This window comes from Pseudomonas sp. GD04015, from assembly GCF_029837675.1.
GTDB classification, from domain to species: Bacteria; Pseudomonadota; Gammaproteobacteria; order Pseudomonadales; family Pseudomonadaceae; genus Aquipseudomonas; species Aquipseudomonas paralcaligenes.
The window spans coordinates 1-56,232 of the sequence record NZ_JAOEEE010000027.1 but is presented as its reverse complement, the minus strand read 5'-3'; the positions used below and the strand labels follow the sequence as shown (position 1 = coordinate 56,232).

General features: G+C 67.7%; 52 protein-coding genes and 3 tRNA genes (1 of these 55 only partly in view). 36 read left to right on the top strand and 19 right to left on the bottom strand.

The features are described from left to right. The 6 genes from N7640_RS19305 to N7640_RS19280 form a co-directional block, all read left to right on the top strand. Positions 1–1,747, top strand: partial view of a carbamoyltransferase gene (locus N7640_RS19305; RefSeq protein WP_279904199.1) — the 3' portion only. Its footprint begins 8 nt before the window's first position; 1,747 of the gene's 1,755 nt are visible here — the last part of the coding sequence; its start codon lies off the left edge, out of view; its stop codon occupies positions 1,745–1,747. Positions 1,748–1,860: 113 nt separating this feature from the next. Further along, on the top strand, positions 1,861–2,982 hold the full coding sequence (locus N7640_RS19300; protein WP_279904270.1) for a glycosyltransferase: 1,122 nt from the start codon (positions 1,861–1,863) through the stop codon (positions 2,980–2,982). Between the two features lie 7 nt (positions 2,983–2,989). Then, positions 2,990–4,264 carry a capsule biosynthesis protein gene (locus N7640_RS19295; RefSeq protein ID WP_279904198.1) on the top strand — a complete coding sequence of 425 codons (1,275 nt, stop codon included), beginning with the start codon at positions 2,990–2,992 and terminating at the stop codon, positions 4,262–4,264. A gap of 54 nt (positions 4,265–4,318) precedes the next feature. Continuing rightward, positions 4,319–5,023, top strand: a complete 705-nt coding sequence (locus N7640_RS19290) for a glycosyltransferase family 25 protein (protein WP_262880184.1) — start codon at positions 4,319–4,321, stop codon at positions 5,021–5,023. A gap of 12 nt (positions 5,024–5,035) precedes the next feature. Further along, a complete protein-coding gene (locus N7640_RS19285) occupies positions 5,036–6,217 on the top strand; it encodes an O-antigen ligase family protein (RefSeq protein WP_279904197.1) in 1,182 nt (393 codons plus the stop codon). A 2-nt stretch (positions 6,218–6,219) separates the two neighbouring features. Further along, positions 6,220–7,059 (top strand): lipopolysaccharide core biosynthesis protein, encoded by an 840-nt coding sequence (locus N7640_RS19280; RefSeq protein ID WP_279904196.1) that lies wholly within the window; start codon positions 6,220–6,222, stop codon positions 7,057–7,059. Here the strand turns inward: N7640_RS19280 and N7640_RS19275 are convergent. Next, positions 7,029–7,619, bottom strand: coding sequence for a lipopolysaccharide kinase InaA family protein (locus N7640_RS19275; RefSeq protein WP_308446194.1), 591 nt, complete (start codon positions 7,617–7,619; stop codon positions 7,029–7,031). The two genes, N7640_RS19280 and N7640_RS19275, sit on opposite strands and share 31 nt — an antisense overlap. A gap of 60 nt (positions 7,620–7,679) precedes the next feature. On the opposite strand from N7640_RS19275, the gene msbA reads away from it, so the two are divergent. The 5 genes from msbA to N7640_RS19250 all read left to right on the top strand — a co-directional run bounded on the left by msbA (position 7,680) and on the right by N7640_RS19250 (position 14,300). After that, positions 7,680–9,506 (top strand): lipid A export permease/ATP-binding protein MsbA, encoded by a 1,827-nt coding sequence (gene msbA / locus N7640_RS19270; RefSeq protein ID WP_279904195.1) that lies wholly within the window; start codon positions 7,680–7,682, stop codon positions 9,504–9,506. Continuing rightward, the gene (locus N7640_RS19265; RefSeq protein WP_279904194.1) at positions 9,506–10,402 is read left to right on the top strand and encodes a GNAT family N-acetyltransferase; all 897 of its coding nucleotides are present in this window, start codon (positions 9,506–9,508) and stop codon (positions 10,400–10,402) included. The genes msbA and N7640_RS19265 overlap by 1 nt, the downstream gene beginning before the upstream one ends. Before the next feature lie 40 nt (positions 10,403–10,442). After that, positions 10,443–11,837: a PIG-L family deacetylase gene (locus N7640_RS19260; protein WP_279904193.1), complete on the top strand. Its 1,395-nt coding sequence runs from the start codon at positions 10,443–10,445 to the stop codon at positions 11,835–11,837. A gap of 245 nt (positions 11,838–12,082) precedes the next feature. Continuing rightward, positions 12,083–13,504, top strand: a complete 1,422-nt coding sequence (gene hldE / locus N7640_RS19255; protein ID WP_279904192.1) for a bifunctional D-glycero-beta-D-manno-heptose-7-phosphate kinase/D-glycero-beta-D-manno-heptose 1-phosphate adenylyltransferase HldE — start codon at positions 12,083–12,085, stop codon at positions 13,502–13,504. Between the two features lie 40 nt (positions 13,505–13,544). Further along, positions 13,545–14,300: a hypothetical protein gene (locus N7640_RS19250; protein ID WP_279904191.1), complete on the top strand. Its 756-nt coding sequence runs from the start codon at positions 13,545–13,547 to the stop codon at positions 14,298–14,300. Between the two features lie 4 nt (positions 14,301–14,304). Here N7640_RS19250 and N7640_RS19245 read toward each other — a convergent pair whose 3' ends face one another. The 4 genes from N7640_RS19245 to N7640_RS19230 all read right to left on the bottom strand — a co-directional run bounded on the left by N7640_RS19245 (position 14,305) and on the right by N7640_RS19230 (position 17,642). Then, the gene (locus tag N7640_RS19245) at positions 14,305–15,210 is read right to left on the bottom strand and encodes a metal ABC transporter ATPase (RefSeq protein WP_279904190.1); all 906 of its coding nucleotides are present in this window, start codon (positions 15,208–15,210) and stop codon (positions 14,305–14,307) included. Positions 15,211–15,294: 84 nt separating this feature from the next. Continuing rightward, a complete protein-coding gene (locus N7640_RS19240) occupies positions 15,295–16,092 on the bottom strand; it encodes an aldo/keto reductase (protein WP_279904189.1) in 798 nt (265 codons plus the stop codon). Beyond that, entirely contained in the window at positions 16,089–17,264 is a 1,176-nt protein-coding gene (locus tag N7640_RS19235) for an FAD-dependent oxidoreductase (RefSeq protein ID WP_279904188.1), read from the bottom strand. The genes N7640_RS19240 and N7640_RS19235 overlap by 4 nt, the downstream gene beginning before the upstream one ends. 45 nt (positions 17,265–17,309) lie before the next feature. Then, positions 17,310–17,642, bottom strand: a complete 333-nt coding sequence (locus N7640_RS19230) for an SMR family transporter (RefSeq protein ID WP_279904187.1) — start codon at positions 17,640–17,642, stop codon at positions 17,310–17,312. A 59-nt stretch (positions 17,643–17,701) separates the two neighbouring features. Here N7640_RS19230 and waaA point away from each other — a divergent pair, with 59 nt between their 5' ends. Continuing rightward, positions 17,702–18,976, top strand: coding sequence for a lipid IV(A) 3-deoxy-D-manno-octulosonic acid transferase (gene waaA, locus N7640_RS19225; protein ID WP_279904186.1), 1,275 nt, complete (start codon positions 17,702–17,704; stop codon positions 18,974–18,976). Here waaA and N7640_RS19220 read toward each other — a convergent pair. Together N7640_RS19220 and N7640_RS19215 are read right to left on the bottom strand one after the other, a co-directional pair. Beyond that, complete coding sequence (locus tag N7640_RS19220) at positions 18,950–19,492, bottom strand: metal-dependent hydrolase (protein WP_279904185.1); 543 nt, start codon at positions 19,490–19,492, stop codon at positions 18,950–18,952. The two genes, waaA and N7640_RS19220, sit on opposite strands and share 27 nt — an antisense overlap. After that, entirely contained in the window at positions 19,489–21,033 is a 1,545-nt protein-coding gene (locus N7640_RS19215) for a histidine kinase (protein ID WP_279904184.1), read from the bottom strand. Before N7640_RS19215 ends, N7640_RS19220 begins: the two co-directional genes overlap by 4 nt. 149 nt (positions 21,034–21,182) lie before the next feature. On the opposite strand from N7640_RS19215, the gene serB reads away from it, so the two are divergent. Beyond that, a complete protein-coding gene (gene serB, locus N7640_RS19210; RefSeq protein WP_220811525.1) occupies positions 21,183–22,397 on the top strand; it encodes a phosphoserine phosphatase SerB in 1,215 nt (404 codons plus the stop codon). A gap of 146 nt (positions 22,398–22,543) precedes the next feature. Here serB and N7640_RS19205 read toward each other — a convergent pair whose 3' ends face one another. The 5 genes from N7640_RS19205 to N7640_RS19185 form a co-directional block, all read right to left on the bottom strand. Further along, complete coding sequence (locus N7640_RS19205; RefSeq protein WP_279904183.1) at positions 22,544–24,610, bottom strand: EAL domain-containing protein; 2,067 nt, start codon at positions 24,608–24,610, stop codon at positions 22,544–22,546. A gap of 66 nt (positions 24,611–24,676) precedes the next feature. After that, positions 24,677–26,491, bottom strand: a complete 1,815-nt coding sequence (locus tag N7640_RS19200; RefSeq protein ID WP_279904182.1) for a molecular chaperone — start codon at positions 26,489–26,491, stop codon at positions 24,677–24,679. A 197-nt stretch (positions 26,492–26,688) separates the two neighbouring features. Next, positions 26,689–27,549 carry an archaetidylserine decarboxylase gene (gene asd, locus N7640_RS19195; RefSeq protein ID WP_279904181.1) on the bottom strand — a complete coding sequence of 287 codons (861 nt, stop codon included), beginning with the start codon at positions 27,547–27,549 and terminating at the stop codon, positions 26,689–26,691. Next, positions 27,549–28,382 carry a rhodanese-like domain-containing protein gene (locus tag N7640_RS19190; protein WP_279904180.1) on the bottom strand — a complete coding sequence of 278 codons (834 nt, stop codon included), beginning with the start codon at positions 28,380–28,382 and terminating at the stop codon, positions 27,549–27,551. The genes asd and N7640_RS19190 overlap by 1 nt, the downstream gene beginning before the upstream one ends. A 45-nt stretch (positions 28,383–28,427) precedes the next feature. Next, positions 28,428–29,951, bottom strand: coding sequence for an HDOD domain-containing protein (locus tag N7640_RS19185; RefSeq protein ID WP_279904179.1), 1,524 nt, complete (start codon positions 29,949–29,951; stop codon positions 28,428–28,430). 119 nt (positions 29,952–30,070) lie between these two features. Here N7640_RS19185 and motA point away from each other — a divergent pair, with 119 nt between their 5' ends. Both motA and motB read left to right on the top strand, forming a co-directional pair. Then, positions 30,071–30,922 (top strand): flagellar motor stator protein MotA, encoded by an 852-nt coding sequence (gene motA / locus N7640_RS19180; protein ID WP_220811534.1) that lies wholly within the window; start codon positions 30,071–30,073, stop codon positions 30,920–30,922. 16 nt (positions 30,923–30,938) lie between these two features. Next, positions 30,939–31,955 (top strand): flagellar motor protein MotB, encoded by a 1,017-nt coding sequence (gene motB, locus N7640_RS19175; protein ID WP_279904178.1) that lies wholly within the window; start codon positions 30,939–30,941, stop codon positions 31,953–31,955. A 45-nt stretch (positions 31,956–32,000) separates the two neighbouring features. Here the strand turns inward: motB and rsgA are convergent, their stop codons facing one another. Beyond that, entirely contained in the window at positions 32,001–33,032 is a 1,032-nt protein-coding gene (rsgA, locus tag N7640_RS19170; RefSeq protein WP_220811538.1) for a small ribosomal subunit biogenesis GTPase RsgA, read from the bottom strand. An 87-nt stretch (positions 33,033–33,119) separates the two neighbouring features. Here rsgA and N7640_RS19165 point away from each other — a divergent pair, with 87 nt between their 5' ends. Together N7640_RS19165 and orn are read left to right on the top strand one after the other, a co-directional pair. Further along, on the top strand, positions 33,120–33,890 hold the full coding sequence (locus N7640_RS19165; RefSeq protein ID WP_279904177.1) for a class I SAM-dependent methyltransferase: 771 nt from the start codon (positions 33,120–33,122) through the stop codon (positions 33,888–33,890). Positions 33,891–33,927: 37 nt separating this feature from the next. Next, positions 33,928–34,473 (top strand): oligoribonuclease, encoded by a 546-nt coding sequence (orn, locus tag N7640_RS19160; protein ID WP_279904176.1) that lies wholly within the window; start codon positions 33,928–33,930, stop codon positions 34,471–34,473. Between the two features lie 114 nt (positions 34,474–34,587). Here the strand turns inward: orn and queG are convergent, their stop codons facing one another. After that, positions 34,588–35,661, bottom strand: a complete 1,074-nt coding sequence (gene queG, locus N7640_RS19155; RefSeq protein WP_279904175.1) for a tRNA epoxyqueuosine(34) reductase QueG — start codon at positions 35,659–35,661, stop codon at positions 34,588–34,590. 64 nt (positions 35,662–35,725) lie between these two features. Between queG and N7640_RS19150 the strand changes: the two genes are divergently transcribed. The 12 genes from N7640_RS19150 to N7640_RS19095 all read left to right on the top strand — a co-directional run bounded on the left by N7640_RS19150 (position 35,726) and on the right by N7640_RS19095 (position 48,812). Further along, positions 35,726–37,219, top strand: a complete 1,494-nt coding sequence (locus tag N7640_RS19150) for an NAD(P)H-hydrate dehydratase (RefSeq protein WP_279904174.1) — start codon at positions 35,726–35,728, stop codon at positions 37,217–37,219. Between the two features lie 41 nt (positions 37,220–37,260). Next, positions 37,261–37,677 carry a tRNA (adenosine(37)-N6)-threonylcarbamoyltransferase complex ATPase subunit type 1 TsaE gene (tsaE, locus tag N7640_RS19145; RefSeq protein ID WP_279904269.1) on the top strand — a complete coding sequence of 139 codons (417 nt, stop codon included), beginning with the start codon at positions 37,261–37,263 and terminating at the stop codon, positions 37,675–37,677. A gap of 16 nt (positions 37,678–37,693) precedes the next feature. Continuing rightward, complete coding sequence (locus N7640_RS19140) at positions 37,694–39,139, top strand: N-acetylmuramoyl-L-alanine amidase (RefSeq protein WP_279904173.1); 1,446 nt, start codon at positions 37,694–37,696, stop codon at positions 39,137–39,139. Then, positions 39,136–41,013, top strand: a complete 1,878-nt coding sequence (gene mutL / locus N7640_RS19135; protein WP_279904172.1) for a DNA mismatch repair endonuclease MutL — start codon at positions 39,136–39,138, stop codon at positions 41,011–41,013. Before N7640_RS19140 ends, mutL begins: the two co-directional genes overlap by 4 nt. Before the next feature lie 174 nt (positions 41,014–41,187). Continuing rightward, positions 41,188–42,159 (top strand): tRNA (adenosine(37)-N6)-dimethylallyltransferase MiaA, encoded by a 972-nt coding sequence (miaA, locus tag N7640_RS19130; protein WP_279904171.1) that lies wholly within the window; start codon positions 41,188–41,190, stop codon positions 42,157–42,159. A 104-nt stretch (positions 42,160–42,263) separates the two neighbouring features. After that, positions 42,264–42,518 carry an RNA chaperone Hfq gene (gene hfq, locus N7640_RS19125; RefSeq protein ID WP_220811553.1) on the top strand — a complete coding sequence of 85 codons (255 nt, stop codon included), beginning with the start codon at positions 42,264–42,266 and terminating at the stop codon, positions 42,516–42,518. Between the two features lie 12 nt (positions 42,519–42,530). Next, positions 42,531–43,832 carry a ribosome rescue GTPase HflX gene (gene hflX, locus N7640_RS19120; RefSeq protein ID WP_220811555.1) on the top strand — a complete coding sequence of 434 codons (1,302 nt, stop codon included), beginning with the start codon at positions 42,531–42,533 and terminating at the stop codon, positions 43,830–43,832. Positions 43,833–43,928: 96 nt separating this feature from the next. Continuing rightward, the gene (gene hflK / locus N7640_RS19115; RefSeq protein ID WP_279904170.1) at positions 43,929–45,077 is read left to right on the top strand and encodes an FtsH protease activity modulator HflK; all 1,149 of its coding nucleotides are present in this window, start codon (positions 43,929–43,931) and stop codon (positions 45,075–45,077) included. Further along, positions 45,077–45,946, top strand: a complete 870-nt coding sequence (hflC, locus tag N7640_RS19110; protein WP_220811559.1) for a protease modulator HflC — start codon at positions 45,077–45,079, stop codon at positions 45,944–45,946. The genes hflK and hflC overlap by 1 nt, the downstream gene beginning before the upstream one ends. A gap of 110 nt (positions 45,947–46,056) precedes the next feature. Beyond that, positions 46,057–46,242 (top strand): DUF2065 domain-containing protein, encoded by a 186-nt coding sequence (locus N7640_RS19105; protein ID WP_279904169.1) that lies wholly within the window; start codon positions 46,057–46,059, stop codon positions 46,240–46,242. A gap of 34 nt (positions 46,243–46,276) precedes the next feature. Continuing rightward, on the top strand, positions 46,277–47,464 hold the full coding sequence (locus N7640_RS19100) for an ATP phosphoribosyltransferase regulatory subunit (RefSeq protein WP_279904168.1): 1,188 nt from the start codon (positions 46,277–46,279) through the stop codon (positions 47,462–47,464). A 52-nt stretch (positions 47,465–47,516) separates the two neighbouring features. Continuing rightward, entirely contained in the window at positions 47,517–48,812 is a 1,296-nt protein-coding gene (locus N7640_RS19095) for an adenylosuccinate synthase (protein WP_279904167.1), read from the top strand. A gap of 61 nt (positions 48,813–48,873) precedes the next feature. Here the strand turns inward: N7640_RS19095 and N7640_RS19090 are convergent, their stop codons facing one another. Continuing rightward, complete coding sequence (locus N7640_RS19090; RefSeq protein ID WP_279904166.1) at positions 48,874–49,212, bottom strand: PilZ domain-containing protein; 339 nt, start codon at positions 49,210–49,212, stop codon at positions 48,874–48,876. Beyond that, the gene (locus tag N7640_RS19085) at positions 49,213–51,510 is read right to left on the bottom strand and encodes a DUF1631 domain-containing protein (RefSeq protein WP_279904165.1); all 2,298 of its coding nucleotides are present in this window, start codon (positions 51,508–51,510) and stop codon (positions 49,213–49,215) included. A gap of 202 nt (positions 51,511–51,712) precedes the next feature. Between N7640_RS19085 and N7640_RS19080 the strand changes: the two genes are divergently transcribed. The 3 genes from N7640_RS19080 (at position 51,713) to N7640_RS19070 (ending at position 51,955) form a co-directional block, all read left to right on the top strand. After that, positions 51,713–51,788, top strand: a tRNA-Asn gene (locus N7640_RS19080). A gap of 9 nt (positions 51,789–51,797) precedes the next feature. Next, a tRNA-Pro gene (locus N7640_RS19075) sits at positions 51,798–51,874 on the top strand. Between the two features lie 5 nt (positions 51,875–51,879). After that, positions 51,880–51,955 (top strand) — tRNA-Lys (locus N7640_RS19070). Between the two features lie 79 nt (positions 51,956–52,034). On the opposite strand, the gene N7640_RS19065 is transcribed toward N7640_RS19070, so the two are convergent. The 3 genes from N7640_RS19065 to N7640_RS19055 all read right to left on the bottom strand — a co-directional run bounded on the left by N7640_RS19065 (position 52,035) and on the right by N7640_RS19055 (position 54,269). After that, the gene (locus tag N7640_RS19065) at positions 52,035–53,333 is read right to left on the bottom strand and encodes an NAD(P)/FAD-dependent oxidoreductase (protein WP_279904164.1); all 1,299 of its coding nucleotides are present in this window, start codon (positions 53,331–53,333) and stop codon (positions 52,035–52,037) included. 60 nt (positions 53,334–53,393) lie between these two features. Then, complete coding sequence (locus tag N7640_RS19060; RefSeq protein WP_220811573.1) at positions 53,394–53,567, bottom strand: DUF3094 domain-containing protein; 174 nt, start codon at positions 53,565–53,567, stop codon at positions 53,394–53,396. A 75-nt stretch (positions 53,568–53,642) separates the two neighbouring features. Continuing rightward, positions 53,643–54,269: a DUF1780 domain-containing protein gene (locus N7640_RS19055; protein ID WP_279904163.1), complete on the bottom strand. Its 627-nt coding sequence runs from the start codon at positions 54,267–54,269 to the stop codon at positions 53,643–53,645. A 71-nt stretch (positions 54,270–54,340) separates the two neighbouring features. Between N7640_RS19055 and N7640_RS19050 the strand changes: the two genes are divergently transcribed. The 4 genes from N7640_RS19050 to N7640_RS19035 all read left to right on the top strand — a co-directional run. Further along, the gene (locus N7640_RS19050; protein ID WP_279904162.1) at positions 54,341–54,757 is read left to right on the top strand and encodes a GNAT family N-acetyltransferase; all 417 of its coding nucleotides are present in this window, start codon (positions 54,341–54,343) and stop codon (positions 54,755–54,757) included. 5 nt (positions 54,758–54,762) lie between these two features. Then, positions 54,763–55,239, top strand: a complete 477-nt coding sequence (locus N7640_RS19045; RefSeq protein WP_279904161.1) for an FAD/FMN-containing dehydrogenase — start codon at positions 54,763–54,765, stop codon at positions 55,237–55,239. Further along, entirely contained in the window at positions 55,236–55,931 is a 696-nt protein-coding gene (locus tag N7640_RS19040; protein WP_279904160.1) for an energy-coupling factor ABC transporter permease, read from the top strand. The genes N7640_RS19045 and N7640_RS19040 overlap by 4 nt, the downstream gene beginning before the upstream one ends. Before the next feature lie 90 nt (positions 55,932–56,021). Continuing rightward, positions 56,022–56,232: hypothetical protein (locus N7640_RS19035; protein ID WP_279906221.1), on the top strand; the 211-nt coding region annotated here is incomplete at its 3' end.

Genomic DNA, 56,232 nt, shown 5'->3' with positions numbered 1-56,232 from the left:
GACCATTCTCGGCCTGTCCGGCGCGCTCAGCCATGACCCGTCCGCCGCCCTGTACATCGACGGCAAGTTGATCGCGGCGGTCGAGGAAGAGCGCTTCGTGCGCGACAAGCATGCGAAGAACCGCATGCCCTACGAGTCCGCCAAGTTCTGCCTGGAACAGGCCGGGATCAAGCCGTCCGACGTCGACGTGGTGGCGATTCCCTTCGCCCCCATCAGCCTGTTCGGCAAGGCCCGCTGGCACTACGCCAAGCGCTACTGGTACGCCCCGGACCGCTCGCTCGACGCGATCCTGATGGGCAACCGCCGCTACAAGCGCTACCACAAGAAGATCCAGTGGTGCCTGGAGCAGCTGGGCTTCGACCTGAAGAAGGTCAGGATCGAACCGGTCGAGCACCACCTGGCCCACGCCTCCAGCGCCTACCACTGCTCGGGCTTCAAGGAGAAGACCGCGATCCTCGGCATCGACGGCAAGGGCGAGTACGCCACCACCTTCTTCGGCTGGGGCGAGAACGGCAGGATCCACAAGATCAAGGAGTTCTACGATCCGGACTCCCTCGGCGGCCTGTACGGTGCGATCACCGAATTCCTCGGCTTCGAGATGCTCGACGGCGAGTTCAAGGTCATGGGCATGGCGCCCTACGGCGACGCGGCCAAGTACGATTTCTCGCGCCTGGCCAAGTTCGAGAACGGCGAGCTGATCATCAACACCGACTACGCCAACGTCATCGGCTTCCGTCGCTACAAGGAAAACGGTAAGGGCTACTACTTCTCGCCCAAGCTGATCGAGTGGCTGGGGCCGAAGCGCCAGGGCGACATCGCCGACGACCCGTACATCCACTACGCCGCCAGCATGCAGGCGCTGTTCGAGAAGCTGGCGCTGGAGATGATGGAGTACTACCTCGGCGACATCCTCAAGGAAACCGGCAAGATCGCCTTCGCCGGCGGCTGTGCGCTGAACGTCAAGCTGAACCAGAAGATCATCGCCCGCGACGACGTGAAGGAGCTGTTCGTGCAGCCGGCTTCCGGTGACGCCGGCACCTCGGTCGGCGCCGCCGCCTACGTCTCGCACCAGCGCGGCGTGCCGGTGGAGAAGATGGAGCACGTCTACCTCGGCCCGTCCTACTCCAACGAGGACGTGATCGCCGCCTGCGCCCGCCACCCGAGCAAGCCGGTGTTCAAGCGCATCGAGAACACTCCACAGCGCATCGCCAGGATCATGGTCGACGCGAATCCCGTGGCCTGGTTCCAGGGCCGCATGGAGTTCGGCCCGCGCGCCCTTGGCGGTCGTTCGATCATCGGTTGCCCGAGCGTGCCGGGCGTGGCCGACCGCATCAACGAGCAGATCAAGTTCCGCGAGCGCTGGCGGCCCTTCTGCCCGTCGATGCTCGACACCGTGGCGCCGCAGATGCTCAAGGTCGACCATCCGAGCCCGTTCATGACCTTCACCTTCGAGGTCAACGACGAGTGGAAGAACCGCGTCGGCGAAGTGGTGCACGAGGACGGCACCTCGCGCGCCCAGGTGCTGGAGCGCCGCTTCAACCCGCGCTGGTACGACCTGATGGTCGAGCTGGAGAAGCTGACCGGCAACGGCGTGTCGCTGAACACCTCGCTCAACCGCCGCGGCGAGCCGATGATCTGCTCGCCGACCGATGCGCTGAACATGTTCTATGGCTCGGACCTGCAGTACCTGATCATGGAAGACATCCTCGTGGTCAAGGACGGCAAGGACTGGTATGACAACATCTGAGGCGCCTGGCCGTCACCTGGCTGAGCGAGCTAGCGCAGGGCTAGGCGAGGGCCGCCGAGGAAGCGGAGTTTGCTGTGGTAAATGAGCATTCCGAGGCGGCACTCAACGACGCCCTGCCGACGCGCAGCCAGCCAGAGCAGTGGATACTGCAGTTCTGCCACGGTTACGACGGCCCCTTCCTCGACTGCGCGCGGCAGTACGCCGCGCTGTTCGCCGGTACGTCCTACAAGGTCTGCACCGTCTACCTGACCGGCGCGCCGAGCGTCGAGGTCGAGCAGGGCTCGGCCTCCGACGAGGTGATCTTCCTCGACTACTCCAGCCGCCAGGTGCGCGGCCTGAAGCTGGCTGCCATTCGTGACTTCCGGCATATCGCCGCGTCGCGCGACTTCGCTCTGTGCATCGCCCACCGCTTCAAGCCGATCTACATCGCCCTGCTCGGCAGCGACCTGCCGGTGATCGGCGTGCACCATGCCTTCGGCGACTACCAGCGGCGCTCGCGACGACTGTTCGCCAACTTCTTCAATACGCGCCTGGCGCTGCTCGGCGTCTCCGACGCGGTGCGCGATGACATGCGCGCCTGCCTGCCGGGCTGGCCCGCCGAGCGCATCGAGACCCTGTACAACCGCATCGACGTGGCTGCGCTGAGGGCCGAGCAGGTCTCCCGCGAGGCCGCCCGCGAGCATCTCGGCCTGCCGCAGGACGCCTGGGTGGTCGGCAACGTCGGTCGCCTGCACCCGGACAAGGACCAGGCCACCCTGATCCGCGGCTTCGCCCAGGCACTGCCGCAACTGCCGGCCGGCAGCCTGCTGGCGATCATGGGCAGTGGCCGGCTGGAGGGCTCGCTGAAGGCGCTGGCCGTCGAGCTCGGGGTGAGCGAGTCGGTGCGTTTCCTCGGCCAGGTGCCCCAGGGGCGCCGCTACTTCCGGGCCTTCGATGTCTTCGCCCTCAGCTCCGACCACGAGCCCTTCGGCATGGTGCTGCTGGAGGCGATGGCGGCCGATGTGCCGGTGATCGGCACCGACTGCGGCGGCGGGCGCGAGGTCGTGCAGGGCGTCGGCGAACTGTTCCCGCTCGGGGCGGCGGACGAGCTGGCGGCGGCGCTGCTGCGCCAGGCGCAGGGCGGCGACCCGCAGTCGCTGCACCAGCGCATACAGGAGCGCCTTGAGCAGCGCTTCTCCGACCAGGCGGTGCGCCACCGCTTCTGGTCCCTCCCCATGTGCGCCGCGCTGCGCTGAGGCCGACATGATGCCGGAATCCGCCAGCAACCCCTGGGCCGCCAAGGCCCGCGCCCTGGACCGCTATCGCTGGCTGCTGCTGCGCGAGCGCCACGGCCTGGTCGGCAGCGCCCTGCGCTTCGCCCGCGAGGCGATTGGCGACTGGTGGTTCGGCGTGCGTGCTCGGCGGCGCCTGGCCGCGACCATCGCGGCCGAACCCTGCGACTTCCTGTTGCTGCAGTCGGCGCCCAAGGTGATCAAGTTCCAGCGCAAGAAGCTGCTGATGGAAGGCCTGCGCGATCGCGGCCACAGGCTGGTGGAAACTGCGCTGCAGGCGCCGAAGACGATCCTGCGCCAGCGCCTGCTCGCCTGCCCGCCGCATCCGGTGCCGACCCGCTACTTCGGCCTGGCCGCCCACGCCGAATGGCTGGCGGCGCACCACCAGCCGCGCATCCTGCTCAACGACCGCAACGGCAGCCTGTACGCCCCCTTCCTGCGCATGGCGCTGAACGCGCGCGGCGCCCTGCTGGTACACCTGGCCCACGCCACCACGGTGGAGGGCTCGCGCCGGCTGGGCATGAACGACTACGACTACTACTTCCTGTTCGGTCAGAGTTCTCTGGAGGCGCTGCAGGCGCGCGAGCTGCGCTTCGGCGAGTCGACGGCGGCGCTGGTCGGCTCGCACATGATCGACTCCAGCTACGACATGCCGCCGCCGGCGCCGGAGGCCCGCACCCTGCTGATCCTCGGCGTCGGGCCGGACAAGGAGAAGGAACGCGAATACCAACAGACCTATGCTCTGCTGGCGGCCTGGGCGAGGCGCCATCCCGAGCACCGGGTGCTGGTCAAGCGCCATCCGCGCAGCCAGGTGCCGTTCTGGCGGGATGCCGCGGGCGGCAGTGCCAATATCGAGGTGCTGCCGGCCGACTGCACGCTGGCGAGCGCCCTGGCTCGGGCTTCGGTGGTGGTGAACATTCTCTCGAATGCGGTGATCGAGGCGGCCCTGGCGGCGCGCCCGGTGCTGTGCGTGGATATCGGAGGTCAGGAGGACATTTTCCAGCAACGACGCTTCTACGGCGCGACGATCACGACGGAGGCCGAATTCGAGCAGCGCCTGCTCGACATCGAGGCGGACTTCGCTCAGGCTCTGACCCGTTCGCATGCCTTTGCCGAGTTCCATCTGGCATGGGGGGTGGGCGGTCTGCAGAACACCCTGGCATCCTTGGAGTCTTTGCTTGCGCACGCCAGGCTTCCGGACGGCGTCCAGTGTTCTACCCTGACCGCCACTTCACAGACATTCTAGGAGCGGACCTTGGCTCGACCGTCAGCGACATGGCCCTTTTTCGACCATGTCTGCGTGATCAATCTGGATTCGCGACCCGATCGCTGGGTCGCCATGCAGGCGCAGTTCGAGCGTTTGGGTGTGGTCGGGGATATCCACCGCTTCGCCGCCGTCCGTCCTCCGGCGGACATCGTCGAAGAACCATGTCTGGCGCCGCTGCGCCGCTTTCTGCTGGCCGTCGACGGCGACAGCGAACATCTTCCCGCCAAGCTGCGCTCGACCTGGGGCTGTGCGCAGAGCCATCTGGCGGTGATCCGTCTGGCCCAGTCCTCCGGCTGGCCGCATGTCCTGGTGCTCGAGGACGACTGCGAACTGGAGCCTTACAGCCTGTCGGTGCTTCAGCGCGCGTCAAGCCAGTTGCAGGGGCAGCAGTGGGGCATGATCTACCTGGGCGGCACCTACAAGAAGGGCGGGCGTCTGCGGCGCTTTTCGGCGAATCTGGACGATGCCGAGCGCATCCGTCTGGCCCATGCCTACGTGGTGCACGAGAGTCTGTATGGCCGCATCCTGGCCGAGGCGGAAGGCTCCGGCCTGCCCATCGACTGGTACTACTCGGAAAGGCTGCAGCCCCACGCCAGGAGTTTTCTCGTGCGCCCCATGGTCGCCTATCAGCGACTGCTGGACATGAGCGATATCGAGGCGGTGGTGCGCAAGTCCGAACTCAAGACCCGGAAGGCCCTGCGGCGCCTCTGGAGCCGTATTCGCTATTCGGTGCTCTGAAGGGGGCTGCTGTTGTCGTTCGCGTCTAACTGGAACACCTTACTCCCGCGCTGGCTGGCTTTTGGCCTGGCCTGGTGGCTCGCCGGCATGCTGGTGCTGCCGACCAGCAAGCTCTACCAGCAGGGCCTGATCCTGCTGTTCTGGCTGCCGGGGTTGCTGGCCTTGCTGACCAGCGCCCAGGTCCGTCGCGGCTGGTGGCAGCCGGCGAGCCTGTTGCTGGGGCTCTTCGCCCTGTGGTCGGCGGCCTCCCTGCTGTGGAGCGAGACGCCGGCGGACCCGGGGGAACTGAAGATATTCCTGTACGTGGCGCTCGCCACCAACGCGGTGCTGGCGCTGGCCTGCCTGGACCCCGAGCGGTTGTGGCGCAGCCTGGCGATGCTGGGCCTGCTGGTCGGGCTGCTGGCCTGGCTCAGCCTGCAGAATCTCTACGGGCTGGAGCTGCAGCCGTGGACGGCGCGCGCGGTCGGGACGGGGCTGGTCAACCATCCCATCCTGGCCGGACAGCTGTTCGGCATCATGGGCATTCTGCTGCTGTGTCTGCGCCAGTATCTGCCGTCCTGGCTGAAGGGCGTTCCCTGGTACGTCAGCCTGGCGGGATACCTGGCCTTCCTGCTGATGACCCAGTCCAGGGGACCCTGGATCGCGGTCTGCGCGACGATCCTGCTGGCGCCCTTCTGGGAGCGTGGCTTCCGGCCGCTGGCGCTGGCCGGCGCCACCTGCCTGACGCTGCTGGTGGTGGCCTGGTTCTGGCCGGACCTGTTGCTGCAACGCGGCTTTTCCTACCGGCCGGACCTGATCGAGCAGGCGCTGCTGAAGATCCAGGAGCACCCGTGGCTCGGCATAGGCTTCGCCTCGCCCTACCTGCTGCCGGTCCCAGCCCAGGGCGTCTCCTACGAGCACGCCCACAACCTCTATCTGCACATCGCGGTGCTGCTCGGCATGGTCGGGTTGGCCGGCTGGCTCCTGCTGTACGGCTGGGCGGCGCTGTGGGCCTGGCGGCTGCGCGACTCCGTGCAGGGACGCCTGTGCCTATCATTGCTGTGCTTCGCCGGGATCGCCCTGTTCACGGACGGTGTCGGACCCTGGGTGAAGCCGCGCGAGGAGTGGTTCTGCCTCTGGTTGCCGCTGTTCCTGTGCATGGCCGGGGCGGCCCTGCGGAACAGGGCCTGTATTCGAGAACGTGAGATTGCGTAGACATGGACGACAACAAGGCGATTGCCGAGCGCCTGCGCGCCTGCTGGGATGACGGCAGACCCTTCGAGGCTTGCCGCGGCGCCTATTCCGGAACCCTGATCGCCGTGGCCTCCGGGCCCTCGGCCGCGGATTTCCCCCTGGAGCGCTATCGGCACGTGCCAATGATCGCCATGAACGGCTCGATCGTGCGTTTCGCGGAAACCGGCGTCAGCCCGCTGTTCTACCTCTGCGACGACCGCGGCTTCGTCCGCGATCGCCTGCCGCTGGTGCGTCAGGGCATCGCGCTGGCGCGCCACTCGGCGCTGGGCGTCGGGGCGCTGGAGGCCCTGCTGGAGCGGGTTCCCGATGCCATCGACGGTCGCTCGATCTACCTGATGCTGCGCAGCAATCGGCCGCTGGATGGCGAGGAGCTGTCGGATCGCCGCTACGCCTGGCGCGTACGCAACTGCCCGGACACGGAATGCCGTTTCTCCCTCTGGCGGCAGAAGCCCAACCGCATCGGCTTCAGCCGGAACATGGTCAAGGGCTACTTTGGCGGGCGCACCATTCCCTACGCGGCCATGCAGCTGGCCTATCACCTGGGCTTTCGCAACGTGGTGCTGGTCGGCGCGGACATGGGCGCCCAGCCGGGACGTTTCTACGAGCAGGGGGAGGCGGCGTTGCCGAGCCGCCTCGACGAGGACTACGACGATTACATCCTGCCGAGCTTCGAACTGGTGGCGGAGCGCGTCGTCGGGCCGCATTTCCGCGTGTTCGGCCTGTCCCAGGCCAGCCGCCTGCCGGAGCGCCTGGTCCCACGCCTGACGCTCGATCAGCTGGACGCGCTTCTGGCCACTTCGTAGTGCTGCATCAGCTCTTCCCAGGGGAAGGCCTGCACCTGGCGGCGCTCCAGGTAGCGCTGCAGGTGGCGGAAGTTGCGACGGACCAGTAGACGCCCCAGCGGGCGATTCTTGAAGCGCAGGTCGAGGAAGTCGATCAGGCCGAAGTCGCCGTCGGGCGTCAGCAGGATGTTGCCGAGGTGCAGCGAGCGGAAGTAGATGCCCAGGCGATGCAGCTTGAGGATGTAGGCCGCCAGTTGCGGGAGCAGGCCGTCGAACTCCTTCCGCGAATTGTGAAACAGGCTGTCCAGCGATTGCCCAGCCAGTGGCTGATACAGGCAGGCGCTGACCGCCTTGTCGCGCTCCAGCCAGCAGCATTCGCGGATCGCGGGGGTGCGGATGCCGTGGGCCTGCAGGCGCGATGCGCGCTCGGCGAAGCGCCTGGCATCGGGACGGATGCGGGCCAGCAGCGGATTGCGGCGGCTGCGGAAGATCTTCAGCAGCGTGCCGCTGGGCAGACGGACCACCTTGGGGCCGTGGCTGTCTTTTTCCAGCAGTTCGCCCTGGCTCAGCCAATCTTGCAATTCGTTCGCTGTTACAATCCGCATCTTGTCTCTCTAAGCCAGTCGCACGAGGCGCGCCGAATGGCCAATTCTAACCAGCAATCCAGCCTTAGGGTTTATCTGCGATTGCTGAAATACGTGGTGCCCTACTGGGGGCTGTTCGTCATCAGCATCCTGGGCTTTCTGATCTTCGCCTCGACCCAGCCGATGCTGGGCTACATGCTCAAATTCTTCGTTGACGGACTCAGCAATCCTGACGCCGGCTTCTTCTCCGAGGTCCCCTATCTGCAGGACTACCACTGGCTGTCGGACCTCAAGCTGCTGCAGGCCGTGCCGCTGATGATCGTGCTCATCGCCCTGTGGCAGGGCATCGGCTCCTATCTGGGCAACTACTTCCTGGCCAAGGTCTCCATGGGGCTGGTGCAGGACCTGCGTGTCGCCCTGTTCAACAACCTGCTGACCCTGCCCAACCGCTACTTCGACAACCACAATTCCGGGCACTTGATCTCGCGCATCACCTACAACGTGACCATGGTCACCGGCGCCGCCACCGACGCCATCAAGGTAGTGGTGCGCGAAGGCATGACCGTGCTGTTCCTGTTCGCCAGCCTGCTGGTGATGAACTGGAAGCTGACCCTGGTCATGGTCGCCATCCTGCCGATCATCGGTGTGATGGTCGGCAGCGCCAGCCGCAAGTTCCGCAAGCAGAGCAAGAAGATCCAGGTAGCCATGGGCGACGTGACCCACGTGGCCTCCGAGACCATCCAGGGCTACCGGGTGGTGCGCAGCTTCGGCGGCGAGAGCTACGAGCAGACGCGCTTCCAGCTCGCCAGCGAGGCGAACAAGGAAAAGCAGCTGCGCATGGTCAAGACCAACGCCATCTACACCCCCAGCCTGCAGCTGGTGATCTACAGCGCCATGGCGTTGCTGATGTTCTTGGTGCTGCTGCTGCGTGGCGATGCCACGACCGGCGACCTGGTGGCCTACATCACCCTGGCCGGCCTGCTGCCCAAGCCGATCCGCCAGTTGTCCGAGGTCAGCTCGACCATCCAGAAGGGCGTCGCCGGCGCCGAGAGCATCTTCGAGCAGCTGGACGAGCAGCCCGAGGTGGACAGCGGCCTGCGCGAACGCGAACGCATCAGCGGCCAGCTCGAAGTGCGCAACCTGACCTTCCAGTACCCGGGCGCGGAAAAGCCGGTGCTGCGCGACATCTCCTTCGTCGCCGAGCCGGGGCAGATGATCGCCCTGGTGGGCCGCTCCGGCAGCGGCAAGTCGACCCTGGCCAGCCTGATCCCGCGTTTCTACCAGCACGAGCAGGGCCGCATCCTGCTCGACGGGCTGGACATCGAGGAATACACCCTGCGCAACCTGCGCAAGCACATCGCCCTGGTGACCCAGCACGTCACCCTGTTCAACGACAGCGTGACCAGCAACATCGCCTATGGCGACCTGGCCGGCGCGCCCATGGAGCAGGTGCGCCAGGCGGCCGAGGCGGCCTATGCCGCCGAGTTCATCGACAAGCTGCCGCAGGGCTTCGACACCCTGGTCGGCGAGAACGGCGTGCTGCTCTCCGGCGGCCAGCGCCAGCGCCTGGCCATCGCCCGGGCACTGCTGAAGAACGCGCCGCTGCTGATTCTCGACGAGGCCACCTCGGCCCTGGATACCGAATCCGAGCGCCACATCCAGGCGGCCCTGGACGAGGTGATGAAGGGCCGCACCACCCTGGTGATCGCCCACCGCCTGACCACCATCGAGAAGGCGGACCTGATCCTGGTGATGGACCAGGGCGAGATCGTCGAGCGCGGCAGCCATGCCGAGCTGCTGGCGCAGAACGGCTACTACGCCCGCCTGCACGCCAAGCAGTTCGAGGAGGGCGGCAACGAGCAGCCGCTGGAGCTGGACGCCTGATGCTGGAGTTTCTGCGCGGTTATCGCGAGCGTGGCTGGAAGCAGATCGACGCCGCCACCTATGCCTCAACCTGGCAGCGCTTCGGTGGCAGCGTCGCGACCCATCCCCAGGTGGTCGAGCGCCTCGCCGGCCTGGCCGGAATCCCGGTGCGCTACCTCGGCTGGGAGCGCGGCGGCGAGCTGCAGGCGGCCGTACCCACCTGGGGCCGCCACCTGGCGCTGTCCAAGGATGTGCTGAAGAAGCACGGCAAGCGCGGCCTGTTCGACCTGGGCAACGCGGAGATCATTCTGCCCGCCGCAGACGGCGCCGGCGCTGTGCTGCGCCACCGCGTGCGCTACGTCTCCCAGCTCAACGCCGGGGCCGTGCTCGGCCTGCGCGAGCAGCCGGAGGGCCTGGCCATGGCCCGCGAGCCGGAGGAGTACGGCAAGAAGTTCCGCTACAACCAGCGTCGCGAGCAGCGCCTGCTGGAGGAGTCGGGCGGCGTCATCAGACCGATGCTGGAGCTTTCCGCCGAGGAGCAGGCGCGCATCTACGCGGACCTGTTCCTGCGTCGCTGGGGCTTCGAGGCCACCGGCAAGGACCGCCTGGTCGAGGTGTTCACTCTGCTGCGTGAATTCATGACGGGCTCGCTGGTCTACCTCAACGATGCGCCGGTGGCGATTCAGGTGCTATACCGGGTCGAGGCGCCGCGCTGGGTCAGCCTGGAATACATCAACGGCGGCGTCGACCCGCAGCAGCGCGAGTTCAGCCCCGGCAGCGTGCTCAGCTACGTCAACACGCAGAACGCCTGGGCCGAGGCGCGGGCCGTCGGCAAGCCGCTGCGCTACTCCTTCGGCCGCGCCGACCGCGAGTACAAGGACCGCTGGTGCCACCGGGTACCGGCCTATCAGGTGTAGCGGCCCGCCGCGCACGGGGATAGCAACGGGTGACGAGATCATGACCGGTCGCAAGCAGCAACTGCTCAAACGCCATCGCCGCAACAAGCGCATCGCCATGCTGGTGGCGCTGCTAGTGATGGTGGCGCTCGGCGTGTTCGTCGCCTGGTGGTGGGTGCCGCTGCTGCTGGTGGCGGCCTGGATCGCCCACGAGGCCTGGTTCGCCGACCACCTGTTCTACTCGCCGGAAGACGACTACCACTACGACTTCCCGGCCGGCACGCCCTGCCTGCTGGCCCGGGTCGCGGACGGCCAACTGCGGGTCGACGGCGACCTGGGCGATGCCGAGACCCTGGTGCTGGAGCTGGAAGTAACCGCCACCTGGCTGGGCCGCTTCCTCGACCCCCGCGTGCTGCTGGGCGACGACCGCCAGGACCTGGAGCGGCGGGTCGACGGCCTGCGCTACTTCAACCTGTCCGGCCAGGGCGACGCGCTGCGCGCCGGCACCCTGCGCCTGCGCGGGCGCTGCTGCCGGCTGGGCCGGGAAGGGCGCCTGTTCGCCATGAGCAACCCGGACTACGCCGAGCGCCGGGTGATGGTCATCGCCCCCCACGCCGACGACGCCGAGCTGGCGGCATTCGGCCTGTACAGCCGCTGCGCCCAGGCCAGCATCGTTACCCTGACCCAAGGCGAGGTCGAGGCCGAGCGTTATCGTCGCCTCGGCCTGTCGGCGCAGAGCGCCGCCGTGCTCAAGGGCCGGCTGCGCGCCTGGGACAGCCTGGCCGTGCCGCTCTGGGGCGGCGTCCCGCAGAGCCGCTGCGTGCAGCTCGGCTACTACTGCCTGCAGCTGCCGACCATGGCCGAGCAGCCGGAGCTGCCCGTGCCGTCCCGCGAGTCGGGGGAGGCGGACATCCGCAGCGTGCGCCGGCACAACCCGCTGCAGCTGCCGGGCGATGCCGACGGCGCGCCGACCTGGAACAACCTGGTCGCCGACCTGGCCGCGCTGCTCGAACGCTTCCGCCCGGAGGTGGTGGTCACCCCGCACCCGGAGCTGGACCCGCACAGCGACCACGTCGCGTCGACCCGCGCCGTGCTGGAGGCGGTCCAGGCCAGCGCCTGGCAGCCGCAGACCCTGCTGCTCTACGCCAACCACCTGCACGACAACGACCGCTGGCCGATGGGGCCGGCGAACCACGGTATCGCCCTGCCACCGGCGATCGTGGCGCTGCCGGCCGATGCTCTGTGGAGTCCGACCCTGTCCGCCGGGACCCAGCTCGACAAGGCCATGGCCCTGGCCATGCAGCACGACCTGCAGGCGCCCCCGCCGCCGAAGAAGCGCCTGCGGAGGCTGATCCAGCGCGTGCTCGCCGGGCGCCGCTGGCCGGTCACCGGCGAGGACGAGTTCTTCCGCAAGGCGGTGCGCCGCCACGAGCTGTTCTGGGTGCGCCACCTGTAGCCGCACGGTAGGCGGCTCAGGCCCGCCCCATGTGGGAGCGGCCTTGGCCGCGATCTTTCGGCCGTATGCACCGGTGTAGCCCAACATTCGCGGCCAAGGCCGCTCCCACAGGCGCCGGAGGCCGCGCTGCCTGTCCGGCTTTCGGCCTTCCGCGCTCGTGTCGGTTCTCGGGCGCATGTCGCGACGGCTACGGCCGGGGAGGGCCATGTTATGATCCGCGGCGATTTTGCCGCTCCGGAGTGTCCATGAAGCTGTCCATGCCCCGTTACGACCAGGCCGCCGTTCTCGTGGTGGGCGACGTCATGCTCGACCGGTACTGGCATGGCGGCACCTCGCGCATCTCCCCCGAGGCACCGGTGCCGGTGGTCAAGGTCGAGCAGATCGAGGACCGTCCGGGCGGCGCCGCCAACGTCGCGCTGAACATCGCCGCCCTGGGCGCGCAGGCCCAGCTGGTCGGCGTCAGCGGCGAGGACGAGGCGGCCGACAGCCTTACCGCCAGCCTGGACGCCGCCGGCGTGCGCGCCCACTTCCAGCGCATCGACGACCAGCCGACCATCGTCAAGCTGCGGGTCATGAGCCGCCACCAGCAGCTGCTGCGCATGGACTTCGAGGAGCCCTTCAGGACCGATGCCGAGGCGCTGGCCCGCGAGGTCGACGGCCTGCTCGCCGGGGTCAGGGTGCTGGTGCTGTCCGACTACGGCAAGGGCGCGCTGCGCAACCACCAGGCGCTGATCCAGCTGGCCCGGGCGAAGGGCATCCCGGTGCTGGCCGACCCCAAGGGCAAGGACTTCTCCATCTACCGCGGCGCCAGCCTGATCACCCCCAACCTCAACGAATTCGAGACCATCGTCGGCCATTGCGCCGACGAGGCCGAGCTGGTCGCCAAGGGCGCCCGGCTGATGCGCGAGCTGGACCTGGGCGCGCTGCTGGTGACCCGCGGCGAGCACGGCATGACCCTGCTGCGCCCGGACCACGCGCCGCTGCACCTGCCGGCCCGTGCCCGCGAGGTATTCGACGTGACCGGTGCCGGCGACACCGTGATTTCCACCCTGGCTGCCTCCATCGCCGCCGGTGAGGAGTTGCCGCAGGCCGTGGCCCTGGCCAACCTGGCCGCCGGCATCGTGGTCGGCAAGCTCGGCACCGCGGCGATCAGCGCGCCCGAGCTGCGTCGCGCGGTGCAGCGCGAGCAGGGCTCGGAGCGCGGCGTGCTGAGCCTGGAACAGCTGCTGGTGGCTGTCGAGGACGCCCGCGCCCATGGCGAGAAGATCGTCTTCACCAACGGCTGCTTCGACATCCTCCACGCCGGCCACGTGACCTACCTGGAGCAGGCCCGCGCCCAGGGCGACCGGCTGGTGCTGGCGGTCAACGACGACGCCTCGGTCTCGCGCCTCAAGGGCCCGGGCCGGCCGATCAACTCGGTGGACCGGCGCATGGCCGTGCTCGCCGGCCTCGGCGCGGTGGACTGGGTGGTGAGCTTCGCCGAGGACACGCCGGAGAGCCTGTTGCGCGCGGTCCGCCCCGACGTGCTGGTCAAGGGCGGCGACTACGGCATCGACCAGGTGGTGGGCGCCGACATCGTCCGCGCCTACGGCGGCGAGGTGCGGGTGCTCGGCCTGGTGGAAAACAGCTCGACCACCGCGATCGTCGAGAAAATCCGCAGCAAGTGATGCCGGCGGCCCGCCGGCGCCCGGAGCAGGAGTGAATCTCATGGAGCGAGAAGCCTTTCACCACGATGACAGCGTTCGCAGGCTGCACGCACTGGCCGCGGACGATGCCTTGGGCGAGCGGGTCACCGAGCTGTTCATCGCCAGCCTGGCGACCGGCGCACGTCGCGCCATGACCCCGCTCATGGCCTACCACTCCGCCCGCAACCTGCCGGCGCATACGTGGGAACCGTTCGACTTCGCCGCCCACAACCGCCTGTACCGCGAGGAGTCCGAGGTTCCCTGCACCATCTGCGGCATTGCGCGCAGCGAACTGCGCAGCCGGGAAGGACAGCTCTGGGACTTCGCCTTCGCCGGGCGCTGCTCGACGGTGCCCTGCTACAGCCACCTGATCGATCTGGAGGACGTGCCGAATATCGCGCTGGAGTACCGGCCGGAGCAGGTCGAGGTGCTGAGGGCGCTGCTCGAACTCATCGACTCGGTGCCGGCGGACGTCTCGACGACGGACCTGCTGAAGCAGGTGTCCTCGGCCAAGCTGCTGCCGAAGAGCAATCACGCGGCCCGGCTCTGGTGCCTGCGGATCCTGGCGGAGCTGGGGGTGATCAGCAACGCCGCTATCCCCGGCTACTCGGGCGCCCTGCAGTTCCATGGCTTCCTGCAGCGCATCGAGATGGAGAAGGCGGCGTTCGCCTACCTGTCCCATCGCGCGGACCCGGTGTGGCCGCTGTCCGCGGGCCGGGGCACGCCGGCCGTGGACTGGTCGCTGGCCCGGCGCCTGTTCCCGCAGCTGGGCGCGTGATTCGCTAGCCCGCCAGCCGCCCCGGCGGGTTCTCCTCGCGCTGCAGGCGTGCCTGCCAGTCCTTCCAGCGGATGCGCTCGTCGCGCACCAGCCAGCCGTCCTGCGCGGCGAAGCTCTCCGACAACCACAGGCCGCGGGTGCTGGCGGGCACCAGTTCGCCGCGGCGCAGGGTGAACAGCTCGCCGGCGGGCCTGCCCTGGTGCAGCGGCAGCAGGTAGAGGTCCGGGCGCCGCCGCTCCAGGCAGGCCACCAGCTGGTCACCTTCCAGGCGCTCGTCGACGTGGAACAGGCTGGGCTGACGGCAATCCCGGGGCAGCTCAAGGCGCAGGTCGTAGACCAGCTGGAGCGAGGCGGTGGGCAGGTGCACGTAGGCGCGCGGGCGCTCCATCAGCATCAGGTTGCCGCACTGCACCGGCCGCGCCGCGCCGGACAGGGGCGCGAGGCGGAAGTGGTCGCTCTCGCGGTAGCGCAGCGCGCCCTGGTAGGGCGTCGGCAGCCAGGTGTCGGCGTAGCGGCCGCTCAGCCAGCCGCTCTCGCTCTCGATCAGACATTCCTCGGCCACTTCCTGGATGGCGGTGAGCAGCGGCAGGTTCAGCTCGTGGGCCGGCACGTAGCCGGAGATCAGCTTGAGCACCACGTCGCCCCGGTCGGGGCGCTGCTGGCGCACCAGCAGCCAGTATTCGCGGCCCTGCCAGGCCAGGGTCAGGCGCACCGAGACGCCGAGGTTGGCCAGCTCCAGGGCGAAGTGTTGGTTGTCCGCCGCCATTACCGGGCGACGCCGCTCCAGCATCTGGGCGAAGTTCAGGGGCAGGCCGAGGCTGCGGTAGTTCAGCCCGTCCGCCGTGGCCTCGACGTACAGCGGCAGGGTCTTGAAGTTGCCCGGGGCCTTGCGGGCCAGCAGTCGCGACATATCGGCTCCTCGGTCGGCAGCGGGGGAGCTGCGGCGGTATGGATGGGCGTGGTGAGGTTCAGACCGCGCCAGGAGCCTTGCAGTTTAGCCGCGGATCACCGCGGCGGCGGTCGCCGCGTTTGCCGCCAGATGTTGCGGGTTGATGGTGCCGACGATGGCGGCGGTGACCCCGGGGTGGCCGAACACCAGTTCGAAGCTGGCGCGCACCGGGTCTGCGCCGGCCAGCACTGCGTGGCCGCTGGCCAGGGCCTTCTTGATCAGGATGCCCTTGCCGTGCGTCGCCGCATGGTCGAGCACCGGCCGCTCGGCCTGTTCGGCCAGGTTGTAGGTGACCATGGCGCAGTCGCCGTACTCGAGGGCCAGCAGGCCGCCTTCCACCGTCTTGCCGGACAGGCCGAAGGCACGGATCTTGCCCTCGCGCCTGAGTTCGGCGAGGGTCTCGTACACCCCGCTGTCGCGCAGGATGGCCACGTCGTTGCCGTCCGAATGGACCAGCACCAGGTCGATGCGGTCGGTCTCCAGGCGCCGGAGGCTGCGCTCCACGGAGAAGCGGGTGTGCTGCGGCGAGAAGTCGAATCGCGACTGGCCGTCGTCGAACTCCTCGCCGACCTTGCTGACGATCACCCAGTCCTCGCGCTGGCCGCGCAGCAGCGGGCCGAGGCGCTGTTCGCTGACGCCGTAGGCCGGCGCCGTGTCGATCAGGTTGATACCCAGCGCGCGGGCCTGGTCGAGCAGGGTGCGGGCGGCGGCGTCGTCGGGGATGGTGAAGCCGTTGGGATACTTCACACCCTGGTCGCGGCCCAGCTTGACGGTGCCCAGGCCGAGCGGCGAGACGATTAGGCCGGTGTCGCCCAGGGGGCGGTGCAGGTCGTGCAAGGTCACGGCAGCAGCTCCTCCCACACGGGCTCGGCCTGGGGCGGGCGCGGCAGCTCCGGCAGCGGCGCGTGGGCGCCGGGGCGGATGGCGTCGCGCTGCAGCGCGGCGATGACCCGGTCGGCGAAGTCCGGCGACAGTGCCAGCTTGGTCGGCCAGCCCACCAGCAGGCGGCCCTGGTCGGCGAGGAAGGCGTTGTCCGGGCGCACCAGGCCGCTCTGGGCCGGCTCGGCGCGGTCGACCCGCAGGGTAGCCCAGCGCGCGTCGGAGAGGTCGATCCAGGGCAGCAGCTGCTGCACCTCCTTCTGCGCCGCGGCGATCTGCGCCGCCTCGCTGCGCGCCACCCCGTCGGCCTCGGCGATGTCGCCGCCCAGGTACCAGACCCACTGGCCGTCGGCGGCCGGGTGGCTGGTCACGGTGATGCGCGGCTTGGGTCCGCCGCCCAGGCAGTGGGCATACAGCGGCTTCAGGCCCTTGCCCTTGACCAGCACCATGTGCAGTGGGCGCAGTTGCTGGCGCGGCTGCTCCAGGCCGAGGGCGGCGAGCAGCGCGGCGTTGCCCTGGCCGGCGCTGAGCACGATGCGCTGGGCGCGGACCTCGCGGCCGTCGACGCGCAGGCCGACCAGTTCGCCGTCCTCGCGCAGCGGGGCGATCTCGCGCCCGGCCAGCAGGCTGTCGCCGGCCAGCTCGGCGAGGCGGGTGATCAGGCTGGGCACGTCGAGCACCAGCTCGGCCAGGCGGTAGACCTTGCCCTTGAACTTCGGGTGCTGCAGGGCGGCGGGTAGCCGTTCGCCCTTGACCTGGTCGACCCGCCCGCGCACCGCCTTGCTGGCGAAGAAGCTGGTCAGGTTGCCGGCCAGGCCGCCTGGCGACCAGAGATAGTGGGCGTCGGACAGCAGGCGCACGCCGGCCAGGTCCAGCTCACCGCCGCCGTTCAGCGCGTCCAGCCAGCGCCGCGGCATGTCGGCGATGGCCTCGGAGGCGCCGGTCAGCGCGCCGTGCAGGGCGTACTTGGCGCCGCCGTGGATGATGCCCTGGGACTTCAGGCTCTGCCCGCCGCCGAGGCTGGTGCTTTCCACCAGCAGGGTGGCGTAGCCGAGCCCGCGCAGGCGGGCGTTCAGCCAGAGGCCGGCGACACCGCCGCCGACGATCAGGATATCGGTGCTGAGGGACTGGGACATGCCGTGGCTCGCTGCAGATCAGGCGCGCAGTATAACCGCCCGCGATCAGTGGCCGCTGCTGCCGGAGAACAGCTGGATCACCAGCACCCCGGCGACGATCAGGCCGATGCCCAGCAGGGCCGCCAGGTCCAGCTTCTGGCCGTAGATCACCAGGCTGGCGATGCTGATCAGGACGATGCCGAGGCCCGACCAGATGGCGTAGGTGACGCCCACCGGGATGCTCTTCATCACCAGGCTGAGCATCCAGAAGGCGATGCCGTAGCCGACCACCACCAGGAACAGCGGCAACGGCTTGCTGAAGCCCGCCACGGCCTTGAGGGCGGTGGTGCCGATGACTTCGGCGACGATGGCGATGGCCAGGTACAGGTAGGCGTTCATGGGGCTCTCCTCGGTTGCGCCGCGCATTGTGGCATGCCCCTTTGCTAAGCTGCGCGCCCATGAACAGAACCCTCTACAGCCTGATCCTGCACCTGGCCCTGCCATTCATCTTCCTGCGCCTGCTGTGGCGCGCCTGGCGCGCACCGGCCTATGGCCGGCGCATCGGCGAGCGCTTCAGCCTCGGCCTGCCGGCCTTCCGCCCCGGGGGCATCTGGATACACGCGGTATCCCTGGGCGAGAGCATCGCCGCCGCGCCGCTGGTGCGCGAGCTGCTGGAACGCCACCCGGAGCTGCCGGTCACCGTGACCTGCATGACGCCGACCGGCTCGGAACGCATCCAGGCGCTGTTCGGCGAGCGCATCCAGCACTGCTACCTGCCGTACGACCTGCCCTGGGCCTGCGCGCGTTTCCTCGACCGCCTGCGGCCGCGGCTCGCGGTGATCATGGAGACCGAGCTGTGGCCCAACCATATCCACGCCTGCCATGCGCGGGGTATTCCGGTGGCGCTGGCCAACGCGCGGCTGTCCGAGCGCTCGGCGCGCGGTTATGCGCGCTTCGCGAAGCTGACCGCGCCGATGCTGGCCGAGCTGGAGCTGATCGCCGCGCAGACCGCCGCCGAGGCCGAGCGTTTCCGCCAGCTGGGCGCGCGGCCTGGGTGCATCGAGGTGACCGGTTCGATCAAGTTCGATCTCAGCGTCGACCCCGAGCTGCCGCGTCGCGCGGCCGAGCTGCGTAGCGGCTGGGGCGCGGCGGCCCGGCCGGTGTGGATCGCCGCCAGCACCCACGCTGGCGAGGACGAGGTGGTGCTCGCGGCCCATCGACGGCTGCTGGCGGAGCGGGCGGACGCGCTGCTGATCCTGGTGCCGCGCCATCCCGAGCGCTTCGCCCAGGTGTTCGAGCTGTGCCGCCGCGAAGGCTTCGCCACGGTACGCCGTTCCACGGGCGAGCCGGTCGGCGACGGGGTGCAGGTACTGCTCGGCGATACCCTGGGCGAGCTGCTGTTCCTCTATGCCCTGGCCGACCTGGCCTTCGTCGGCGGCAGCCTGGTCCCCAACGGTGGGCACAACCTGCTCGAGCCGGCGGCGCTGGGCAAGCCGCTGCTGAGCGGGGCGCACCTGTTCAATTTCCTGGAGATCGCCGCCCAGCTGCGCGATGCCGGCGATCTGCTGGAAGTGGCGGATGGCGAGGCGCTGCACGGCGCGCTGAGCGGGCTGTTCGCCGATCCGGACGAGGCTGGGCGCAGGGCCGAGGCCGGGCTGGGCGTCATGCGCGCCAACCAGGGCGCGCTGGCGCGCCTGCTGGCCGGGCTAGAGCGCCTGCTGGCGCGGGCGTAGCAACGCGCGCAGGGCGATGCCGCCCAGCGCCAGGCCCAGGCACGGCAGCCAGACCCAGCGCGCCTCCGACGCCAGCACGTCCAGCCCGCGCTGGCTGAAGAAGCCGGCGAGGAAGGGCGACACCTCGATCGGCCGCCAGGGCAGGAAGAAGCGCTGCTCGCTCCACGGCCAGAACCAGGCCACGCCGAGGCCGCCGTCGGTGGCCGCGTCCAGAAGGCTGTGCGAGGCGGTCGCCAGGGCGATCCACACGAAGGCCCGGAGCGGGCCGCAGCCGAGCAGGCGGCAGCCCAGGGCGCCGAGCACCCCGGCCAGCCCGGCGAACAGCAGGGAATGGCTGAAACCCCGGTGGCCGAAGGCGTCGGCGTAGGCGATGCCGAACTTGAACGCCAGCATGTCGGCGTCGGGCAGGAGGGCGAACAGCATGCCGGCCAGCAGCAGCTTTGGCGGCACCACGCGCGGGCCGAGCGCCAGGCCCAGCGCCAGGATCGGCAGCGGGTGGCTGATCAGGGTGGTCACGAGTGGTCGTGCAGACGCGCCAGCTGGCGTTCCAGCAGCGAGGGGTAGGGTTCGAGCAGGCGCTCGACGCAGCTGGCGCCCTCCGGGCTGGCGATGGCGCGGATGCGCGCGCGCTGGCGCAGCAGCGGGTCGTCGGCGACGCTGCGCTGCACCAGCAGCAGGTTGCGGCTGTGCTGGGCCAGGGCCAGGGCGTCCTGGGCCGCCTCGCTGAGCAGCAGTTCGGCCTGGCTCGGCGGAATGTCCTCGTCGCTGCGGGTCAGGCCCAGCTGCAGTTGGAGGGTGATGCCGCTGTCGGCCACCTCGATCTGCAGGGCATGGCCGAGGGCGCGCATCAGCTCGCCGCAGCACAGCGCGTGGGTCAGGTAGTCCTCGCCGCTCTGCGTGCTGTCGAACAGCATCAGGCTGCTGCCGTCGTTGAGGGTGAACAGCTTGCCCTGGTACAGCGCGGCGGCCCGCTCCAGGCAGTCGCGATAGCGCTGCAGCAGCTCCATCAGGCGCGCGCGGGGCAGGTGGCGCAGCTGTTCCTGGGCGCCGAGCTGGATGGCCAGCACGGCGCTGCTGACTTGCCGGGGCGGCGTGGTGGGCTCTGCTACCGGCGGTTCCTCCTGCTCGACGTCCTGGTGCAGGTCGCGCAGGTCGGCGAAGGGATCGTCCTCGTCGGGCTGCCGGGCTACTGCCGGGCGGGGCGCCGGCTCGTCGAGGTCGTCGTCCTCGTAGTCGTAGTCCTTGTCGGCGCGCAGGTTCGGCACGTCGAAGCCCGGCTCCGACGCATCGTCGTCCTGCTCATCGAGGTCGAGGTCCGCGTATTCGTCGTGCGCTTCTTCCGGCTCCGGCTCGGGTTCCGGTTTTTCCGGCACCAGGCGCGCCTGCAGCTGGCGGGCGAGGTCGCCGACCTCGTCCTGGCGGCCGGCGCCGGGGGCGGGGTCGTCCGGGTCGCGCAGCCAGACGCGCAGTTGCATCAGCGGCGTGGAGATGTGGCGGCCGAGGCGCAGGCTGAGCGAGAGGGTCAGCGCCAGCAGGATCAGGCTCAGCAGGCCCATGCTCTGCAGGCTGATGGTCATCGGCTGCTGGAACTGCTGCATGTCCAGGCTGATGCGCAGTTGCCCGGCGATCACCTCCTGGAAGGTGATCGGCGTGGAGTACAGGCCCTCGGTCTCGCCGAGGATGCTTTGGGTGGGGCGCGAGCCGGCCTCGGCGAGGATGCGGTTGTCCACGCTGTAGATCGCGGCATGGGCCACCAGCGGGTTCTTCGCCAGGTTGCTGAGCAGCACGTTGAGGCTGAGGATGTCGTTGGACACCAGCAGCTCGGTGGCCGAGGCGGCGGTCTGCACGGTGAGGCTCTGGCCGAGGGCGTCGGCCTGCTGCTGCATGGCCTGCTTGAACTGCATGCCCATCACCCAGGCGTAGATCACCAGGGCCAGGGCGACCAGCAGCAGGCTGTGGCTGGCGATGCGCAGGGCGAGCGGCACGCGGCGCTGGCGCAGGGCATTGAACAGCAGCAGGAAGAAATTGTCGGGCTTGACCTGAACGGGCCGGTTCACAGAGCGCGGCTCTTCTCGAATGAAATTGCCGCGCAGTATAACCACCGCCCCCAGGCGGGCAAAGCGCCGCCCGTGCCATGGCCCCGGCGAAACGGGTTAGAATGTGCGCCCTTTCGCCGACCCATCATCTGCAAGCTGGAGTGTGCGCCTTGCGCGAAATCGTCCTGATCAACATCACCGGGGAAGATCGCCCGGGCCTGACCGCGGCCATCACCGGCGTGCTGGCGCAGGGCGGCGTGAACATCCTCGACATCGGCCAGGCGGTGATCCACGACACCCTGTCGTTCGGCATCCTGGTCGAGATCCCGGATACCGAGCGGGCCTCGTCGGTGCTCAAGGACGTGCTGTTCACCGGCTACAAGCTGGACCAGCAGGTGCGCTTCACCCCGGTCTCCGAGGCCGACTACCAGCAGTGGGTAGGCGCCCAGGGCAAGACCCGCTACATGGTCACCCTGCTGACCCGCAAGGTCACCGCCGAACAGTTGCAGCGGGTCAGCTCGATCACCGCCAAGTACGGCCTGAACATCGACCACATCGACCGCCTGTCCGGGCGCATGCCGCTGGACATGCCGGCCGACCAGGGCAAGGGCTGCATCGAGTTCTCCGTGCGCGGCGAGCCGGCCGATGTCGATGCGCTGCGCGCCGAGTTCCTCAGCGTGGCCCAGGAGCTGGATGTCGACATCGCCTTCCAGCGCGACTCGGTGTTCCGCCGCAACCGCCGCCTGGCGGTGTTCGACATGGACTCCACGCTGATCGAGGCCGAGGTGATCGACGAGCTGGCCAAGGCTGCCGGCGTCGGCGAGAAGGTCTCCGAGATCACCGAGCGTGCCATGCGCGGCGAGCTGGACTTCCGCGCCAGCTTCAAGGAACGCCTGGCCCTGCTGCAGGGGCTGTCCGAGGACGTGCTGGAGGAGATCGGCGCCTCGCTGCGCCTGACCGAAGGCGCCGAGGTGCTGTTCGCCGAGCTCAAGCGCCTGGGCTACAAGACCGCCATCCTCTCCGGCGGCTTCACCTACTTCGCCCGACAGTTGCAGGCCAAGCTGGGCATCGACTACGTGTTCGCCAACGAGCTGCAGATCGTCGACGGCAAGGTCACCGGCGTGGCGGTCGAGCCGATCGTCGATGCCCAGCGCAAGGCCGACCTGCTGCGCGAACTGGCGGAGCGGGAGGGCCTGCGCCTGGAGCAGACTATCGCCGTGGGCGACGGCGCCAACGACCTGCCCATGCTCGGCCTGGCCGGCCTGGGCGTGGCCTTCCGCGCCAAGCCGCTGGTCAAGCAGTCGGCCAAGCAGGCGATTTCCACCCTGGGCCTGGACGGCATCCTCTACCTGCTGGGCTTCCGCGACCGCGACGGCCAGGAGTAGGGGCCGCTGAAGGTTCGCCGTTGTAGGGTGCGCTGTGCGCACCGGGGCCATGCACGGACTTATTGGTGCGCACGGCGCACCCTACGGCCAAAAGTCCTTGCCCATAAAAAAGCCCCGCGATCGCGGGGCTTTTTTATGGGCCTGGGTCACTCGTCCCCGGTGGAGAACTCGTAATCCATCGACTGGCTCGGGCCCTGCAGGTAGTAACCCTGGATGTAGTTGACCCCGGCCTGCCAGAGGGTGGCCAGCACGCTGGCGCTCTCGACGTAGGGCACGATGGTCAGCTTGGCCTGGGCGTGCAGGCTGGCCAGCAGGGTCTTCAGCGCCTCCTGGCTTTCCGCGTTGGAGAGGTCCTGGGAGAAGGAGCCGTCCACCTTCACGAAGTCCACGTTGAGGTACTTGAGCGTGTTGAAGGGGTTGATGGCGCAGCCGAACTGGCCGAGGGCGACCTTGCAGTGCAGCTCCGCCAGACCCTGGGTGAGCGCCTTGGCCTGCTTGAGGTAGGCCACCGCGTCCGGCTCGCTGATCTGGAACACCAGGGAATCCGACGGCAGGCGCGCGGCCTTGAGGGCCACGCTGAGCCACGGCAGCAGGGTCTGGTCCTGCAGGCTGTTGGCCGACAGGTGAACGAACAGGCGGGTGCTGTGGCCCTTGCTGCGGTGTTCGGCGAGCAACTTGACCGAGTGGAGGATCACCCAGCGGTCGATCTTCTCGGCCAGCCCGGCCTCCTTGGCCGCGTTGAGGAACTCCACGGGCGGCACTTCCTCGCCCTGGCTGTTGAGCAGGCGCAGCAGCACCTCGTAGTGCTCGTCGCTGTCGCCGCGCAGGCTGATCACCGGCTGGAACAGCAGGCGGAAGCTGTTGTTGTCCAGCGCCTGCTGGACCATGGCCACCAGGTTGCCACGGCTGGCGGCGGCGGCCAGTTCGTCCGCCGGATCGTAGATTTTGATCGCGTTGCCGCTGAGTTCGTCCGCGCAGCGGTGGGCGCGGTCGATGACTTCCTGGGCCTTGCTGGTCTGCTCGCTGAGCCCGGCGACGCCGATGGACAGGGTGGTCTGCACGGTGCGGCCGGCGACGTCGAACAGGTGGCTTTCGACCTTCTTCAGCAGGGCGGCCAGCTGTTCCTTGCTCTGCTCGGGGCTGGCGCCCGGTTTCAGTACGGTGAACACGTCGTCGCCGAAGCGCGCCAGTTGGGCGCCGTCGCCAAAGTGGCCGCGCAGCATGACGGCCAGGTCGGCGAGCAGGATGTCGATGCCGGCCAGGCCCACTTCGCTGACGATTTCGCTGTAGCGGTCGATGCGGATGTAGCACAGGGTGGACGGCTGGCCGTCGTTCACCGCGCGCTGGGCGGCGGTGTCCATCAGTTCGACGAAGTGCGAGCGGTTGAACAGGCCGGTGACCAGGTCCTGGCTGCTGATCTCGCGCAGCTTCTCTTCCAGCTCGGCGTTGTCGCTCTCGGCGCGGATCACCACCTGGATGCACGGCTCGCCGTCGTAGGCGGCGGGCGAGAAGGTCATGCGTGCCTGGAAGCGCTGGCCGTCGGGCTTGACCCCGCCGCAGCTGAGTTCGGTGCTGCCTTCGCCGCTGGCGTAGCCCTTGAGGAAGTCCTTGAAGCGCGCCTGGTCTTCGCAATGGATCAGGTCGATCATCGGCATGCCTTCCAGCTCGTCCGCATCCTCGTAGCCGAACAGCTGGAGGTAGGCGCGGTTGGCGTAGATGTGCATGCCGTCGTGGACGTAGGTGATGGCGTCCACCGAACTGTCCAGCAGCAGCTGGCAGCGCTTCTCCGCCTCGCGCAGGGCCACTTCGGCGGCGCGCCGTGCGCGGCGCTCCTCAAGGTTGGCCAGTTCGCGGCTGGCGATCAGGATCAGGCGCTCGTCCTCGCCCTGGGGCAGGGCGTCCTGGGCACCCAGGGTCAGGGCCTCGGTGATGCTGTCGGAGTCGTTGTCGGCCACCAGCTGGATCACCGGAATGTCCTTGGCCTGGCGGCGGATGGCGGTGATGGCTTCGCTGGGGTCGAGGTGGTCGCTGGTGGGCGCGCTGATCAACAGGTCCCAGCTGTTCTGCAGTGCATCCGACAGGTTGTCGCTGGAGGTTATGCGATGCACCCGGGTGGCGTGGCCCGCGTTGCGGAACAGGCTGACCAGGCGCTCGGCCTCGTTCTGCGAATCCTCAAGAATCAGCAGCCGTATGGTTTTTTTTTCGATGGCCATGAGGTTTTTTTCAGAGGGTGCCGAAGAGCGGATAAAAAAAGGCGACGGATGGCATTTCCCCGGAATCTACAGGGACTTCCAGAGTGAGTCAAAGTCTTCATCGTCGCCTTGGCCCGGGGTTTTCTGAGCTGTGACGGAGGTCCCGGACGGTGGTTTGGTCTCGTCCAGAACCCGGTACTCGAACTGGCTGAAACTGCCGGTTCCGGCCTGTTTGCGGCTGAGGATCGCGCGGGTTTCGTCACCGCTGCGGTTGATGATCACCTTGTTGCTTTCCTGGAACGGCAGGCGTGGCGTGATGATCGTGGCGGGGCGGGAGATCACGCGGATCTCGGGCAGCAGCATGGCCCGCAGGTATTGGCTGTTCTGGTCGCTCTTGCGCACCAGCTGTACGCCGCAGGGCTGGGCGTGCGGGGCGATCAGTTCGATACCCATCTGCGTGCCGCCGCCCCTGACCTGGCGGATCCAGCGCACGATCGCCACGCTCCACGCCTGCTCCGGTGCGTCCTGCACGCCCAGCAGTTCGCCGGCCTGCAGCTGCGCCGGCACTTCCCGCGGCCAGCTCAGGCAGTAGCCGCCGGGACTGTGGTTGACGATGGGCACATCGAAGGTCGGGTAGCTTTCCGCCGGCGCCTCGATGGGCTGCTCGCCCGGCTTCTGCGGCGCCTTGTACTGGATCACCTCCATGGTGATGCCGTTTTCCCACTCGTTCTCGCGCTGGGCGTCGAAGGCGTTGGCCCAGACATCTTTGCTGGCGGCGGCGCTCATGTCGGTGGTGGCGAACTGGGCGCCGCGCGGCTTTTCTTCCTGTTTCAGCACGTCGGCGAAACTGCGCTTGCCGGCCAGGTAGAAGTGCAGTGCCGACATGCCGATGCACAGCGTCAGGCTGCCGCGCCCCGGCGTGCGCTGGAAGGTGCGCTCCGCGATATCGCCCCAGGCGGAGGCGAGGTGCTGCAGCAGATCGGTCGACATGCCTTCCGGGGTCGTCAGCCGGCTCGGCTCGGGGCTGTCCGGCGGCAGCAGCAGGTGTTCCTTGATCGCATCCACCAGTGCCTGCGGGTCCAGGCCGAGCAGGTTGCTCAGGTCGCCTTCGAACAGCGCTTTGTAGCGTGGCGGGCCGTCCACCTGCGGGGCTACGGCGAACAGGCTGTTGGGCGCGTCGGCCCGTTGCAGGGTGACCAGGGTGCTCCAGTTTTCCAAGGCCTCGGCCAGGCGCGCGATGCTGTTCTGGCGCATCTGGTTGCAGCGCGCGCAGCCGAGCAGCAGGGCGCCGATGTAGATCTGCTCCAGGCTCAGGCTGCTGCCGTTGCGCGCCAGGCTGTCGCGCACCTGAGCTTTCTGCAGGCCATGCTGGCGGGCGATGCGGTAGAACTGGTGCAGTTCCAGCCAGAGCCCTTCGGGCACCGGGCAGTAGAGCTGGCTGGCGCGTACCAGCGGGCCGCACAGCGCGTGGCTGGCACGCTGCAGCGCAACGGCGAGCAGCTGCGCCCGGTCCTTGGCGAAGCGCGGCAGTTCCTGGGCGATGATCAACTTGTAGCCGATGGCCAGATGGTTCTGCAGGGCCTGGCACAGGTTGGCGACCTTGCGCGGGCGCTCGTCGAGCACGATGGACTGATTGAGGAAGTGGCGCTCAAGGTGGCTGGTGACGAAGTACACCTCGGGGCGCAGCAGTTCGAGCAGTTGCAGGCGGTTGTCGGTGGGCGTGATCAGCTGGTTCAGCTCGATCAGGCCCTGGTACAGCTGGCGGGCGGTCTCGCCGATGTTGGCCTTGGGCAGGCCGGCGATCCAGCGCTTCACATCGCGCGGATTGGCTTCACAGAAGGACAGGCCCTGTCTGTCGGGGGTGGGTACGCGCAGGAGCAGGTGAGGGCTCTGTTTATCCATACCTTAGCGGTGGTCCGTAACAGGCGGGCGGCATCCTGGCCGACGGGTTTTTCGCAACTCTAGCAGCATCGCGGCGGTGTCGCAGCCCTGGACGGGCAAATGCGGGACCTGCCGACTCCGACCCGGGCGCGCGGCGGATCGTTCCTTCGGCCATTCCCGCGCGGCCGGCGCCGGCGCGGGAGTCGGCGGGCGAGGGCTCAGGCGCGCGGCAGCGCCAGGGCCTGTCCCATGCGCACCGGGCTGCCGGCGGTGAGCCCCTCGGCCCACTGCACCTGCTGCGGTCCGAACAGCACGATGGCGGTGGAGCCCAGCTTGAAGCGGCCCAGCTCGCCGCCCTTGGCCAGTTCGATGGCGCCGCGCGCGGCCTCGTCGTAGCGGGTGGTCTTCAGCTCGCGCTTGGGCGGCGTGACCAGGCCGGCCCAGACCGTCTCGATGCTGGCGACGATCATGGCGCCGACCAGCACCACTGCCATCGGGCCACGCTCGGTGTCGAACAGGCAGACCACCCGCTCGTTGCGGGCGAACAGCTCGGGCACGTTCTCGGCGGTGGTCTGGTTGACCGAGAACAGGCGGCCCGGCACGTAGACCATCTCGCGCAGGGTGCCGGCCAGCGGCATGTGCACACGGTGGTAGTCCTTCGGCGACAGGTAGACGGTGGCGAAGTCGCCGCCCATGAAGGGTGCGGCGCGCTCCACGTCGCCCCCGAGCAGCTCCAGCACGCTGAAGCTGTGGCCCTTGGCCTGGAAGCAGCGGCCCTGCTCGATGGGGCCGAGCTGGCTGACCGCGCCGTCGGCGGGGCAGAGGATCGCGCCGGGCGCCTCGTCCAGCGGGCGCGCGCCGTCCTTCAGGGCGCGGGTGAAGAAAGCGTTGAAGTGCTCGTAGGCGGTCAGGTCCTCGACCTGGGCTTCCGCCATGTTCACCTGGTACTGGCGGGCGAACCAGCCGATCAGGCGGTCCTTGAACCAGGCCGCGCGGCACTCGGCGGCGAAGCCGATCAGGCGGGACAGCAGGTGGTGCGGCAGCAGGTACTGGCTGAGGATAAACAGACGCTCTTTCATCATGGTTCCTTGGAGATTCGAAGCTCGACCGGGGTGTCGGGGAGATTTCCCCATTCGGACCAGGACCCGGCATAGGCCTTGACCCTCGGGTAGCCCAGCGCCTTGGCCACCACGTAGGTGAAGCCGGAGCGGCGATGGGTCTGGCAATGGGTGATCACTTCCTTGTCCGGCGTGATGCCCAGGTCGCGCAGCACCTGGGCCATGTCGTCGCGGATGCGCAGGCCGCGCTGCGGGTCCATGCCGGCGGTCCACTCGAAGTTGACGGCGCCGGGGACGTGGCCGCCGCGGGCGGCGAGCGCCTTCTCGCCGGAGAATTCGGCGGGCGAGCGGGCGTCCCACACGGCCAGATCGGGGGCGCCCAGGCGGCTTTCCAGGTAGTCGCGACTGGCGGTGGGCGCGTCGCTCAGGGTCAGCGCGACGCTGCCGGTCGCGGCGGCGGGCGTGTCCTGGCTGAGTTCACGGCCCTCGCCCAGCCAGGCCTGCAGGCCGCCGTTGAGGAAGTGGTAGTGGGGGTGGCCGATCACGTCGAGCAGCCAGATGAAGCGTCCGGCCCAGCCGCCGCCTTCGTCGTCGTACACCACGTAGACCGCATCGGCGCGGTGGCCCAGTTCGCCGAACAGCGCTTCCAGCTGCGCCTTTTCCGGCAGCAGGCCGGGGGCGGGTGGTTGGCCGAGTTGGGTGCGCTTGCTGTCGACCCAGCGGGCGCCGGGGATGTGTCCCTCGGCATAGCGGGCGGTGGAACTCAGGTCGATCAGGATCAGCTCGGGCGCTTGCAGGCGGGCGGCCAGTTCGGCCGGTTCGATCACCAGCGGCAGGCCTGAGAAGGCGGACATGCGGAGCCTCCTGAGAGTGGAAAAGGGGCGATTGTAGCGGAAAGGTCAGCTGCCGCGGCGGGCGAAGGTGGACAGCGCCCGCTCGATGCATTGCACGGTTTTGCCGAAGGCCTGCAGCGGCGTGGCGCCGATCTCGCCGCCGCCCTGGTCGGCCACCAGCAGCATCACCACCCGACCGTTGCTGGCCAGCGAGCGCAACAGCAGGTGCTCGCCGCTGAACAGCGCCTTGAGGCTGCCCGGCAGCAGGGCGGAGACCTGGGTCATGTTGGCCGGGCTCAGGCGCAGCTGGCCGGCCTCGGCCAGCAGGCGGCGCAGCACCTGGCTCTGCGCCGGGTCGAGGCGCAGTTGCGCCGCGGCCGCCGGCAGGCCGGCCACCTGCTGGGCCTGCAGGCGGGTGTGGTTGCGGTCGGCCAGCAGCACCAGCACCCGCTGCATGCCGCCGGCCTGCAGGGCGTGGCAGGCGCTGTCAGTCAGCTGCACCACGTTGGCGAACGGCGTGGGCTGGGCCAGGAGCCTGGCGCAGTGATGCTTCCACTGGTCCAGCTGGAGGTTGGCGACGGGCGCGGGCGGCGGCTGCAGGTCGCGCAGGCGGCAGGCGTCCCAGGGCCACAGCAGCGCTTCGGCCGGGTGCCAGAGGCCCGGCAGGTGGTGCTGGCGCGCGCTCTGCGCGGCCTGCTGGTGGACCAGCTGTTGCATTTCCGGCAACGCCAGCTGCAGATAGAGGCCGGTCAGGCGCTGCCAGCGCAGGTGGTGTTCGCAGGACCAGTTGTGGTGGCTGGAGACGGCAAGACCGTTGGCCAGCAGGATGCTGTTGCCCGGCTGGGTCAGCCAGCGGCGCAGGTGGGTGTCTTCGTCCAGCCGCTGCTGCTGGTGCAGGGGATTTTCGTTGTCGCGGGCGAGGTGCAGGGCCTTGACCAGCAGTCGGCGGTCTTCCACCAGCAGGCGATAGCCCTGCACGATCCACTCAGGCATGCGCCAGTGCCGCGCCAGCGCCAGGCAGAGCGAAGGCAGGGCCACGCCGAGCAGCTCGCGCTCGACCTTGCAGGCCGGCTCGCCACGTCCGAGCACGCGCCGCTCCCAGGCCTCGAAGAGCTGCGGGTAGGTCGCCACCAGTGGCCACAGCGGGGCGAGGAACAGCAGGCTGCCCCAGTGTATTTCCTGCCACAGGCGCGCCAGGCGGCCGGCGAACAGGCCGTTGGCCTGCTGCGAGGCGTGCAGGCTGATCAGCTGCAGCTGGCGAAGCGCCAGGGGAATCTGTGCCTCGTCCATCACCGGCATGGCGCCGAGAAGCGTTTCAGCACGTTTCAGGCCGAGACGGTTGAGCGCCATTTCCAGGCTCTCCGCCGGCTCGCTGAAGCTATTGGTGCTGCGGTTGGCTTCGCGCAGGATGGCCAGGGCGACGGCGGGGCTTTCCTGCATCTGGTCGGCGATTTCCCGCAGCGAGCGGCGGCTGTCCAGCAAGGTGCGGCGAACCGCCTCATGATGGTGGGTCGCAACAGGCAGGCGCACCGCATCCAGCTGCTTGAGCCAGGCGTCGAGGCTGCGGGGTATGGTCTTGTCGGTGGGCATGCGGGTTGAGCCGAACTGGCTTTTCGCCTTTACTGCCTATAGTCTGGCTCAATACTTCCGATAATTAGAAGGGTTGTTTCGCTGAACCCTTTTCGACTGACACTTCAAGCTTAAATTCCATGGTCAAGATCATCGGCATCCTGGTTGTTTTCGGCTGCGTTTTTGGCGGCTTCGTTCTGTCCGGCGGCAAAATCATGGCCCTGGTTCATCCCTTCGAGGTGATGATCATCGGTGGTGCCGCGCTGGGCGCCTTCCTCCAGGCCAACCCCAGCAGCGCCTTCATGACAGTGTTCAAGAAGTCGCTGAAGATGTTCAGCAGCCGCTTCACCCACGCCTTCTACCTGGAAGTGCTGAAGCTGCTCTACGAGATCCTCAACAAGAGCCGCCGCGAGGGCATGATGGCCATCGAGGCCGATGTCGAGGACCCCAACGCCAGCCCGATCTTCAGCAAGTACCCGGCCATCCTCAAGGACGCGCAGATGACCGCGTTCATCTGCGACTACCTGCGCATCATGTCCAGCGGCAACATGGCGCCCCATGAGCTGGAGAACCTCTTCGACATGGAGATCGCCAGCCTCAAGGAGGACCTGGAGCACCCGGCCCATGCGGTGGCCAAGGTGGCCGACGGCATGCCGGCCATGGGTATCGTCGCCGCGGTACTGGGCATCGTGATCACCATGTCCATCCTCGCCTCCGCCGACAACGCGCAGATCGGCGAGAAGGTGGGCACCGCGCTGGTCGGTACCTTCCTCGGTATCCTCGCTTCCTACGGCTTCTTCGCGCCGCTGGCCGGCGCGCTGGAGCACGACGCCAAGGAGGAAGTGAACCTGTACGAGGCGATCAAGGCGACCCTGGTGGCTTCCGCTTCCGGCATGCCGCCGACCCTGGCCGTGGAGTTCGGCCGCAAGGTGCTGCTGCCCGCGCACCGCCCGAGCTTCAGCGAGCTCGAGCAGGCCATGCGTGGCAACTGAGGCGGGCCGCTGAGCGATGGAGAACAACCAGCCGATACTGGTCAAGCGGGTCAAGAAGGTTGCCGGCGGCCACCACGGTGGCGCCTGGAAGATCGCCTTCGCCGACTTCGCCACGGCCATGATGGCGTTCTTCATGGTGATGTGGCTGATGTCCTCGGCCACGCCGGAGCAGAAGAAGGCGATCTCCGGCTACTTCCAGGACCCCATCGGTTTCACCGAGAGCGCCAGCCCCTACGTCATCGACCTGGGCGGCACGCCGACGCCGGCGCCGGACCGCACCCTCAATCCCGAACTGAAGGACTCCCCGGACTCCCAGGAGGCGGCCGTCGACAATCAGGACGACCAGGCCGGCGTCGACCAGAGCCAGGCGGAGCAGCTCGCCGAGCAGATCGAGCGCGAGCGCCTGGAGCTGCTGCTGCAGGAACTGCAGACCAAGGTCGACGAGAATCCGCAGCTGCAGAAGTTCAAGGACCAGATTCTCTTCGAGATCACCCAGGACGGGCTGCGCATCCAGATCATGGATGCCGAGAACCGGCCCATGTTCGCCATCGGCAGCGCGCGCCTGCAGCCCTACTTCGAGGATATCCTGCTGATCCTCGCCGAGACCATCAAGGCGGTGCCGAACAAGATCAGCGTCAGCGGCCACACCGACGCCAAGCCCTTTGCCGGGCAGGCCGAGTTCGGCAACTGGGAGCTGTCGGCCAACCGCGCAAACGCGGCGCGGCGTACCCTGGTCGCCGGCGGCTACCCGGACGAGCGCGTGGCGCGGGTTGTGGGTTATGCCTCTTCGGCGCTGTTCGATCGCAACGATCCTTTCAATCCGGTCAACCGCCGCATCGACATCATCGTCCTGACCAAGAAGGCCCAGCGCGCCATCGAGGGTGAGCAGGGCGACGCCGACCCGCCGGCGCCCTCCGAGGCCTCGTCGGCACCGGCAGGCGCGTCGGGCGAGCCGGCTCAGGTAGACGAGCTGCGCCAGCGCCTGAACATCTTCGAGGAAGGCGCGCTGAAGTTCGACCAGCCCCAGGAATGAAAGAGGCCGCGATGATCGCGGCCTCTTCGTGTGTGCCGAGCCGGCCTAGTATTCTGGTTCCGGAAGGCTGGCCAGGATGTGTCGGTAGCTGGCCATCCGCTGCGGCTGGATACGGCCGTCCTCCAGCGCCTGGAGCAGGGCGCAGCCCGGCTCGCGGTCGTGCTTGCAGTCGCGGAAGCGACAGGTGCCGAGCAGGTCGCGGAATTCGATGAAACCGGCTTCCACATCGTCCCGGCTGACATGCCCCAGGCCGAACTCGCGGATGCCGGGCGAGTCGATCAGCTCGCCGCCGCGGGGGAAGTGGAACAGCCGCGCCGTGGTGGTGGTGTGGGTGCCCTTGCCGGTGACCTCCGACAACTCGCCGACCCGGGTGTCCACGCCCGGCAGCAGGCTGTTGACCAGCGACGACTTGCCGACGCCCGACTGGCCGACGAAGACGCTGACATGGCCATCCAGGCACGCCTGCAGCTGCTCCATGCCGCCGCCCTGGCGTGCCGAGACTTCCAGCAGCTCGTAGCCAAGCTGGCGGTAAGTGGTCAGCAGGCCGTCCAGGTGCGCCGCGTTTTCCTCGTCTTTCAGGTCAGCCTTGTTCAGCAGCAGCAGCGGGCGGATGCCGGCGTGCTCGGCGGCGATCAGGTAGCGGTCGATCAGGTTGGCGTGCGGATGCGGCAGTGGGGCGAAGACGATGACGATCAGGTCGACGTTGGCCGCCACGGGCTTGAGCAGGCCGCGCATGTCCGGGCGACACAGCTCCGATGATCGGGGCAGTTGCGCGACGATGACGCCGTGGCCCTGGTTGCCCTGGCGCCACACCACCTTGTCGCCGGTGACCAGCGCCGGCAGGTTGGCGCGCAGGTGGCAGCGCTGCACCTGGCCGGCCTGCTCGCCCTCCAGGGCCTCGACCTCGACCTGCACACCGAAGTGGGCGATCACCAGGCCCGTCTGTTCCGGGCCCAGGTCGCTGCCTTCCAGCGCTTCGAGCAGGCGCGATTCGCGCTTGGCCGCCCGGGCGGCGCGCTCTTCCTGGACTTTCTCGATGCGCCAGCTCTGGCGGCGGGTCAGTTGGCGTTTGGCCATGAATGTTCCGAAGGGTGGGAAAACGGCGGCGAGTTTAGCACGCGGGCCGGCTGGTCCTGGCCGCGACCTGCTGGTACAACAGGCGCCATGCTCGAAACCCTCCGTCTTCGCTACCCGGCCGTGCTGGCCCTGATCGCCCAGTGCCTCGCCCTCGCCGGCGTGGCCGCCGTACTGCTGGTCGCCGCCAGGCTCGGCGACTGGCGTCCCACCCTGTGGCAGGCGGCCGTCGCCCAGGGCGCGCTGGCGGCGGCGTTCGGCCACTGGCTGGGGCTGCGCCGCTGGTGGCTGCCGCTGAACCTGGCCTTCGTCCCGGGGTTGCTGGCGCTGCAGAGCCGCGAGTGGCCGGCCTGGTGGTTCCTCGCCGCCTTCCTGCTGTTGCTACTGATCAACTGGAACAGCTTCCGCGAGCGGGTGCCGCTCTACCTCAGTGGCGCGGACACCCGCCAGCGCCTGAGCCGGCGCCTGGCGACATTGCCGGAGGACTTCCGCTTCGTCGATCTGGGCTGTGGCCTGGGCGGCACCCTGGCGCAACTGGCGCGGGACTATCCGAAAGCGCGTCTGGTCGGCGTCGAGACGGCGCCGCTAGTGTTCCTCCTGGCCTGGCTGCGCTGCCTGCCGTATCGCAACTGCACGGTGCGCTACCGCAGCCTGTGGCGCGAGGACCTGTCCTGCCACGACGTGGCCTACTGCTTCCTCTCGCCGGCGCCGATGGCCGAGCTATGGGCCAAGGTGCAACGCGAGATGCGCCCTGGCAGCCTGCTGATCAGCAACACCTTCGAGATACCGGGCGCGCCTGCCCGGGAAGTGATCGAGCTGAACGACTGGCGCGACTCGCGGCTGCTGCTCTGGCATCTCTGAGCGGCTAAACTGGCGTCTGTCCAAAGGAGCCGAAGCCATGCCGCAGAACCCCAACAACCTGATCTGGATCGACCTGGAAATGACCGGGCTGGAGCCGGAGCGGGACGTGATCATCGAGATCGCCACCATCGTCACCGACAGCGATCTGAACGTGCTGGCCGAAGGCCCGGTGATCGCCGTGCACCAGAGCGACGAGGTGCTGGCCGGCATGGACGAGTGGAACACCCGTACCCATGGCGAGAGCGGCCTGACCCGGCGCGTGCGCGAGAGCACGATCGGCCCGGCCGAGGCCGAGGCGCAGACCATCGCCTTCCTCGAACAATGGGTGCCCAAGGGCAAGTCGCCGATCTGCGGCAACAGCATCGGCCAGGACCGGCGCTTCCTGTACAAGTACATGCCGGCGCTGGAGGCCTACTTCCACTACCGCTACCTGGACGTCTCGACCCTCAAGATTCTGGCCGGCATGTGGGCGCCGCAGGTCAAGGACTCCTTCCAGAAGCAGGGCGCCCACCAGGCGCTGGATGACATCCGCGAGTCCATCGCCGAGCTGAAGCACTACCGCCAGCACTTCCTCAAAGTGTGAGGCATAGCCCCGTAGGGTGCGCCGTGCGCACCATCGGGGGCAGCACTGATGGTGCTGGTGCGCACGGCGCACCCTACGTGATACCCCTGAGGCTTAACTGGCAGGTATCACCGTCTAGCCCGGGGCTTTTTCCTGATGGCGCGCCAGCGCCCATCGCACATGCTCGCGCACCAGCTCCGAAGGGTGTTCGCGCCGCGCCTCCAGCGCTTCCAGCACCGGAATGGTCGACGGCGCGTTGCCCAGTCCCACGGCCAGGTTGCGCAGCCAGCGTTCGTAGCCAGCGCGGCGCAGGGGCGAGCCTTCGGTGCGGCTGAGGAACTCCTCTTCGCTCCACAGGAACAGCTCGGCCAGGTTGCCGCTGTCCAGGCCGTGGCGCGGCTGGAAGTCGCCCTGCTCGGTGGGGCGGGCGAAGCGGTTCCACGGGCAGACGATCTGGCAGTCGTCGCAGCCGAACACCCGGTTGCCGATCGGTGCACGCAGCTCCTCGGGAATCGGGCCCTTCAGCTCGATGGTCAGGTACGAGATGCACCGTCGCGCATCGAGCACATAGGGGCCGACGAAGGCCTGGGTCGGGCAGACGTCCAGGCAGGCGCTGCAGCGTCCGCAGTGTTCGCTGCCGTGAGGGGCGTCCACCGGCAGGGCCAGGTCGACGAACAGCTCGCCGAGGAAGAACCAGCTGCCGGCCTTGCGGTTGAGCACCAGGGTGTTCTTGCCGATCCAGCCGAGGCCGGCCTTCTCGGCGATGGCCTTTTCCAGCACCGGCGCGCTGTCGACGAAGGCGCGGTGGCCGAACGGGCCGACGGCCGCCTGGATGCGCTCGGCCAGTTGTTGCAGGCGCTTGCGTACCAGCTTGTGATAGTCGCGGCCGAGGGCGTAGCGCGAGACGTAGGCGCGCTCCGGCTCGGCCAGACGCTCGGTCATCCGCGTGTCGCCGGGCAGGTAGTCCATGCGCAGGGACACCACCCGCAGCGTGCCGGGCACCAGCTCGTCGGGATGGGAACGTTTGCTGCCGTGCGCGGCCATATAGTCCATCTCGCCCTGATAGCCGGCCTCCAGCCAGCGCTGCAGGTGCGCCTCGTGCTCGCCCAGCTCCACGTCGGCGATGCCCACCTGCTGGAAGCCAAGCTCGCGCCCCCAGTCCTTGATGGACCGGGCCAGCTGGGCAAGATCGAGAGCGGAGTCGGGCATGGCGGGACGGCGGGGCGGGGGAGATGGGTATAATTCTGCCAGACCTCGCCCGAATCGCCGAACCATGCCAAGCAACGACCTGCCCCTTCCTCTATATAGCGCCGCCCAGGTGCGCGAACTGGACGCGCGCCTGATCGCCGCCGGCACTCCCGGCTTCGAGCTGATGCAGCGTGCCGCCCACGCCGCCTGGCGCGCATTGCGCCGGCGCTGGTCCGGGGCCGGCGAGATCACGGTCCTGGCCGGGGCCGGCAACAACGCCGGTGATGGCTACCTGATCGCCGAGCTGGCGCAGAAGGCGGGCTGGGTCGTGCGGGTGCTGGCCGTCGGCGCGCCGGAGCGGCTGGCGGGCGATGCCGCCGCGGCCCATGCGGTCGCGCTGGCCGCGGGCGTCCGCATCGAGGCATGGCGCGAGGGCATGGAATTGCGTGGCGTGCTGGTCGACGCCCTGCTCGGCACCGGCTTTCGTGGCGAGCTGCGTCCGCCCTATGGTGCGGCGATCGAGGCGATCAACGCCACCGGCCTGCCGGTGCTGGCGGTGGACATCCCCTCGGGGCTCTGCGCTGACACCGGGCGGGTCGCGGAGGCGGCGGTGGGCGCAGACCTGACCGTCACCTTCATCGGCCTGAAGATCTGCCTGTTCACCGGCGATGCGCCGGACTGGGTCGGCGAACTGGTGTTCGACGACCTGCAGGCCGATCAACACTTGGTTGCGGAGCATCCCAGCGTCGCCCGGCGCCTGGCCGGTGCCGCGCTGCCGGTGCTGGCGCCGCGTGCGCGGACCGCGCACAAGGGCCGGTTCGGTCATGTGCTGGTGATCGGCGGCGACCGTGGTTTTGGTGGTGCCGCCCTGCTCAGCGCCGAGAGCGCGCTGCGCGCGGGCGCCGGCCTGGTGTCCCTGGCCACCCGGCCCGAGCACCTGCCGGCCAGCCTGGCGAGGCTGCCGGAAGTGATGTGCCAGCCCACCGAATCCACCTACCAGCTGCTCGGTCTGTGCGAGCGCGCCGACGTGCTGGTGGTCGGCCCCGGCCTCGGCCAGCAGGCCTGGGGGCGCAGCCTGCTCAGTGCGGCGCTGGCCAGCGGGCGACCGCAGGTGTGGGACGCCGACGCGCTCAACCTGCTGGCCGCCGGCGCCCTGGAGCTGCCGGCCGACAGCGTGATCACCCCGCATCCCGGCGAGGCGGCGCGTCTGCTTGGCTGCTCGACCGCCGAGGTCCAGGCCGATCGTCCTGCCGCCGCCCTCGCCCTGGCACGCCAGTACCAGGCGGCGGTGGTGCTGAAGGGCGCCGGCAGCCTGGTGGCAGCGCCGGATGGCCGCCTGCTGCTCTGCGACCTCGGCCACCCGGCCATGGCCACCGCCGGCCTCGGCGACGTGCTGGCCGGCCTGATCGGCGCGCTGCGCGCCCAGGGCCTGGAGGCCTTCGAGGCCGCCGCGCTGGGTGTCTGGCTGCACGCCGGCGCCGGCCAGAGGCTCGGCGAGCAGGGGCGGGGCCTGGCGGCCAGCGATCTGATTCCGACCATTCGTCAGCTGCTGCAGGAGCATGCGCCGTGCCTGAAGTGACCCCGTCCGAACTGACTCTCCATGCCGAAGGCGAAGACGCCATGCTCGAACTGGGTGCCCGCATCGCGCGCGCGACCGGTGGTCGGGGCGTGATCTATCTGCATGGCGACCTGGGTGCCGGCAAGACCACCCTGTCGCGCGGCATCCTGCGCGGGCTGGGGCATGGCGGCGCGGTGAAGAGCCCGACCTTCACCCTGGTCGAGCCCTATGAGCTGGGGGATATACGGGTGTTCCACTTTGACCTGTACCGCCTGGCCGACCCGGAGGAGCTGGAGTTTCTCGGCATCCGCGACTATTTCGAGGGCGACGCCCTGTGCCTGATAGAGTGGCCGCAGCGCGGTGCCGGCGTTTTGCCAAAGGCGGACATGGACATTACCATTAGCCCGCAAGGAGTCGGCCGCGCGCTGCAGTTGCAGCCACATAGCGCCAGGGCCGAAGCGTGGTGTGCTGCCTTATAAGAGTCTGTATATAAAAATGGGGAAGGCTATGCGCATGCGTGCGCTGTTCGGCGGGATCGGAGTCATGCTGGCCGCGCTGGCCGTAGACGTGCTGGCCGCCACGGAAATCCGCAGTGTGCGACTGTGGCGCGCCCCGGATAACACGCGCCTGGTCTTCGACCTGTCCGGCCCGGTGCAGCACAGCGTGTTCACCCTGGCGGCCCCCAACCGCATCGTCATCGACGTCAGCGGCGCCCAGCTGGCGACCAAGTTCGACCAGCTTTCCCTGAGCAACACCCCGATCACCGGCGTCCGTTCGGCGCAGCGCTCGCCGACCGACCTGCGCCTGGTGCTCGACCTGTCCGCCACCGTCACGCCGAAGAGCTTCAGCCTGGCGCCCAACCAGCAGTACGGCCACCGCCTGGTGGTTGACCTGTTCGACCAGGATGCGGGCGCGCCCAGCGTGCCCCAGGCGCCACAGGTCAACACGCCGACCGTGGCCGTCAAGCCGCCGGAAGCGACGCTGCCCGGTACACCGCCTGCCAAGCTGCCGCCGGTGCCGGGCGGCAAGCGTGACATCGTCATCGCCATCGACGCCGGTCACGGCGGCGAGGACCCGGGTGCCCTCGGCCCGGGCCGTAAGGTGTTCGAGAAGAACGTGACCTTGGCTATCGCCCGTGAGCTGCAGCGCCAGATCAACGCCGAGAAGGGCTTCCGCGGCGAGCTGGTGCGCACCGGCGACTATTTCATCCCGCTGCGCAAGCGCACCGAGATCGCCCGCAAGAAGGGCGCCGACCTGTTCGTCTCCATCCACGCCGACGCCGCGCCGCGCGCCGCGGCCTTCGGCGCGTCGGTCTATGCACTGTCCGAACGCGGTGCCACTTCCGAGACGGCGCGCTGGCTGGCCGACACCGAGAACCAGTCCGACCTGATCGGTGGCGCCGGCAACGTCAGCCTGGACGACAAGGACCGCATGCTCGCCGGCGTGCTGCTCGACCTGTCGATGACCGCTTCGCTGTCTTCCAGCCTGAACGTCGGGCAGAAGGTGCTGAGCAACATGGGCAGCATCACGCCGCTGCACAAGCGCCGGGTGGAGCAGGCCGGCTTCATGGTGCTGAAGTCGCCGGACATCCCCTCGATCCTGGTCGAGACCGGCTTCATCTCCAATCCCAACGAAGCGAAGAAGCTCGCGACCCTGGGGCACCAGCAGGCGCTGGCCCGTTCGATCACCGCCGGTGTGCGCCAGTTCTTCCACCAGAACCCGCCGCCTGGCACCTACATCGCCATGCTCCGTGACCAGGGCAAGATCGCCGTCGGTCCCCGTGAGCATGTGGTCACCTCCGGCGAGAGCCTGGCGCTGATCGCCCAGCGCTATCAGGTCAGCCTGGCGGCGCTGCGCAGCGCCAATTCGCTGAAGAGCGACACCATCAAGGTCGGCCAGACCCTGAACATCCCGGCGACCGCCCTGGCGGCCCAGCCATGAGCGAGCCGCGCCGCATTCAGCTGCTCAGTCCGCGGCTGGCCAACCAGATCGCCGCCGGCGAGGTGGTCGAGCGCCCGGCCTCGGTGGTCAAGGAGCTGCTGGAAAACAGTCTGGATGCCGGCGCCCGCCGCGTCGACGTAGAGGTCGAGCAGGGTGGCATCAAGTTGTTGCGGGTGCGCGACGACGGTGGCGGCATCCCCGCGGACGACATGCCGCTGGCTCTGGCGCGTCACGCCACCAGCAAGATCCGCGAACTGGAAGACCTGGAAGCGGTGGCCAGCCTCGGCTTTCGTGGCGAGGCGCTGGCCTCGATCAGCTCCGTCGCGCGCCTGACCATGACTTCGCGCACCGCCGATGCCGAGCAGGCCTGGCAGGTGGAAACCGAGGGGCGCGACATGGAGGCGCGGGTCCAGCCCGCCGCTCATCCGGTCGGCACCTCGGTCGAAGTGCGCGACCTGTTCTTCAATACCCCGGCGCGGCGCAAGTTCCTGCGTGCCGAGAAGACCGAATTCGATCACCTGCAGGAAGTCATCCGGCGCCTGGCCCTGGCCCGTTTCGACGTGGCCTTCCACCTGCGCCACAACGGCAAGACGGTATTCACGCTGCACGAGGCGCCGGACGAGATCAGTCGCGCCCGCCGCGTGGCCAGCGTCTGCGGCCCCGCCTTCCTCGAACAGGCCCTGCCCATCGAGATCGAGCGCAGCGGCCTGCGCCTGTGGGGCTGGGTCGGGTTGCCGACCTTCTCGCGCAGCCAGGCCGACCTGCAGTACTTCTACGTCAACGGCCGCATGGTGCGCGACAAGCTGGTGGCGCACGCGGTGCGCCAGGCCTACCGCGACGTGCTGTTCAACGGTCGTCACCCGACCTTCGTGCTGTTCCTCGAAATCGATCCGGGCGTGGTGGACGTCAATGTGCATCCGACCAAGCACGAGGTGCGCTTCCGCGACAGTCGCATGGTCCACGACTTCCTCTATGGCACCCTGCATCGGGCGCTCGGCGAGGTACGGCCGGAAGACCAGCTGGCCGCCCCGGCTGCCGTAGAGCAGATCGTCCGGCCGACCGGCATCGCCGCCGGCGAATTCGGTCCTCAAGGCGAGATCGGATTGGCTGCCACCGTGCTGGAGCGGCCCGCCGAGGCCTCCGTATGGCGCTCACCCGGCGCCGGCTACCAGGCTCCCCGTCCACAGCCGGGCATGCCCCAGGCCGAGGTGCAGGGTGCCTATCGCGAATACTTCGCGCCGCTGCCCGAGGCGTCGGCCGCCGTCGGCCTGCCGCAGACCCAGGGCGACATTCCGCCCCTGGGCTACGCCCTGGCGCAGCTCAAGGGCGTGTACATCCTCGCCGAGAACGCCCTGGGCCTGGTGCTGGTGGACATGCACGCGGCCCACGAGCGCATCACCTATGAACGGCTGAAGACCGCCATGGCCAGCGAGGGCTTGCGCGGCCAGCCGCTGCTGGTGCCCGAATCCATCGCCCTCAGCCAGCGCGAAGCCGATTGTGCCGAGGAGCACGGCCAGTGGTTCCAGCGCCTGGGCTTCGAGCTGCAGCGCCTGGGCGAGGAAAGCCTGGCGATCCGCCAGATTCCGGCGCTGCTCAAGCAGGCCGAGGCCACCCAACTGGTGCGCGATGTACTCGCCGACCTGCTGGAATACGGCACCAGCGACCGCATCCAGGCCCATCTCAACGAACTGCTGGCGACCATGGCCTGCCACGGCGCGGTGCGCGCCAACCGGCGCCTGACCCTGCCCGAGATGAACGCCCTACTGCGCGACATGGAGCACACCGAGCGCAGTGGTCAGTGCAACCATGGTCGGCCGACCTGGACCCAGCTCGGCATGGATGATCTGGACAAGCTGTTCCTGCGCGGCCGCTGAAAACACCCTACAAGCTGCTGCGTTTGCCCATGCCGCGTTAAAAAATCGGTTCGGAATGCTCATTTACAGCGAGTAGACTGCGCTTCCTCACCGATCTTGACCAGCCGAAGGCTGTTACTGCGTAGCGCCTTGCCTGAGCCGCACTCGCGACGCTTGGAGAGCGATTTCAGAGTTATGACCGAGCGCCTGCCTCCCGCCATCTTCCTGATGGGCCCCACCGCTTCCGGCAAGACGGACCTGGCCCTGGCCCTGGCTGACGCACTGCCGTGCGAGCTGATCAGTGTCGATTCGGCGCTGGTCTACCGGGGCATGGACATCGGCACGGCCAAGCCGGACAAGGCCACTCTGGCACGCTACCCGCATCGTCTCGTGGACATCCTCGACCCGGCGGAAAGCTACTCGGCAGCGGAATTCCGCGCCGATGCCCTGGCGGCCATGGTCGACATCACCGCGCGCGGCCGCATTCCCTTGCTGGTCGGCGGCACCATGTTGTATTACAAGGCATTGCTGGAAGGTCTGGCGGACATGCCCGGCGCCGATCCCGCGGTACGCGCGAAGCTGGAGGCTTGGGCCGCGGCGGAGGGCTGGGAGGTCCTGCACCGGGAGCTGGCGCGGGTTGATCCGGAATCGGCGGCGCGCATCCATCCCAACGATCCGCAGCGTCTCACCAGGGCGCTGGAGGTCTATCGCGTCAGTGGGCTCAGCATGACCGAGCACCGTCGGCGCCAAACCGCTCAAAATAGCGGCTCCGAGGCGCCTGGAACGCGGCAATTGCCTTATACTGCCGTCCAGTTCGCCATTGCTCCCGAGCAGCGGCAGGTATTGCACGAGCGGATCGCTCGTCGATTCCTGATGATGCTGGAACAGGGCTTTGTCGAAGAGGTCGAAGCCTTGCGTCAGCGGGGCGACCTGCATGTGGGGCTGCCATCGATCCGTGCCGTGGGCTATCGCCAGGTGTGGGATTACCTGGACGGGCGTCTGGGGCGGGAGGAAATGGCGGAGCGGGGGATTATCGCCACGCGCCAGTTGGCCAAGCGCCAGTTCACCTGGCTGCGCGGCTGGGAAGATCTGCACTGGCTGGACAGCCTTGCAAGTGACAATCTTTCTTGTGCCTTGAAATACCTTCGGTCGGTCTCCATATTGTGATGAGACCCGCCTATTCGCCGTCTATCCTTGGCTTTGAGGCCAATACGGCATAAGCCATCTTAATATTGCTTGACTACATTTGAACCCCTTAAGGAGTGCGGCACATGTCAAAAGGGCATTCGCTACAAGACCCTTACCTGAATACCCTGCGTAAGGAACGCGTACCTGTTTCCATCTATCTGGTGAACGGCATCAAACTGCAAGGCCAGATCGAGTCCTTCGACCAGTTCGTGATTTTGCTGAAAAACACTGTCAGCCAGATGGTCTACAAGCATGCCATTTCCACCGTCGTGCCGAGCCGGCCGGTGAGATTGCCCAGCGCTGCCGACGCCGAGCAGGTCGAGCCGGGCAACGCCTGACGGGAGCCTGACTTGTTCTTCGAGCGTCACGGTGGTGGTGAACGGGCCATCCTTGTCCATCTGGAAGGCAGCAACCCCGAGGCGGCTGAAGACCCGCAGGAGTTTCAGGACCTGGCATTGTCGGCGGGTGCCGACATGGTGGCTCTGGTCACCGTGTCGCGCCACATGCCGACCGCCAAGTTCCTGATCGGCAGCGGCAAGGTCGAGGAGCTCCGCGACTTGGTCAGGGAGTCCGAGGCCGAGCTGGTCATCTTCAACCACACCCTCACGCCCAGCCAGGAGCGCAACCTCGAGCGCGCCTTCGAGTGTCGTGTGCTCGATCGCACCGGGTTGATTCTCGACATCTTCGCCCAGCGTGCCCGTACCCACGAGGGCAAGCTGCAGGTCGAACTGGCCCAGCTGGATCACATGAGTACCCGCCTGGTGCGGGGCTGGACCCACCTCGAGCGGCAGAAGGGCGGTATCGGTCTGCGAGGCCCGGGTGAAACCCAGCTGGAAACCGACCGTCGCCTGCTGCGGGTGCGCATCCGCCAGATCAAGCAGAAGCTGGAGAAGGTGCGCAGCCAGCGCGAGCAGGCTCGCCGTGGTCGCCGTCGCGCGGATATCCCTTCCGTTGCACTGGTCGGCTACACCAATGCCGGCAAGTCCACCCTGTTCAATGCGCTGACCACCTCGGAGGTCTACGCGGCCGACCAGCTATTCGCCACTCTCGATCCGACCCTGCGGCGTCTGGAGTTGGATGACCTTGGTCCGGTGGTGCTGGCCGATACGGTGGGTTTCATCCGCCATCTGCCGCACAAGCTGGTGGAGGCATTCCGGGCGACCCTGGAAGAGTCGAGCAACTCCGATCTGCTGCTGCACGTGATCGACTCCCATGAGCCGGAGCGCGACCAGCAGATCGAACAGGTCATGGCGGTACTAGGCGAGATCGGCGCCAATGAGTTGCCGATGCTCGAGGTATACAACAAGATCGATCTGGTCGAGGGCGTCGAGCCGCAGATCCAGCGCGATGGTGATGGCAAACCCGAGAGGGTGTGGCTATCGGCGCGCGATGGCAAGGGGCTCGAACTGCTGCGCCAGGCGATCGCCGAATTGCTCGGTGAAGACCTGTTCGTCGGCACGCTGCGCTTGCCGCAGCGCCTGGGCCGGCTGCGTGCCCAGTTCTTCGCACTGAATGCCGTGCAGAGCGAGGCTCACGACGAGGCGGGGGACGCATTGTTGGCCATCCGCCTGCCGCGTGCCGAACTCAATCGGCTGGTTAGTCGTGAAGGCTTGCAGCCGCAGGACTTTCTCGCGCAACACACTTTGCAATAAAGCCCGGCCCGCCGTTTTTGCGGCGGGTCGGGGGCTTCGGTAGCATGGGCCGGCGCGCCGCGGGCGCGTCTTTAGCTTTATCAGATGGAGATCGCTATGGCTTGGAACGAGCCGGGTGGCAACTCGAACAACCAGGACCCCTGGGGCGGCCGCAAAGGCGGTGGACGCCAGGGGCCGCCTGACCTCGACGAAGCCTTCCGCAAGCTGCAGGAGAGCCTCAACGGCATCTTCGGCGGCGGCAAGAAACGTGACGGTAATGGTCAGGGCGGCGGCGGTTTCGGCCTGCTCGGCATTGGCGTCGTCCTGCTGCTGGCGGTCTGGCTGTGGAACGCGGTCTATATCGTGGATGCCCAGGAGCAGGCGGTGATCCTGCGCCTCGGCAAGTATCACGAGACGGTCGGCCAGGGCCTGAACATCTACTTCCCGCCGATCGACCGGAAGTTCCAGGAGAACGTGACCCGCGAGCGTTCCTTCTCCAAGGAAGGCCAGATGCTCACCGAGGACGAGAACATCGTCGAGGTGCCGCTGACCGTCCAGTACAAGATCAGCAACCTCCAGGACTTCGTGCTCAACGTCGATGCGCCCGAGGTCAGCCTGCAACACGCCACCGAGAGTGCCCTGCGCCACGTCGCCGGTTCCACCTCGATGGACGAGGTGATCACTCTCGGTCGCGAGCAGATGGGCTTGGAGGTGAGCAAGCGCCTGCAGGACTTCCTCGACACCTACGGCACCGGCATCACCGTTACCCAGGTCAACATCCAGCGCGCCACGGCCCCGGCCGAGGTGAAGGATGCCTTCGACGATGTGATCCGTGCCCGCGAAGACGAGCAGCGCGAGAAGAACCAGGCCGAGACCTATGCCAATGGCGTGGTGCCCGAGGCGCGTGGTCAGGCTCAGCGCATCATCGAGGACGCCAACGGCTACCGCGACGAAGTGGTTGCCCGTGCCCAGGGTGAGGCGGATCGCTTCACCAAGCTGGTCGCCGAGTACCGCAAGGCGCCGGAAGTGACCCGGCAGCGCCTGTACCTGGACACCGTACAGCAGGTCTTCAGCAACACCAGCAAGGTGCTGGTGACCGGCAAGGAAGGGCAGAACAACCTGCTCTATCTGCCGCTGGACAAGATGATCGACAACCGCGGCAGCGTAGGTGCTCAGAGCGCACCGGGCAGCACCAGCGGCGAGACCGGCACCCGCATCATCAATAACGTCGAGCGGGGCGATCTGCGTACGAGGGAGAGCCGCTGATGAGCAACAAATCGCTGTTTGCCCTGATCGCTGGGGTGATAGTCGCAATCCTGGCCTGGAACAGCCTGTATATCGTCAACCAGACCGAAAAGGCCGTGCTCCTGCAGTTCGGTAAGATCCAGGTGGCCGACGTGCCGCCAGGGTTGCACGTCAAGGTGCCGGTGATGAACCAGGTGCGCAAGTTCGATGCCCGTCTGCTGACCCTGGAGTCGCCGATCCAGCGCGTCCTGACGCTGGAGAAGAAAGCCGTGATGGTCGACGCCTACGCCAAATGGCGTGTCGCCGATGCCCAGCGCTACTACACCGCGACTTCTGGCATTCGCCAGATCGCCGACGATCGCCTGTCCCAGCGCCTGATCACCGCCCTGGCCAACCAGTTCGGTACCCGTACCCTGCATGAAGTGGTCTCCGGCGAGCGCGATGCGCTGATGGCGGCCATCACCAAGTCGCTCAATGGCATGGCGCAGAAAGAGCTGGGCATCGAAGTGGTGGATGTGCGGGTCAAGGCCATCGACCTGCCGAAAGAGGTCTATCGCAGCGTGTTCGACCGCATGAGTTCGGAGCGTGAGCGCGAGGCCCGCGAGCACCGCGCCAAGGGTCGCGAGCTGGCCGAAGGTATTCGCGCCGACGCCGATCGTCAGAAGCGTGTGATCCTCGCCGAGGCCTATCGCGAGGCCGAGGAAATCCGCGGTGACGGTGACGCGAAGTCGGCCGGTATCTACTCTGCGGCTTATGGCCAGGATGCCGAGTTCTATGCGTTCTACCGCAGTCTGGGCGCCTACCGCGAGAGCTTCTCCAGCAAGGGAGACGTGCTGGTGCTGGATCCGGATAGCGAGTTCTTCCGCTATCTGCAGCACCCCAAGCCCTGAGTGTCTTCGCCCCGGCGCGGCCGTTCGGCCCGTCGGGGTGACCTCCGGGGAAAACGTGTTATCATGAGTCAGCCGGGAAAAAGCCCGGCTTTTTTGCGTCTGCGGGAATCATGTGGCAGGAACTTGGCATCGCCTTTTGTCTGATGTTGGTGCTGGAAGGCATCCTGCCCTTCCTCTATCCGCAGCGCTGGCGCAGGGCGGTCACGCAATTGGCGCAATTGCCCGACCGTCGGCTGCGCCTCATGGGGCTGACCAGCATGCTGCTGGGAACCGCCCTCCTGTATCTGCTTCATTGAAGGCTGCCGCCCGTACCGAGAGGGGAATGGCGAAATGGCAACGGTAGACCGCTGGCTCCTGCCAGATGGCATCGAAGAAGTACTGCCGCCGGAAGCGGCCCGGATCGAGGCGGCACGCCGCCAGGTACTGGACCTGTTCCAGCGCTGGGGCTACGAGTTCGTCGTCACCCCGCACATCGAATACCTCGAATCCCTGCTCACCGGTGCCGGCCAGGATCTGGATCTGCGCACCTTCAAGGTGACCGATCCGCTGTCCGGCCGGCAGATGGGCTTTCGCGCCGACATCACGCCGCAGGTGGCGCGGATGGACGCCCATACCCTGCGTCGCGAAGGCCCCAGCCGCCTGTGCTACGCCGGCAGCGTGCTGCACGCCAAGCCGCGCGCGCTGGCCACTTCGCGCAGCCCGATCCAGCTGGGCGCTGAACTCTATGGCGACGCCAGTCCGGCCAGTGACGTGGAAGTCATCAGCCTGATGCTCGACACCCTGGAGCTGGCTCGCGTACCGGATGTGCACATGGACCTCGGCCATGTCGGCATCTACCGTGGGCTGGCCCGCGCCGCCGGTCTTTCCGGCGAGGCGGAACAGCGTCTGTTCGATGCCCTGCAGCGCAAGGCGATCGACGAGGTCGACGTACTCACCGAATCCCTGCAGCCGCACCTGGCCAGCATGCTGCGCGCCCTGGTCGAGCTGTGCGGCGGCCGCGAGGTGCTGGACCTGGCCCAGGCGGCCCTGGTCGAGGCGCCGGAGGAGGTGCATGCCGCACTGGACCAACTGGTGGCCATCGCCGACCAGCTGGAGCTGCGCTACCCCGAATTGCCCCTGTATTTCGATCTGGGCGAGCTGCGCGGCTACCACTATCACACCGGCGTGGTGTTCGCCGCCTTCGTGCCGGGCGTCGGCCAGTCCATTGCCCAAGGCGGCCGCTACGATGATGTCGGCGCCAATTTCGGCCGTGCGCGCCCTGCCACCGGCTTTTCCACCGACCTGAAGACCCTGGTCACCCTGGGCGACATGCAGGTCGCGGAGAAGGATTCCGGGGTCTGGGCTCCGGATCATCACGATCTCTACCTGTGGCAGGCCGTGCAGCGCCTGCGCAGCGAGGGGCTGCGGGTGGTCCAGGCGTTGCCGGGGCAGGATACGAACGCGGCGATCGATGCGGGTTGCGATCGCCAACTGCAGCTATGTGACGGACGTTGGCAAGTGACGCCGCTGGCGTCCTGATGGTTTTCCGCCGGCCGAGGTCGGCATCGAGCTTCCAAAGAGGGCAAGTGTTATGGGTAAGAATGTCGTGGTCCTGGGCACCCAGTGGGGTGATGAGGGCAAGGGCAAGATCGTCGACCTGCTGACCGAGCAGGCTGCTGCGGTAGTGCGCTACCAGGGTGGCCACAACGCCGGCCACACGCTGGTCATCGACGGTGAGAAGACCGTGCTGCACCTGATCCCGTCCGGCATCCTGCGCGAAGGTGTGCAGTGCCTGATCGGCAACGGCGTGGTAGTCGCCCCCGACGCCCTGATGCGCGAGATCACCAAGCTGGAAGAGAAGGGTGTGCCGGTGCGCGAGCGCCTGCGCATCAGCCCGTCCTGCCCACTGATCCTGTCCTACCACGTGGCCCTCGACCAGGCCCGCGAGAAGGCCCGTGGCGATGCCAAGATCGGCACCACCGGCCGCGGCATCGGCCCGGCCTACGAAGACAAGGTGGCGCGTCGCGGCCTGCGCATCGGCGACCTGTTCCATCGCGAGCGCTTCGCCTCCAAGCTGGGCGAGCTGCTGGACTACCACAACTTCGTTCTGGTGAATTACTACAAGGAGCCGGCCGTCGACTTCCAGGCTACCCTGGACGAGTGCATGGCCTATGCCGAGCAGCTGCGCCCGATGATGACCGACGTCACCGCCGATCTGCACGAGCTGCGCCGCGCCGACAAGGACATCATGTTCGAGGGCGCCCAGGGCTCGCTGCTGGACATCGACCACGGCACCTATCCCTACGTGACCAGCTCCAACACCACCGCCGGCGGCACTGCCACCGGCTCCGGCTTCGGTCCGCTGTACCTCGACTACATCCTCGGCATCACCAAGGCCTACACCACCCGTGTCGGCTCCGGCCCGTTCCCCACCGAGCTGTTCGACGAGACCGGTGCCTTCCTGGCCAAGCGTGGCCACGAGTTCGGCTCGACCACCGGTCGTGCCCGTCGCTGCGGTTGGTTCGATGCGGTGATCCTGCGTCGTGCCATCGAGATCAACAGCATCTCCGGCCTGTGCCTGACCAAGCTGGACGTGCTCGACGGCCTGGAAACCATCCGTATCTGCACCGGCTACAAGGATGCCCAGGGCAACCTGCTGGTGGACGCGCCGACCGACGCCGACAGCTATATCGGCCTGCAGCCGGTATACGAGGAAATGCCGGGCTGGAGCGAGTCGACCCTGGGCGCCAAGAGCCTGGAAGAGCTGCCTGCCAACGCCCGCACCTACATCAAGCGCGTCGAAGAGCTGGTCGGTGCGCCGATCGACATCATCTCCACCGGACCGGACCGCAACGAGACCATCGTCCTGCGACACCCGTTCGCCTGATACTCAGGTAAAGAAAAAGGCCGCTGTCAGCGGCCTTTTTTGTGAGCGTCGGGAAAGCGCTTCAGGACTGCATCTCGCGTAGTAGCAATTGCAGCGCGGCCGCCTGGTCGTCGGCCAGGTCGATGATGTGGAAGCCACACCAGCCATTGTGGCCAGGCCCTCCGGAGCGGCTCCACAGGCAGTCCGCACCGAGGCGGACTTCGCTGATGCCGTTCAGGGGCTGGTCCAGTACCAGGCGGCACTCCCAGACCGAATCGGCCTCCGGCGGCGCCTCGCTGACCAGCATGAAGCCGTCCTCGGACAGATCGACGACCTGTCCCAGCCGGCGATCGCTGTGCAGGTCGACAGCCTCGATGTTCAGTTGGGGCGTGTGGCGGCTGTGCTGGCGGCGGTCGTCCATTCAGGCTCCTTGTCGGGCTGGGTTGGCGCGCCCGGTGATACGCTGCAGGACCCGGTAGATGGCGCCGAGCGCGCGGTCCACCAGGGGGTTGCTGCGCTCTGGCGCGACGATGCGGGCGAGGTTCCGCTCCATCTCGCGTGCCAGCTGGCGTATGGGCTTGACCGCCACGCGCTGGCCGCCATGGTCCACGAACATGTAGTTGTGGGTGGTCGGGCTGAACCAGGACAGCTTGAGCGTGATGGTTTCCTGCCCCTGGACGAATTCGAACCAGGTGCCGAACTCGACCTGTTGCAACTCCTTGACCAGGTTCTGGGCGCGCGGCGACAGCGGCTCTTCCTCCCTGACCGGCTCGGCCAGGGCGGCATCCTCACCCAGCATGGCACCCAGCGGACTCTCCGGGAGCTGGGTCTTGAGCTGTGCCGCCAACTGCGGCTGCTGACCCTGAATCGCGTACTGGCAGGCCACGATGTCCTGCAGGAGGCGGCGGATGCCATCCTCGTGGTAGCCGCCGAGCAGTTTCAGGCCCTTGCTCAATTCGTCCAGAAGGTCGACGCGCAGGCCCTGGAGCCGGTTGCGGCCATCCGCGTCCAGTGGTGTTCCGCTCCAGGCCAGTTGTTCTGCGACTTCGCTCGCGCGTTGCCACTCGGCGCTGTGCTCGCCGTGGCGAAGCAGGATGAAGACCAGCACGTCGGCCCAGGTCAGTTCGAGGAAGTTGCGAATGACGCCGGGGAGGCTGCGTTCGCGCAATGCATCCTGGATCACCGCCACCGCTTGTTGTCGTGCACCGAGCAGCCGGTCTCGGCCCTTCGCCGCTTCTACGGCGCGTCGCTCGCGCAGTTCGACCTTGTGCTGAAGCGTGGCGGTGAACTCGTTGAACTCCTCGAGCAGCTTGTCGAACAGCAGCAGGTCGCTGGCGAAGCCGTGGACTACCTCTTCCACCACCCAGTAGATCTTCGCCACCAGGCCACGCTCGTCGCCTTCGCCGCCATAAAGGACGCCTGCCTGGGCCATGGTGTTGAGCAGGCGCCTGGCCGGATGGTGGTGATGGGTGAACAGCGCCTTGTCCTGCAGGGCAACTTTCAGATACGGGGTGTGCAGGTGGGAAAGCGCCGTCTTGCAGGCGTGTGGCAGATTGTCGTCGTCGAGGATGAAATCGAACAGCATGCCGACCAGGTCGATCACGTCGGCTTCCTGATCCGCCAGTTTCTGCTGGCCAGGCAACTGGCTGTAGGTCTCCAGTTGCTGCTGCAGACTGACCTTGATGTCTTCCACGGGCTGCGGTTGCTGCAGGCGCTGGGTCAGGGTGCTGGCCGACTGCTGCTGGAGTCGGTTCAGGGCGGCCAGCAGATCGCTGGCGCTGTAGGTGCTGGTGGCCGTGCGCGGCGCGAAGCTGGCGATGCTGCGGGTACCGCCGGGCAGGGGGCTGTCCAGGTCGTGCTGGCGGCGCTCGCCTAGCAGGACCGTCAGGCCGCCGAACAGCTGGCTCGGGTCCTGGGGCGGCGGCGCGCTCAGGTCGGCCGGTGCTGCCGATTCGGCAGATGGTGCGGTGGGCGTCGATCCGCTGTCCGCAGCCCGCTTCGGCGGACTGGCCGAGCCGGGCGAGCGCTGCGCGCTGTACTTGAGATTGGGCAGGATGCCTGCGTTGATCAGGCGCTGGTTGAGCATCTCGTACAGGGTGTCCAGACCCTGCATCACATGCCGCTCGAACAGCATGTACAGGATGACCTTGATGCGTAGCGGCAGCGGATGGGGCGCCAGGGCGTCGTGGAAGGCGTCGGCCAGCGCCTGGGGACCGAAGGGGTTGGTTTCCTCGCCCAGCTTCTGGCCGTTGTTGAGCAGGGCCAGGCGTTGCTCCAGGGCGAACAGCTGGCTGGTATTGCGCGCCTTGACCTTGCTGACCATGTTGGTCACCTGCAGGCTTTCCTCGTATTCCTCGTTCTGCACCAGGGCCAGGTCCTGTGAGTCCGGTTCTGCCTGGGTCGAAGGCTGCAGCCTGCCTTCCAGGAAGTCCGCGAAATTCCGGGCGACGTGCTGGTGGTAGTTGCGTTCTATCTGGGGACGCAGCTTGCGCAGGTCATGCATGGCCTCGAAGAACAGGCTCTGGACCTTGTTGTTCTCGGCCTTCTCCGCGCACTCGAAGAGGGTATCGTCGGCTTGTATGAACAGTTCGGCGAGGTGTTCGGCCAGGTTGTTCATCACCAGCTTGCGGCAATCCTGCACCAACTCGCCGAAGCGGGGCTGGATTGCCCGGTTGGCGACGCCGGGTGTATGGGCGGGTGGAAGGTCCTGCGGGCTCATGCGGTGTCCTGTGCGAGGCAGGAAGGAAGTCTCGCCGGGTTAGGAACATGCTGGCAATAGAGTAGCCGCTTATCGGCCATTACGGTGTGATGAAATAACTGGCCGCCAGGGTTGACATGGCCGCTTCCGCCCGTAAAATGGCGCGCCTCTGATACGGGAATCGGCCAAGTCGGTCCGGTAGCAGGGAGTGGAAGATCGTAGTTCCGCGATAGCTCAGTCGGTAGAGCAAATGACTGTTAATCATTGGGTCCCTGGTTCGAGTCCAGGTCGCGGAGCCAACTTCCAAACGGGGTATAGCGCAGTCCGGTAGCGCGCTTGCTTTGGGAGCAAGATGTCGGGAGTTCGAATCCCCCTACCCCGACCATTTCCGGGTCGTTAGCTCAGTCGGTAGAGCAGTTGGCTTTTAACCAATTGGTCGTAGGTTCGAATCCTACACGACCCACCATTGTTAAGAACGAAGAGCCCGCTAAGCGCGGGCTTTTTGTTGTCTCCGAAAAGGGGCGGCGGACCGCCCCCTCGTCTTCTCAGTGCAGTTTCAGGCGCGGCTCGGTGCTGCGGCCGATCCGGTCGCCGAGCATCATCAGGGCGGTGCGCAGCACGCCGTACAGCGCCATCTGGTGCATGCGGTACAGCGAGACGTAGAACATCCGCGCCAGCCAGCCTTCCAGCTTCACGCTGCCCATGAGATTGCCCATCAGGTTGCCTACCGCCGAGAATCGCGACAGCGAGATCAGCGAGCCGTAGTCGCGGTAGCGGAATTCCGGCAGGGCCTGGCCGTTCATGCGCAGCCTGAGCGACTTGGCCAGCAACGAAGCCTGCTGGTGGGCTGCCTGTGCGCGCGGGGGCACGGTGCGTTCGCTGCCGTCGCCGAGCGGGCAGGCTGCGCAGTCGCCGAAGGCGAATATGTTGTCGTCCAGGGTGGTCTGCAGGGTCGGGCGCACCAGCAGCTGGTTGATGCGGTTGCTTTCCAGGCCGTCCAGCCCGCCGAGGAAGGCGGGGGCGCGGATGCCGGCGGCCCACACCTTCAGGCTCGCCGGGATTTCCATGCCCTGGGCCGTGATCAGCGCGTCGCCATTGACCTGGCTCACCGCCGTGCTGGTGAGCACGGTGACGCCCAGTTTCTCCAGGGTCTTGTGCACCGGGCCGCTGATGCGCTCCGGCAGCGCTGGCAGGACGCGCGGGCCGGCCTCGATCAGGGTGATGCGCATGTTCTGCGGCTGGATGCGGTCCAGGCCGTAGGCGGCGAGTTCGTGGGCCGCGTGGTGCAGCTCGGCGGCCAGCTCCACGCCGGTGGCGCCGGCGCCGACGATGGCCACGCTGATGCGGCTGTCGTCGCTCTTGCCAGCATGGGCGCGCAGGTAGTGGCTGAGCATCTGCCGGTGGAAGCGTTCGGCCTGCTCGCGGGTGTCGAGGAAGATGCAGTGCTCGGCCGCGCCCGGCGTGCCGAAGTCGTTGGTGGTGCTGCCGACGGCGATCACCAGGCTGTCGTAGGCCAGTTCGCGCTCTGGAAGCAGTTCGCCGCCGTCCTCGTCGAGGGTAGCGGCCAGGCGGATCACCTTGCGAGCGCGATCCAGGCCGCTCATGCGGCCGAGCTGGAACTCGAAGTGGTTCCATTTGCCTTGGGCCACGTAGTTCAGCTCGTCCTCGGAGGAGTTCAGTGAGCCGGCGGCGACTTCGTGCAGCAGCGGTTTCCAGATGTGGGTGAGGGTGGCGTCGACCAGCACGACGCTGGCCTGTCTGCGCTTGCCCAGGGTCCTACCCAGACGGGTAGCGAGCTCCAGGCCGCCGGCGCCGCCGCCGACGATCACGATGCGATGGTTCATGGGGATATCTCACAAGGCTTGAGGAAATCGGTAGGCCCGGCTGGGCGAGCGCGAGGCGGCTCATAGCACCAGTCCGGCGAGTAGGCGGGAGAGAAGGCCGAGGCCGATCGTCACGGCGATGACCACCAGCAGGAGGCGCCAGGGGCGGAACGGCTGGCGCTCCACCTGGTGCTGCGGAGCGCTGAGATACTGCTCGACGCGCTGCTGGTCTTCGGGGCTGAGACGGCTGGACATGGCGGTCCTCTCGAAGGAATGTCTGCATTCTAGACGTAATTGGCGCTCGACGAACATCGCCGCCAGGGCGCCCGGTCACAGGCCGATGCCCACGTCGAACAGGACGGTGCGGCCGAGGTTGTGGCGCAGGAAGTCCGGCGCGTCGCGATGGGCGAACAGCACCCGAGCGTAGTTGGGCCCGACCAGCGAGAGAGAGCGCCAGCCCTGGCGCAGGTATTCGCTCGGCGGCGGAAAGGGGCTGTTGAGGTCGAGGATCTCGCGCTTGAGGCTGACGTAGGCGAGCAGGTCCAGTTCGCCCAGATCCAGCCCGCGCTCGGCGTAGTTGTGCGCCTTCTTGCGCAAGGTCGGGCCCAGACGAGCCTGCAACTCCACGGCCGGTATCCGCCGTGGGCGCGGCTCGCGGCGCAGCAGCTGGCTGAGCGAGAGGGCGCTGCGCCGTCGTTGCAGTTCTTCCTTCCATTCGTCGTTGAGGCGGCGGCCCTTGTCGAGGACGAAGAACACCTCGAAGCCGGCGTCGCGGAACAGCACGTCCGGCGGCTCCTGCCCGGCGGCGAACTCCTCCTGGCGGTGGCGCACGTTGAGAGCGGTCAGCAGGCGCTGGCAGACCCAGCGCTCGCGCTCCCATTTGCGGGCGTTGGAGAGGAAGTCGTTGGCTTGCTCGGCCTGGCGGGTCAGCAGGCGCAGGTAATCGGAGTCATCCATGGCCGCAGCATAGCGTAAACGTCGTGGCGGATTGGCCGGTGTAAACTGTGCTGGCACACACGAGAAGCCTCATGCAGATACGCGCCATTCTCTCTTCAGATCATCCGCGGCTGCTCGACCTGTGGCGTCGAACGCCGGGCATCCGCTTGCGTGCCGAGGACGAGTACGAGCCCTTCTGTCGCTACCTGGCGCGGAACCCCGGGTTGAGCCTGCTGGTCGAGAGCGATGGAGTGGTCGTCGCCAGCTTGCTGGTCGGACACGACGGGCGGCGCGGCTACCTGCAGCATCTGGTGGTCGAGTCTTCCTGGCGTGGCCAGGGGCTGGCGGGTGCTCTGTTGGATGAGGCGTTGGCGCGGCTGGCCGAACTCGGCGTGAGCAAGTCCCATGTCTTTGTGCTCGGTGATGCCCCCGAGGCGCTGGCCTTCTGGCGCAGCCGGCCGGGCTGGGGCGAGCGCGAGGACATCGAAGTGTTTTCCACGAGGAGTTGATGAGCATGAAGCGACTGCGTTGGTGGCTGCTGCCCCTGCTGTGCGGATGGATGGCCGCCGCCGTGGCGCTGGAGCCGGGAGAACGCCTGGCGCCCTGGACGCTGCTGGACCAGCATGATCGCGCCTACACCCTCGACGACGATCTGCAAGTACTGCTGGTGGCCCGCGGCATGGAAGCCGCCGATCTGTTGCGGGAGGCCTTGAGCGAACTGGGGCCGGAATACCTGGAGCGGCACCGGGTGGTGTTCCTCGCCGACATCAGTGCCATGCCGACGCCTATCGCCAGCCTGTTCGCCGTGCCGGCGATGCGCGACTACGGCTATCGGGTCATGCTCGATCGCACGGGGCGCGTCGCGTCCCGTTATCCGGGAGAAAAGGCCGAGCTGCTCTGGCTGCAACTGGATGCCGGCAGGTTGGTGGAGGAGCGCCGCTTCGCCCAGGCCGGTGAGCTGCGGGCGGCCTTGAAGGGTCTGGAGCGTTGATCGCCGCCGAACTGCTGCAGCCGCTCAGCCAATGGCTGGGTTGGCTGCTCTATGCCGCCGTGCTGTCGTGGGCCGTGTGGCGCACACCCTGGGTCGAGGTGTTCAGCGACCAGCGCCGCCAGCATCTGCTGTTCGGCACGGTACTGGCGCTGTTCCTGCTATGGCTGGTGCGGCGGGATTTCGCCTCGGGCCTGTCCTTCCATTTCATCGGCATGACGGCCGTGACCCTGCTGCTGGACTGGCCCCTGGCGCTTCTCGGCGGCTTCGCCGCCCAGCTCGGCCTGCTCGCCTTCGGCCGCCTGGACCTGGCCGCCCTCGGCGTCAACGGCCTGCTGCTGGTGGCGATCCCGGTGGCCATCACCGAGTTCTTCTCCGTACAGGTCGAGCGCCGCCAGCCGCGCAACCTGTTCGTCTACATCTTCTGCTGCGGCTTCTTTCCGGCGGCGCTGACCGCGCTGGCCTGTCTGCTCGGGGGGCTGGTGCTGCTCTGGCACGACGGCCTCTACGTCATGCCACCCTGGCTGGAAGACTTCATCGGCTACCTGTGGCTGGTAATGTTTCCCGAGGCCTTCATCAACGGCATGCTGGTCACCGGCCTGGTGGTCTTCTATCCGGACTGGCTGGAAACCTTCAACCGCACCCGCTACCTGTCGGCCCCCTGGAAGGACAGCGACACGGATCGGCGCCCATAAGCGCGGCTTATCCCGTCTGGGCTGCTGATCTGGGTCAAGATTCGCGGCGCTCCGAAATCCATGCTGGGGAAAACCACGGAGGTCTTGGACATGAGTGTGCATCTATGGGCGCGGCAGGAACTCGAGAGCAGCTTGGCGAGTGCGCGGGAGCGAGGGTTCGACCCACTGATGAGTCTGCGGGCACTGCTCAGCGAGGCGGTGGAGCTGAATCGCCAGGGGCGTGATCTGGCGGATCTGGCGCAGGAACTGGAATTCCTGGCCGACAACCTCGACCCGGACCGTGACTACGCCTTCATGCGGC

Coding starts and splice junctions, on each gene's coding strand:
- N7640_RS19185 (WP_279904179.1), bottom strand. CDS start 29,951: ATGCCCACCGACAAGACCATACCCCGCAGCCTCGACGCCTGGCTCAAG.
- N7640_RS19280 (WP_279904196.1), top strand. CDS start 6,220: ATGGACGACAACAAGGCGATTGCCGAGCGCCTGCGCGCCTGCTGGGAT.
- tsaE (WP_279904269.1), top strand. CDS start 37,261: ATGCTCGAACTGGGTGCCCGCATCGCGCGCGCGACCGGTGGTCGGGGC.
- hflK (WP_279904170.1), top strand. CDS start 43,929: ATGGCTTGGAACGAGCCGGGTGGCAACTCGAACAACCAGGACCCCTGG.
- N7640_RS19190 (WP_279904180.1), bottom strand. CDS start 28,382: ATGTCCGCCTTCTCAGGCCTGCCGCTGGTGATCGAACCGGCCGAACTG.
- N7640_RS19065 (WP_279904164.1), bottom strand. CDS start 53,333: ATGAACCATCGCATCGTGATCGTCGGCGGCGGCGCCGGCGGCCTGGAG.
- motA (WP_220811534.1), top strand. CDS start 30,071: ATGGTCAAGATCATCGGCATCCTGGTTGTTTTCGGCTGCGTTTTTGGC.
- miaA (WP_279904171.1), top strand. CDS start 41,188: ATGACCGAGCGCCTGCCTCCCGCCATCTTCCTGATGGGCCCCACCGCT.
- N7640_RS19235 (WP_279904188.1), bottom strand. CDS start 17,264: ATGTCCCAGTCCCTCAGCACCGATATCCTGATCGTCGGCGGCGGTGTC.
- N7640_RS19150 (WP_279904174.1), top strand. CDS start 35,726: ATGCCAAGCAACGACCTGCCCCTTCCTCTATATAGCGCCGCCCAGGTG.
- N7640_RS19090 (WP_279904166.1), bottom strand. CDS start 49,212: ATGGACGACCGCCGCCAGCACAGCCGCCACACGCCCCAACTGAACATC.
- N7640_RS19100 (WP_279904168.1), top strand. CDS start 46,277: ATGGCAACGGTAGACCGCTGGCTCCTGCCAGATGGCATCGAAGAAGTA.
- N7640_RS19260 (WP_279904193.1), top strand. CDS start 10,443: ATGACCGGTCGCAAGCAGCAACTGCTCAAACGCCATCGCCGCAACAAG.
- N7640_RS19085 (WP_279904165.1), bottom strand. CDS start 51,510: ATGAGCCCGCAGGACCTTCCACCCGCCCATACACCCGGCGTCGCCAAC.
- N7640_RS19250 (WP_279904191.1), top strand. CDS start 13,545: ATGGAGCGAGAAGCCTTTCACCACGATGACAGCGTTCGCAGGCTGCAC.
- hldE (WP_279904192.1), top strand. CDS start 12,083: ATGAAGCTGTCCATGCCCCGTTACGACCAGGCCGCCGTTCTCGTGGTG.
- N7640_RS19245 (WP_279904190.1), bottom strand. CDS start 15,210: ATGTCGCGACTGCTGGCCCGCAAGGCCCCGGGCAACTTCAAGACCCTG.
- N7640_RS19140 (WP_279904173.1), top strand. CDS start 37,694: ATGGGGAAGGCTATGCGCATGCGTGCGCTGTTCGGCGGGATCGGAGTC.
- N7640_RS19165 (WP_279904177.1), top strand. CDS start 33,120: ATGCTCGAAACCCTCCGTCTTCGCTACCCGGCCGTGCTGGCCCTGATC.
- hfq (WP_220811553.1), top strand. CDS start 42,264: ATGTCAAAAGGGCATTCGCTACAAGACCCTTACCTGAATACCCTGCGT.
- mutL (WP_279904172.1), top strand. CDS start 39,136: ATGAGCGAGCCGCGCCGCATTCAGCTGCTCAGTCCGCGGCTGGCCAAC.
- msbA (WP_279904195.1), top strand. CDS start 7,680: ATGGCCAATTCTAACCAGCAATCCAGCCTTAGGGTTTATCTGCGATTG.
- motB (WP_279904178.1), top strand. CDS start 30,939: ATGGAGAACAACCAGCCGATACTGGTCAAGCGGGTCAAGAAGGTTGCC.
- N7640_RS19060 (WP_220811573.1), bottom strand. CDS start 53,567: ATGTCCAGCCGTCTCAGCCCCGAAGACCAGCAGCGCGTCGAGCAGTAT.
- N7640_RS19230 (WP_279904187.1), bottom strand. CDS start 17,642: ATGAACGCCTACCTGTACCTGGCCATCGCCATCGTCGCCGAAGTCATC.
- orn (WP_279904176.1), top strand. CDS start 33,928: ATGCCGCAGAACCCCAACAACCTGATCTGGATCGACCTGGAAATGACC.
- rsgA (WP_220811538.1), bottom strand. CDS start 33,032: ATGGCCAAACGCCAACTGACCCGCCGCCAGAGCTGGCGCATCGAGAAA.
- N7640_RS19200 (WP_279904182.1), bottom strand. CDS start 26,491: ATGGATAAACAGAGCCCTCACCTGCTCCTGCGCGTACCCACCCCCGAC.
- N7640_RS19055 (WP_279904163.1), bottom strand. CDS start 54,269: ATGGATGACTCCGATTACCTGCGCCTGCTGACCCGCCAGGCCGAGCAA.
- asd (WP_279904181.1), bottom strand. CDS start 27,549: ATGAAAGAGCGTCTGTTTATCCTCAGCCAGTACCTGCTGCCGCACCAC.
- waaA (WP_279904186.1), top strand. CDS start 17,702: ATGAACAGAACCCTCTACAGCCTGATCCTGCACCTGGCCCTGCCATTC.
- N7640_RS19205 (WP_279904183.1), bottom strand. CDS start 24,610: ATGGCCATCGAAAAAAAAACCATACGGCTGCTGATTCTTGAGGATTCG.
- N7640_RS19050 (WP_279904162.1), top strand. CDS start 54,341: ATGCAGATACGCGCCATTCTCTCTTCAGATCATCCGCGGCTGCTCGAC.
- N7640_RS19295 (WP_279904198.1), top strand. CDS start 2,990: ATGATGCCGGAATCCGCCAGCAACCCCTGGGCCGCCAAGGCCCGCGCC.
- N7640_RS19045 (WP_279904161.1), top strand. CDS start 54,763: ATGAAGCGACTGCGTTGGTGGCTGCTGCCCCTGCTGTGCGGATGGATG.
- hflC (WP_220811559.1), top strand. CDS start 45,077: ATGAGCAACAAATCGCTGTTTGCCCTGATCGCTGGGGTGATAGTCGCA.
- queG (WP_279904175.1), bottom strand. CDS start 35,661: ATGCCCGACTCCGCTCTCGATCTTGCCCAGCTGGCCCGGTCCATCAAG.
- N7640_RS19265 (WP_279904194.1), top strand. CDS start 9,506: ATGCTGGAGTTTCTGCGCGGTTATCGCGAGCGTGGCTGGAAGCAGATC.
- N7640_RS19105 (WP_279904169.1), top strand. CDS start 46,057: ATGTGGCAGGAACTTGGCATCGCCTTTTGTCTGATGTTGGTGCTGGAA.
- N7640_RS19095 (WP_279904167.1), top strand. CDS start 47,517: ATGGGTAAGAATGTCGTGGTCCTGGGCACCCAGTGGGGTGATGAGGGC.